Annotated in this window: 54 protein-coding genes, 1 tRNA gene and 3 pseudogenes (2 of these 58 running past the window's edge); 24 read left to right on the plus strand and 34 right to left on the minus strand. The window is 75.2% G+C overall.

Annotated elements, in window-relative coordinates; genetic code table 11:
- Positions 1–1,568: the 3' portion of a sensor histidine kinase gene (locus BLR33_RS04785; RefSeq protein ID WP_093782992.1), read on the plus strand. 52 nt of this gene lie to the left of the window's left edge; the window shows 1,568 of its 1,620 coding nt (coding positions 53–1,620); the start codon falls outside the window, past its left edge; its stop codon occupies positions 1,566–1,568.
- 549 nt (positions 1,569–2,117) lie between these two features.
- On the opposite strand, the gene BLR33_RS04790 is transcribed toward BLR33_RS04785, so the two are convergent.
- A complete protein-coding gene (locus BLR33_RS04790; RefSeq protein WP_093782993.1) occupies positions 2,118–2,579 on the minus strand; it encodes a PPOX class F420-dependent oxidoreductase in 462 nt (153 codons plus the stop codon).
- A gap of 556 nt (positions 2,580–3,135) precedes the next feature.
- The gene (locus tag BLR33_RS04795) at positions 3,136–4,074 is read right to left on the minus strand and encodes an aldo/keto reductase (protein WP_093782994.1); all 939 of its coding nucleotides are present in this window, start codon (positions 4,072–4,074) and stop codon (positions 3,136–3,138) included.
- Between the two features lie 60 nt (positions 4,075–4,134).
- Between BLR33_RS04795 and BLR33_RS04800 the strand changes: the two genes are divergently transcribed.
- Positions 4,135–4,332 (plus strand): hypothetical protein, encoded by a 198-nt coding sequence (locus BLR33_RS04800; RefSeq protein WP_093782995.1) that lies wholly within the window; start codon positions 4,135–4,137, stop codon positions 4,330–4,332.
- 80 nt (positions 4,333–4,412) lie between these two features.
- Here BLR33_RS04800 and BLR33_RS04805 read toward each other — a convergent pair whose 3' ends face one another.
- The 4 genes from BLR33_RS04805 to BLR33_RS35015 all read right to left on the minus strand — a co-directional run bounded on the left by BLR33_RS04805 (position 4,413) and on the right by BLR33_RS35015 (position 7,159).
- Positions 4,413–5,405, minus strand: coding sequence for an RNA polymerase sigma factor SigF (locus BLR33_RS04805; protein ID WP_093782996.1), 993 nt, complete (start codon positions 5,403–5,405; stop codon positions 4,413–4,415).
- Between the two features lie 169 nt (positions 5,406–5,574).
- A complete protein-coding gene (locus BLR33_RS04810; protein WP_245771206.1) occupies positions 5,575–6,405 on the minus strand; it encodes an RNA polymerase sigma factor SigF in 831 nt (276 codons plus the stop codon).
- Positions 6,406–6,672: 267 nt separating this feature from the next.
- The gene (locus tag BLR33_RS04815; RefSeq protein ID WP_093782997.1) at positions 6,673–6,966 is read right to left on the minus strand and encodes a Dabb family protein; all 294 of its coding nucleotides are present in this window, start codon (positions 6,964–6,966) and stop codon (positions 6,673–6,675) included.
- A 28-nt stretch (positions 6,967–6,994) separates the two neighbouring features.
- Positions 6,995–7,159, minus strand: coding sequence for a hypothetical protein (locus BLR33_RS35015; RefSeq protein ID WP_176930126.1), 165 nt, complete (start codon positions 7,157–7,159; stop codon positions 6,995–6,997).
- 383 nt (positions 7,160–7,542) lie between these two features.
- On the opposite strand from BLR33_RS35015, the gene BLR33_RS35020 reads away from it, so the two are divergent.
- Genes BLR33_RS35020 through BLR33_RS04825 form a run of 3 tightly spaced genes read left to right on the plus strand, consistent with a single transcriptional unit; the run spans position 7,543 to position 9,016 of the window.
- Positions 7,543–7,710 carry a hypothetical protein gene (locus tag BLR33_RS35020; RefSeq protein WP_176930127.1) on the plus strand — a complete coding sequence of 56 codons (168 nt, stop codon included), beginning with the start codon at positions 7,543–7,545 and terminating at the stop codon, positions 7,708–7,710.
- Complete coding sequence (locus BLR33_RS04820; protein WP_245771156.1) at positions 7,707–8,288, plus strand: sigma-70 family RNA polymerase sigma factor; 582 nt, start codon at positions 7,707–7,709, stop codon at positions 8,286–8,288. Before BLR33_RS35020 ends, BLR33_RS04820 begins: the two co-directional genes overlap by 4 nt.
- Positions 8,285–9,016: a hypothetical protein gene (locus BLR33_RS04825; RefSeq protein ID WP_093782998.1), complete on the plus strand. Its 732-nt coding sequence runs from the start codon at positions 8,285–8,287 to the stop codon at positions 9,014–9,016. The genes BLR33_RS04820 and BLR33_RS04825 overlap by 4 nt, the downstream gene beginning before the upstream one ends.
- A 72-nt stretch (positions 9,017–9,088) precedes the next feature.
- Here BLR33_RS04825 and BLR33_RS04830 read toward each other — a convergent pair.
- The 4 genes from BLR33_RS04830 to BLR33_RS04845 all read right to left on the minus strand — a co-directional run bounded on the left by BLR33_RS04830 (position 9,089) and on the right by BLR33_RS04845 (position 10,816).
- Positions 9,089–9,175 (minus strand) — tRNA-Ser (locus BLR33_RS04830).
- Positions 9,176–9,206: 31 nt separating this feature from the next.
- Complete coding sequence (locus tag BLR33_RS04835; RefSeq protein ID WP_093782999.1) at positions 9,207–9,641, minus strand: nucleoside deaminase; 435 nt, start codon at positions 9,639–9,641, stop codon at positions 9,207–9,209.
- A 95-nt stretch (positions 9,642–9,736) separates the two neighbouring features.
- Positions 9,737–10,291 (minus strand): tRNA adenosine deaminase-associated protein, encoded by a 555-nt coding sequence (locus BLR33_RS04840; protein ID WP_093783000.1) that lies wholly within the window; start codon positions 10,289–10,291, stop codon positions 9,737–9,739.
- Positions 10,292–10,582: 291 nt separating this feature from the next.
- The gene (locus BLR33_RS04845) at positions 10,583–10,816 is read right to left on the minus strand and encodes a hypothetical protein (protein ID WP_093783001.1); all 234 of its coding nucleotides are present in this window, start codon (positions 10,814–10,816) and stop codon (positions 10,583–10,585) included.
- A gap of 122 nt (positions 10,817–10,938) precedes the next feature.
- Here BLR33_RS04845 and upp point away from each other — a divergent pair, with 122 nt between their 5' ends.
- On the plus strand, positions 10,939–11,574 hold the full coding sequence (upp, locus tag BLR33_RS04850; protein WP_093783002.1) for a uracil phosphoribosyltransferase: 636 nt from the start codon (positions 10,939–10,941) through the stop codon (positions 11,572–11,574).
- A gap of 132 nt (positions 11,575–11,706) precedes the next feature.
- On the opposite strand, the gene BLR33_RS04855 is transcribed toward upp, so the two are convergent.
- On the minus strand, positions 11,707–12,723 hold the full coding sequence (locus BLR33_RS04855) for an aldo/keto reductase (protein WP_093783003.1): 1,017 nt from the start codon (positions 12,721–12,723) through the stop codon (positions 11,707–11,709).
- Between the two features lie 164 nt (positions 12,724–12,887).
- Between BLR33_RS04855 and BLR33_RS04860 the strand changes: the two genes are divergently transcribed.
- On the plus strand, positions 12,888–13,763 hold the full coding sequence (locus tag BLR33_RS04860) for a helix-turn-helix domain-containing protein (RefSeq protein ID WP_093783004.1): 876 nt from the start codon (positions 12,888–12,890) through the stop codon (positions 13,761–13,763).
- Positions 13,764–13,833: 70 nt separating this feature from the next.
- Here BLR33_RS04860 and BLR33_RS04865 read toward each other — a convergent pair whose 3' ends face one another.
- Both BLR33_RS04865 and BLR33_RS04870 read right to left on the minus strand, forming a co-directional pair.
- Positions 13,834–14,541, minus strand: coding sequence for a LytR C-terminal domain-containing protein (locus BLR33_RS04865; RefSeq protein ID WP_093783005.1), 708 nt, complete (start codon positions 14,539–14,541; stop codon positions 13,834–13,836).
- Positions 14,542–14,562: 21 nt separating this feature from the next.
- Positions 14,563–14,859, minus strand: coding sequence for a type II toxin-antitoxin system VapB family antitoxin (locus tag BLR33_RS04870; protein WP_093712089.1), 297 nt, complete (start codon positions 14,857–14,859; stop codon positions 14,563–14,565).
- Between the two features lie 172 nt (positions 14,860–15,031).
- Between BLR33_RS04870 and BLR33_RS04875 the strand changes: the two genes are divergently transcribed.
- Together BLR33_RS04875 and BLR33_RS04880 are read left to right on the plus strand one after the other, a co-directional pair.
- Complete coding sequence (locus tag BLR33_RS04875) at positions 15,032–15,439, plus strand: DnaJ family domain-containing protein (protein WP_093783006.1); 408 nt, start codon at positions 15,032–15,034, stop codon at positions 15,437–15,439.
- 55 nt (positions 15,440–15,494) lie between these two features.
- Positions 15,495–16,088, plus strand: a complete 594-nt coding sequence (locus BLR33_RS04880) for a hypothetical protein (RefSeq protein ID WP_093783007.1) — start codon at positions 15,495–15,497, stop codon at positions 16,086–16,088.
- Here BLR33_RS04880 and BLR33_RS04885 read toward each other — a convergent pair.
- Positions 16,073–17,077, minus strand: coding sequence for a TolB-like translocation protein (locus BLR33_RS04885; protein ID WP_093783008.1), 1,005 nt, complete (start codon positions 17,075–17,077; stop codon positions 16,073–16,075). The two genes, BLR33_RS04880 and BLR33_RS04885, sit on opposite strands and share 16 nt — an antisense overlap.
- Positions 17,078–17,303: 226 nt before the next feature.
- Here BLR33_RS04885 and BLR33_RS35025 point away from each other — a divergent pair, with 226 nt between their 5' ends.
- Positions 17,304–17,567: a hypothetical protein gene (locus BLR33_RS35025; protein ID WP_093783009.1), complete on the plus strand. Its 264-nt coding sequence runs from the start codon at positions 17,304–17,306 to the stop codon at positions 17,565–17,567.
- Positions 17,568–17,687: 120 nt separating this feature from the next.
- Here the strand turns inward: BLR33_RS35025 and BLR33_RS04895 are convergent, their stop codons facing one another.
- Positions 17,688–18,188: a DUF5949 family protein gene (locus BLR33_RS04895; protein WP_093783010.1), complete on the minus strand. Its 501-nt coding sequence runs from the start codon at positions 18,186–18,188 to the stop codon at positions 17,688–17,690.
- A 318-nt stretch (positions 18,189–18,506) separates the two neighbouring features.
- On the opposite strand from BLR33_RS04895, the gene BLR33_RS04900 reads away from it, so the two are divergent.
- A complete protein-coding gene (locus BLR33_RS04900) occupies positions 18,507–18,782 on the plus strand; it encodes a chaplin (protein WP_093783011.1) in 276 nt (91 codons plus the stop codon).
- 163 nt (positions 18,783–18,945) lie between these two features.
- Here the strand turns inward: BLR33_RS04900 and BLR33_RS04905 are convergent, their stop codons facing one another.
- Complete coding sequence (locus tag BLR33_RS04905; RefSeq protein ID WP_245771158.1) at positions 18,946–19,806, minus strand: tyrosinase family protein; 861 nt, start codon at positions 19,804–19,806, stop codon at positions 18,946–18,948.
- A gap of 39 nt (positions 19,807–19,845) precedes the next feature.
- Positions 19,846–20,295 (minus strand): tyrosinase family oxidase copper chaperone, encoded by a 450-nt coding sequence (locus BLR33_RS04910; RefSeq protein WP_093783013.1) that lies wholly within the window; start codon positions 20,293–20,295, stop codon positions 19,846–19,848.
- A 374-nt stretch (positions 20,296–20,669) separates the two neighbouring features.
- On the opposite strand from BLR33_RS04910, the gene BLR33_RS04915 reads away from it, so the two are divergent.
- A complete protein-coding gene (locus BLR33_RS04915) occupies positions 20,670–22,106 on the plus strand; it encodes a glycoside hydrolase family 26 protein (protein WP_107408838.1) in 1,437 nt (478 codons plus the stop codon).
- A gap of 351 nt (positions 22,107–22,457) precedes the next feature.
- Here the strand turns inward: BLR33_RS04915 and BLR33_RS04920 are convergent, their stop codons facing one another.
- The 9 genes and pseudogenes from BLR33_RS04920 to BLR33_RS04960 form a co-directional block, all read right to left on the minus strand.
- A complete protein-coding gene (locus tag BLR33_RS04920) occupies positions 22,458–23,651 on the minus strand; it encodes a GNAT family N-acetyltransferase (RefSeq protein ID WP_407639633.1) in 1,194 nt (397 codons plus the stop codon).
- A 511-nt stretch (positions 23,652–24,162) separates the two neighbouring features.
- Positions 24,163–24,807 carry a hypothetical protein gene (locus BLR33_RS04925; RefSeq protein WP_093783014.1) on the minus strand — a complete coding sequence of 215 codons (645 nt, stop codon included), beginning with the start codon at positions 24,805–24,807 and terminating at the stop codon, positions 24,163–24,165.
- A 25-nt stretch (positions 24,808–24,832) separates the two neighbouring features.
- Positions 24,833–26,080 (minus strand): glycosyltransferase, encoded by a 1,248-nt coding sequence (locus tag BLR33_RS04930; protein ID WP_093783015.1) that lies wholly within the window; start codon positions 26,078–26,080, stop codon positions 24,833–24,835.
- Positions 26,077–26,859 (minus strand): polysaccharide deacetylase family protein, encoded by a 783-nt coding sequence (locus BLR33_RS04935; RefSeq protein ID WP_093783016.1) that lies wholly within the window; start codon positions 26,857–26,859, stop codon positions 26,077–26,079. Before BLR33_RS04935 ends, BLR33_RS04930 begins: the two co-directional genes overlap by 4 nt.
- Complete coding sequence (locus BLR33_RS04940; protein ID WP_407639634.1) at positions 26,856–28,358, minus strand: lipid II flippase MurJ; 1,503 nt, start codon at positions 28,356–28,358, stop codon at positions 26,856–26,858. Before BLR33_RS04940 ends, BLR33_RS04935 begins: the two co-directional genes overlap by 4 nt.
- A 1,340-nt stretch (positions 28,359–29,698) precedes the next feature.
- A pseudogene (locus tag BLR33_RS37270) lies at positions 29,699–29,848 on the minus strand (O-antigen ligase family protein); the annotation flags it as partial.
- A gap of 810 nt (positions 29,849–30,658) precedes the next feature.
- Positions 30,659–31,834: pseudogene (locus BLR33_RS04950) on the minus strand (O-antigen ligase family protein); the annotation flags it as partial.
- Positions 31,834–33,315: a sugar transferase gene (locus BLR33_RS04955; protein WP_407639642.1), complete on the minus strand. Its 1,482-nt coding sequence runs from the start codon at positions 33,313–33,315 to the stop codon at positions 31,834–31,836. The pseudogene BLR33_RS04950 and the gene BLR33_RS04955, both read right to left, overlap by 1 nt.
- Positions 33,316–33,758: 443 nt before the next feature.
- Positions 33,759–34,961: a glycosyltransferase family 4 protein gene (locus BLR33_RS04960; RefSeq protein ID WP_093783019.1), complete on the minus strand. Its 1,203-nt coding sequence runs from the start codon at positions 34,959–34,961 to the stop codon at positions 33,759–33,761.
- 481 nt (positions 34,962–35,442) lie between these two features.
- Between BLR33_RS04960 and BLR33_RS04965 the strand changes: the two genes are divergently transcribed.
- From BLR33_RS04965 to cobM, 7 genes and pseudogenes are all read left to right on the plus strand, one after another.
- Positions 35,443–35,853, plus strand: a complete 411-nt coding sequence (locus BLR33_RS04965) for a rodlin (protein WP_093783020.1) — start codon at positions 35,443–35,445, stop codon at positions 35,851–35,853.
- 415 nt (positions 35,854–36,268) lie between these two features.
- On the plus strand, positions 36,269–36,508 hold the full coding sequence (locus BLR33_RS04970; protein WP_093783021.1) for a chaplin: 240 nt from the start codon (positions 36,269–36,271) through the stop codon (positions 36,506–36,508).
- A gap of 173 nt (positions 36,509–36,681) precedes the next feature.
- The gene (locus BLR33_RS36890; RefSeq protein WP_093783022.1) at positions 36,682–37,131 is read left to right on the plus strand and encodes a chaplin; all 450 of its coding nucleotides are present in this window, start codon (positions 36,682–36,684) and stop codon (positions 37,129–37,131) included.
- A gap of 173 nt (positions 37,132–37,304) precedes the next feature.
- On the plus strand, positions 37,305–37,652 hold the full coding sequence (locus BLR33_RS04980) for a hypothetical protein (protein ID WP_093783023.1): 348 nt from the start codon (positions 37,305–37,307) through the stop codon (positions 37,650–37,652).
- A gap of 131 nt (positions 37,653–37,783) precedes the next feature.
- On the plus strand, positions 37,784–38,194 hold the full coding sequence (locus BLR33_RS04985) for a rodlin (protein ID WP_093783024.1): 411 nt from the start codon (positions 37,784–37,786) through the stop codon (positions 38,192–38,194).
- A gap of 336 nt (positions 38,195–38,530) precedes the next feature.
- A pseudogene (cbiE, locus tag BLR33_RS04990) lies at positions 38,531–39,775 on the plus strand (precorrin-6y C5,15-methyltransferase (decarboxylating) subunit CbiE); the annotation flags it as partial.
- A 326-nt stretch (positions 39,776–40,101) separates the two neighbouring features.
- Entirely contained in the window at positions 40,102–40,845 is a 744-nt protein-coding gene (cobM, locus tag BLR33_RS04995) for a precorrin-4 C(11)-methyltransferase (RefSeq protein ID WP_093783026.1), read from the plus strand.
- 37 nt (positions 40,846–40,882) lie between these two features.
- On the opposite strand, the gene BLR33_RS05000 is transcribed toward cobM, so the two are convergent.
- Positions 40,883–41,308, minus strand: coding sequence for a hypothetical protein (locus tag BLR33_RS05000; protein ID WP_093783027.1), 426 nt, complete (start codon positions 41,306–41,308; stop codon positions 40,883–40,885).
- A 76-nt stretch (positions 41,309–41,384) separates the two neighbouring features.
- Positions 41,385–42,533, minus strand: coding sequence for a cobalt-precorrin-5B (C(1))-methyltransferase (locus BLR33_RS05005; protein WP_093783028.1), 1,149 nt, complete (start codon positions 42,531–42,533; stop codon positions 41,385–41,387).
- A gap of 24 nt (positions 42,534–42,557) precedes the next feature.
- Here BLR33_RS05005 and BLR33_RS05010 point away from each other — a divergent pair, with 24 nt between their 5' ends.
- Positions 42,558–43,304 carry a cobalt-precorrin-6A reductase gene (locus tag BLR33_RS05010; protein ID WP_093783265.1) on the plus strand — a complete coding sequence of 249 codons (747 nt, stop codon included), beginning with the start codon at positions 42,558–42,560 and terminating at the stop codon, positions 43,302–43,304.
- Between the two features lie 119 nt (positions 43,305–43,423).
- On the opposite strand, the gene BLR33_RS35845 is transcribed toward BLR33_RS05010, so the two are convergent.
- The 4 genes from BLR33_RS35845 to BLR33_RS05035 form a co-directional block, all read right to left on the minus strand.
- A complete protein-coding gene (locus BLR33_RS35845) occupies positions 43,424–45,376 on the minus strand; it encodes a precorrin-2 C(20)-methyltransferase (protein ID WP_245771207.1) in 1,953 nt (650 codons plus the stop codon).
- Positions 45,377–45,438: 62 nt separating this feature from the next.
- On the minus strand, positions 45,439–46,065 hold the full coding sequence (locus BLR33_RS05025) for a precorrin-8X methylmutase (RefSeq protein ID WP_093783029.1): 627 nt from the start codon (positions 46,063–46,065) through the stop codon (positions 45,439–45,441).
- Between the two features lie 19 nt (positions 46,066–46,084).
- Complete coding sequence (cobG, locus tag BLR33_RS05030) at positions 46,085–47,398, minus strand: precorrin-3B synthase (protein WP_245771160.1); 1,314 nt, start codon at positions 47,396–47,398, stop codon at positions 46,085–46,087.
- 377 nt (positions 47,399–47,775) lie between these two features.
- The gene (locus BLR33_RS05035; RefSeq protein WP_093783031.1) at positions 47,776–49,629 is read right to left on the minus strand and encodes a SpoIIE family protein phosphatase; all 1,854 of its coding nucleotides are present in this window, start codon (positions 49,627–49,629) and stop codon (positions 47,776–47,778) included.
- Between the two features lie 308 nt (positions 49,630–49,937).
- Between BLR33_RS05035 and BLR33_RS05040 the strand changes: the two genes are divergently transcribed.
- Positions 49,938–51,023, plus strand: a complete 1,086-nt coding sequence (locus BLR33_RS05040) for an S-(hydroxymethyl)mycothiol dehydrogenase (protein WP_093783032.1) — start codon at positions 49,938–49,940, stop codon at positions 51,021–51,023.
- Positions 51,023–51,652, plus strand: a complete 630-nt coding sequence (locus BLR33_RS05045; RefSeq protein ID WP_093783033.1) for an MBL fold metallo-hydrolase — start codon at positions 51,023–51,025, stop codon at positions 51,650–51,652. Before BLR33_RS05040 ends, BLR33_RS05045 begins: the two co-directional genes overlap by 1 nt.
- A 48-nt stretch (positions 51,653–51,700) precedes the next feature.
- Here BLR33_RS05045 and BLR33_RS05050 read toward each other — a convergent pair whose 3' ends face one another.
- Both BLR33_RS05050 and BLR33_RS05055 read right to left on the minus strand, forming a co-directional pair.
- Entirely contained in the window at positions 51,701–52,849 is a 1,149-nt protein-coding gene (locus tag BLR33_RS05050) for a glutathione-independent formaldehyde dehydrogenase (RefSeq protein WP_093783034.1), read from the minus strand.
- A gap of 167 nt (positions 52,850–53,016) precedes the next feature.
- A complete protein-coding gene (locus BLR33_RS05055; RefSeq protein ID WP_093783035.1) occupies positions 53,017–53,562 on the minus strand; it encodes a MarR family winged helix-turn-helix transcriptional regulator in 546 nt (181 codons plus the stop codon).
- Positions 53,563–53,650: 88 nt separating this feature from the next.
- On the opposite strand from BLR33_RS05055, the gene BLR33_RS05060 reads away from it, so the two are divergent.
- Both BLR33_RS05060 and BLR33_RS05065 read left to right on the plus strand, forming a co-directional pair.
- Positions 53,651–54,295, plus strand: coding sequence for an FMN-dependent NADH-azoreductase (locus tag BLR33_RS05060; protein WP_093783036.1), 645 nt, complete (start codon positions 53,651–53,653; stop codon positions 54,293–54,295).
- 406 nt (positions 54,296–54,701) lie between these two features.
- Positions 54,702–54,908: the 5' portion of a discoidin domain-containing protein gene (locus tag BLR33_RS05065; RefSeq protein ID WP_093783037.1), read on the plus strand. It continues 1,638 nt past the right edge of the window; the window shows 207 of its 1,845 coding nt (coding positions 1–207); it begins with the start codon at positions 54,702–54,704; its stop codon lies off the right edge, out of view.

Genomic DNA, 54,908 nt, shown 5'->3' on the forward strand with positions numbered 1-54,908 from the left:
GGCCGCTGCGCCGCCGACCCGCCTGGTCGCTGCGCCGCAGGCTCGTCGCCTCCTGCGTGGCCCTGGTCGCCGCGGTGTGCGCGGTGATCGGCGGCGTCACGATATTCGCGCTGCACGACTTCCTCTACGGCCAGCTCGACGGCAAGGTGCGCGACGCGGTGGCCAGGGCGGAGGGGCCGCGCGACCGCGGGCAGGCCCCCGGCGGGCTGCCGCCGGAGGCGCGGGGGGCGGTCGGTCGGGGCGACGGGCCCGGCGGGCTGCCGTTCGTCTTCCGCACCGGCGGCGGGCAGCCCGGCGAGACGGTCGCCGCGCTCGTCGGCGCGGACGGCGGCGTCAGCCAGGCCGCGGTCGGCGCCACCGACCCCGGCACCGGACAGCTCGGCCCGAGCTACCTCAAGCCGGACCAGGCCGCCGCCTTCGCCGCCGTGCCGCGCGACGGCGACCCGCACACCCTGAGCGTGCCCGGCCTCGGCCAGTACCGGGTGGCCTCCGCCGCCCCCGGCCCCGACGGCAGCATCATCCTGGTGGGGCTGAGCACGGCCGGGGTGCGGGACACCCTGTCCACCCTGGTGTGGGTGGAGGTGTCGGTCTCGGTGGCCGGGCTGCTGGCCGCGGGGCTGGCCGGCGCCGCCCTGGTGCGCATCGCGCTCAAGCCGCTGCGCCGGGTGGCCGCCACCGCCACCCGCGTCTCCGAACTGCCGCTGCACCGCGGCGAGGTGGCGCTGCACGAGCGGGTCCCCGACTCCCACACCGACCCCCGCACGGAGGTCGGCCAGGTGGGTGCCGCGCTCAACCGCATGCTCGGCCATGTGGGTTCGGCGCTGCACGCCCGCCAGGAGAGCGAGACCCGGGTACGGCAGTTCGTCGCCGACGCCAGCCACGAGCTGCGCACCCCGCTCGCCGCCATACGCGGCTACGCCGAACTCACCCGCCGCGGCCACGAGCCCGCCGGGCCCGACACCCGGCACGCGCTGGGCCGTATCGAATCCGAGGCCGCGCGGATGACGACGCTGGTCGAGGACCTGCTGCTGCTCGCCCGCCTCGACGCGGGCCGGCCGGTGGACCGGGTGGAGACGGACCTGTCGCCGCTGGTGGTGGACTCCGTCAGCGACGCCCGCGCGGCCGGCCCCGACCACAAGTGGCGCCTCGACCTGCCCGACGAGCCGGCCACGGTCCGCGGTGACGCCCAGCGGCTGCAGCAGGTGCTGGCCAACTTGCTGGCCAACGCGCGCACCCACACCCCGCCGGGCACCACCGTCACCGCCCGGGTGCGGCGGCTGTGGGGGGCGGTGAGGCTGTGGGTGGAGGACGACGGGCCCGGCATCCCGCCGGAGTTGCAGCGGCACGTCTTCGAGCGCTTCGCCCGCGGCGACGCCTCCCGCTCACGGGCGGCCGGCAGCACGGGGCTCGGCCTGGCGATCGTGCAGTCGGTGGTGGCCGCGCACGGCGGCGAGGTGGGCGTGACGTCGGCGCCCGGCCGGACGGTCTTCCACGTCACGCTGCCGGCATCGCGCCCGGGCGGCCCCCACGGCGTCCACCCGCCCGACGGACCTGCCACGAACGGCTGATGACAGCCGACGCGGCCTCCACGAACGAGTGATGCGCCCGCGATACGAGGTGACCCCGAGCGCGTACGGCGAAGGGCCCGCACGGCAATTGGTGCACGGGCCTTCGCCCGGACGGCAGCGCGAGCCCGTAGGCGTACCGGTGAGCGACCGCGCGGCAGGCGGGTCCGACGCTGCCCGTGGATGGCAGACCGAGCCCGGACGCGCACCTGCGAACGACCGGGCGCCGGGCTGGTCCGCGTCTGCACTCGGACGCAGCCCGTGCGCGTACTGGTGAACCGACCCGCGGGGCAGGGGGCCCGGTCTGCGCCTCGGCGGCAGCGCGTGCCTCTATCCGTACCCGCGAACTGGCCCGCGCGGCAGGCGTGTCCAAGCCTGCGCCCGCGGCGCGGGTCCGTACGCGGCATGGGCCCGCGCCCGGACCCTGCCCGGAGCCGCGCGGTGGGCCGCCCGTTTCCGTACCGGCTACGGCTACGGAACCGGGACCGCAGTCACGCCGCCCGCGCGGGGAAGCCGCACCCCGTGGACGGTCGGGGCGTTCCGCCGACTGCGTCAGGCCAGCCGGGCGGGGAAGCCGCCCGTGGCGACCGGGCTCCACCGCTCGGGGGTGACGCGGATCAGCGACTTGCCCTGACGGATCATCGCCTCGCGGTACTCGGCCCAGTCGGGGTGCTCGCCGGAGATGTTGCGGTAGTACTCCACGAAGGCGTCCAGCGCCTCGGGTACGTCGAGCACTTCGGCGGTGCCGTCGACCTGGACCCAGGGGCCGTTCCAGTCGTCGGAGAGCACGACGAGGCTGACCCGCGGGTCGCGGCGGGCGTTGCGGGTCTTGGCCCGCTCGGGGTAGGTGGACACGACGATCCGGCCGGAGTCGTCCACCCCGCAGGTGAGCGGCGAGCCCTGGGGCCGCCCGTCGGCGCGGGTGGTGATCAGGATGGCGCGGTGCCGGGGCCGTACGAAGTCCAGCAGTTCGTCGAGCCCGACGGTGGTGTTGGTGGCGATGTTGGGAGCCATGACGGCAGCCTACGTCGGGCCCGGGCGGGCGGTCCGTAAGGCTGTGGGCAGGTCACGGGGGGCAAGCCTCGCGAGGACTCCCGCACGAGCAGGAGGACTCCTCTATGAGCCGGGCGTGATCCCGTACGGGGCGGAGGACTCCGGTACGAGCCGGGCGCGGCCCCGTACGAGCCTCGCGCAGCCGTGTACGAACCGAGAACTCTCTTACGGGCCGAAGAACCCCGTACCGCCGGAGCGCCGCCCCGAAGGGAAAGTGCGGCGCCCGTGAATAGGTCCCGGCGGTCGGCCTCGGCCGTCCCCTGCTTCCGCCGCCGCCAGGACCCGTCCCGTGCCGTGCGCCCCTGGGCCTCTCCGCTGTGGCGAGGGGCGCGGCGGCCGGGAGCTGATTCGTCGTGCTGCTTCTCCTGCCTGCCGTTTACCCGGGGCAGGGCCCACTGACGCGTTCCATGGTTGCCTGAAGCAACCGTAAGAGCGTTCCGTGTACACCGCAAGAGCTCCCCGCGTCTCGGGGCGCCCCCGCGGCCTCACGGTCGGCGGTCCGGCTGTGCGGGACGGCTCAGGAGGACGCCTCCGTGAGTTCCGTCACCTCCGCCGGGGTGAGCTGCAGTCCGGCCACGGCCAGCAGCGCGGGCAGCTGCTCGGGGGTGCGGGCGCTGGCGATCGGGGCGACCACCGTGGGCTGCGCGGCGAGCCAGGCCAGGGCCACCGTGGCGACTTCGGCGTCGTGCGCGGCCGCGATCCGGTCCAGTGCCTCGAGCACCTTCGGGCCGGACGCGGTCTGCAGGTAGCCGGCCGCGCGCTCGGAGCGCACGCTCTCCACGGCCGGGCCGCCCGGGCGGTACTTGCCGGTGAGGAAGCCGGAGGCGAGGCCGAAGTACGGGGCGGCGGACAGGCCGCGGGCGGCGACGAGGTCGGCGAGCGGGCCCTCGTAGCTGTCGCGCTCGACGAGGTTGTACTTCGGCTGCAGGATCTCGTAGCGGGCCAGGCCCTCGCGCTCGGAGAAGTCCAGTGAGGCGGCGAGCCGTTCGGGCGAGATGTTCGAGGCGCCGATGGCCCGCACCTTGCCCGCCTTCACCAGATCGTCCAGCGCGGTGATGATCTCCTCCACGGGCGTGGAGGGGTCGTCGAAGTGCGTGTAGTAGAGGTCGATGTACTCGGTGCCCAGACGGCGCAGGGACGCCTCGGCGCCCTTCTTGATCGTCTCGGCCTTCAGGCCCTTGAAGTCCGGGTGGCTGCCGACCTTGGTGGCGACCACGATGTCGTCCCGGCGGCCGCGGCGGGCCAGCCAGTGGCCGATGATCGTCTCGGACTCGCCCCCGGAGTTGCCCGGGACCCAGGCGGAGTAGACGTCCGCGGTGTCGATGAAGTCGCCGCCCGCGGCGGCGAAGGCGTCCAGGACGGTGAAGGACTGCGCCTCGTCCGCGGACCAGCCGAAGACGTTGCCGCCCAGCGAGAGCGGGAAGACGTCGAGTTCAGAGTTGCCGATGCGTGCCATGTGTCAAGGCAACAAGAGGGGGGTGCGGGCTGTTCCGCCGACACGCTAGGGTCAGGCGGCATGTCGAACTCCACGCCCAACCCTGAGAACAACTACGACCCGGCGGGCAGCACGCAGATGTTCCGTGCGTTCGTCGACGAGCAGCCGGCGCCCGCGCAGGTGCAGCAGGCCCAGACCCGTAGCCGGGCCGGCCTGGTGATCGGTGTGATCATCGCCGTGGTGGTCATCGTGGGAGTGGTCGCGCTCGCGCTGAAGTAGCCTCGCGCGGGCACCTGGCGCGGACGGCCCGGCGGCTGCCGCGGCTGTCCTGGGGCGGCCGGCGACCACTCCTCCCCTTCCTACGCCTCCGCGGTCAGGCCCTCGCGCAGCTGGGCCAGGGTGCGGGTCAGCAGCCGGGAGACGTGCATCTGGGAGATGCCGACCTCCTCGCCGATCTGCGACTGGGTCATGTTGGCGAAGAACCGCAGCATGATGATCTGCCGCTCGCGCGGCGGCAGTTGGGCCAGCAGCGGCTTGAGGGACTCGCGGTACTCGACGCCTTCGAGGGCGCTGTCCTCGTAGCCGAGCCGGTCGGCGAGGGTGCCCTCGCCACCGTCGTCCTCCGGCGGCGGGGAGTCCAGGGAGCTGGCGGTGTAGGCGTTGCCGACGGCGAGTCCGTCGACCACGTCCTCCTCCGAGACGCCGAGGCAGCCGGCCAGTTCGGCGACGGTGGGCGAGCGGTCCAGGCGCTGGGAGAGTTCGTCGCTGGCCTTGGTGAGCGCCAGCCGCAGCTCCTGCAGCCGCCGGGGCACCCGCACCGACCAGGACGTGTCGCGGAAGAACCGCTTCACCTCGCCGACGATGGTGGGCATCGCGAAGGTGGGGAACTCCACGCCGCGCTCGCAGTCGAACCGGTCGATCGCCTTGATCAGGCCGATCGTGCCGACCTGGACGATGTCCTCCATCGGCTCGTTGCGGCTGCGGAAGCGGGCCGCCGCGTACCTGACCAGGGGCAGGTTGAGCTCGATCAGGGTGTCGCGCACGTAGGCCCGCTCGGGGCTGTCGGCCCGCAGCTCCGCCAGGCGGAGGAAGAGCGAACGGGACAGCGTGCGGGTGTCGATGGCCTCGCCGGCGCGGGTGCCGGGCAGGGCGTCGTGCGGCGCGACGGCGTCGGTGCCGGCGGCCTCCGCCTCGGCCTCGGCGGCCACGAGGGCGCCGGTGGCCTCGGCGACATCGGCCGCGTCGGCGGAGTCGAGGCTGCCGATGACGGCCGATTCGGCCGTCTCACCTGCGTCCATGGCGCCGGATGCGTCGGTAAGGAGCACCTTGGGACTGCCCACCTGTACGGACATGCCACCCCCTTGAGGTCGCGGACTGGCGCCTGGGACGCCGGGGTTGTTCCTCCTCTGGGATACCGGAGGACCGGCCGTCACAAACGCGCTCTCCGCAGAATGTCACATGTCGGCAACACGCTGTAGCGTCATGTCGACTTATCCGTGCAGGTGGCCTAATCCCTGCGGGTCATGTGTCGATCTGGTTTGCGGATCGCAGCCGGGCGAAGCTGCGTGAGAGCAGCCGGGAGACGTGCATCTGGGAGACGCCCAGCTCAGCGCTGATCTGCGACTGCGTCAGGTTGCCGAAGTAGCGCAGCAGCAGGATGCGCCGCTCGCGCTCGGGCAGCTGCACCAGGAGGTGCCGGACCAGGTCGCGGTGCTCGACGCCGCTGAGCGCGGGGTCCTCGTAGCCGAGCCGGTCCAGCAGGCCGGGGGCGCCGTCGCCCTCCTGGGCGGCCTCCAGCGAGGTGGCGTGGTAGGCGCGGCCGGCCTCCAGGCAGGAGAGCACCTCCTCCTCGGAGAGTTTCAGCCGCTCGGCGATCTCCGCGGTGGTCGGCGAGCGGCCGTGCAGCACCGTCAGGTCCTCGATGGCGCCGCTGACCTGGACCCACAGCTCGTGCAGCCGGCGCGGCACGTGCACGGTGCGCACGTTGTCGCGGAAGTAGCGCTTGATCTCGCCCACCACGGTGGGCATGGCGAAGGTGGGGAACTGCACGCCGCGCTCGGGGTCGAACCGGTCGATGGCGTTGATCAGGCCGATGGTGCCGACCTGGACGACGTCCTCCATGGGCTCGTTGCGGCTGCGGAAGCGGGCGGCGGCGTAGCGCACCAGGGGGAGGTTCACCTCGATGAGGGCGGCCCTGACCCGGGTGTGCTCGGGGGTGCCGGGCTCCAGCTTCGCCAGCTGCTCGAAGAGCACCTGGGTGAGGGCGCGCGCGTCGGCGGCGTTGCTGTTCGGCGGGCGCGTCCTGCCGCGCGGGTACGCGGTCGCGGCGGTTGACGCCGTATGGGCCGGCACCGGCACACCACACCCCTTATCGGTCCACTCCAGCGGTTCGGCATCTGGCACAACGCTCTGCCACGACGATCCGGCACAACGATCCGGCAAAAGCGGTCATAGCATCACAATTCATGTGTGCTTTGTGCAAGCACCGTATATTGCCGTGTTGTACGAATGCGGGCACGGCGGGGCGGCGACACGGCGAAGCCCCCCACCCGGGGGTGGAGGGCTTCGGGGGAACTTCGGGGGCCTCGCGGGCCTCGGGCGGCCGGGGCCGCCCGGGTGTCAGATCTCGTAGTCGGCGATCACCCAGGTGGCGAACTCCGCCCAGGGCGCCACCGCGGCTTGGTGGGCGGGGTGTTCGAGGTAGCGGCCGAGCGCGTCGGTGTCCTCCACCGAGGAGTTGATGGCGAAGTCGTAGGCGACCGGGCGGTCCGTCACGTTCCACCCGCACTCCCAGGAGCGCACCTCGGGCACCTTGGCGCCCAGCTCCTCGAACGCGCGGGCGCCCGCGGCCACCCGCTCCTCGTCCCTGCTCACACCCTCGTTCAGCTTGAACAGCACCAGATGACGGATCATCGCCACTCCTCGCCTCGCGCGCCGGCCCTCAGTTGGCCAAGTCGTGCATGAACTGTCCCAGGCTCTTGGCGGCGTTGGAAATCCCGACGAAGCCCACCTGTACGAGGTCGGCGGCCCGGGCCGGCTGGTCGATGATGGTGTAGAGCACGAAGATCAGCACCACCCACGTGGCGATCTTCCTCGCCTGAGCCATGCTCCTTGTCCTCCCCAGCCGCGCCGACGCACCCGGCGGTCACAAGTGTGCAATCGCCGAATCCTATTACGCCCCATGGCGTACCGGCTCGGCCACCGTCGCACCCCTATCATCCGCCGATCGCACCGCGGGCGGCCGGTCCGGACCCGAGGCGAACCGGTGTGGCATGCCTCACAGTGCGCACCGGCCGGGCGGCCATGGCGCCTGGTGAGGCGGCTTCATGTGATCATCCGGTGGCTGTCGGTAGTATTTTCCGCCCGATGCGGCTGCACGAACGGGCATCGGCGAACGGTAATGAGGCAAGACCGCTCCGCAACGGTCGCGGACGGGGCTCGTGTTCGAGCCCGCGTCCTCACTACTAGCTGAGAGGACCACCAGGTCCCGTGATCACTGCTCAATCGGCGGAAACCGTCCTCGCGGCCGCCGCCGCGGCACGCGCGTTCGCCCCGGACACACGCAAGGCGGTGCGCCGGGTGCTGGCGCTGGGTGTGAAGGCCGGCGCAAGGGAGTTGGCCCGCAGCGGCCGCGTCCGCAGGGAGGGCCGCAGGTGAGCGCCGACGGCCTGCCGGGGCCGCGGGTCCGGCGCCCACGCGCCGCCAAGCTCATCGACCCCGCGGAACCGGTGGAGTTCACCGACTTCCACCGCGCCAACCGCGGTGCCTACGTCCGCTGGGCCGCCCTCCACCTGGGCTCCCGCGCGGAGGCCGAGGACGCGGTGGACGAGGCGATGCTCGAACTGCTCGCCAAGTGGCCCGCGGTGGTCGCCCGGCCCGCGCCGGCCGCGTACGCCTGGACGGTGGTCAAGAGCCGCACCATCGACGCCGTGCGGGCCAGCAGGCGGCGCCCGGTCGCGGTGGACATCGCCGCCTTCGAGTCGGCCGCACTGACGCTGGCCACCGACCCGATCGCGGAACTGGAGACCAACCTCGCGCTGGAGCAGGCGATCGCGCTGCTGCCCGAGCGGCAGCACGACGTCATGGTGCTGCGCTACCGGCTGGGCTACACCACCCGGCAGACCGCGCGCCTGCTCGACGTCAGCGAGGCCACGGTGCGCTCCACCGTCCGCGACGCCCGCCGCCGGCTCGCCCGCAGCCTCGGGCTCGACACCACGGAAGGGACCTGCCGATGACCGCCCCCGCCGCCCTGGAGGAGATGCTCGCCAAGGCCCGCCTGGTCTCCCCGGAGTACACCGACGAGGAACTGGCCCTGGCCGAGGCGCGGCTGGACGCCAAGGCGGCCGGCCGGATGGTGAGCGGGGCGATCAGCTTCGACGACGCCACCTTCCACCGGCTGCGCCGCCAAGGCCTCAGGACCGCCCCCGGCACCCAGGAGGACGGGCCCGTCGGCGACGCCGGCGACGACCTGTCGCAGCTGTGCATGCTGCTGATCGGCGAGCACGACGCCCTGCACACCATGTCCACCTTCATCGGCGGCCGGGTCCTGGAGCCGGCCGGCGCGCGGGTGCTGGCGTGCGTGCTGCACCTGGCGGGGCGTGAGGACAGCGCCCGCTTCTGGTGGCAGTACGCCGCCGGTGCCGACGACGTGGCCGCCTCCTACTGCCTCTACCTGCACCACATGGCGCTCGGCGAGATCGAGGAGGCCGACTGGTGGCAGGACCAGGTCGACCCGCTGCGCGGCCGCCCCCTGGGCACCGGCAGCGCCGACCGGTACGCCCACACCCTCGGCTGGGCCTCCTGCCTGCACGTGGTCGCCCGCCGCAAGGGCTTCACCGACGCGGCCCGCGCCGCCCTGGCCTACGTCCGGCACGCAGTCCGCTTCGTCGACGACGACGTGGACCTGCCGCTGCCCGACGACGGCTTCGCCGAGCGCATCGAGCAGATCAGCGCACTGGTCTGAGCCCGCGCGACCCGCCCAACGCGCAACGCCCGCCGACTCCGTGGAGCCGGCGGGCGTTGCGCGATACGAGAGCGGTAGCGGTGGGATTTGAACCCACGGAGGAGTTGCCCCCTCACACGCTTTCGAGGCGTGCTCCTTAGGCCGCTCGGACACGCTACCGTCGCAGAGCTTATCCCACCCGGGGGCGTGCTCAGAAATCGTTCGGCCGGAAGAAGCGCTGGAGCAGTGCCGCGGCCGGCTCCGGCAGCACCTCGGCGACCACCTCGGGGCGGTGGTTGAGCCGGCGGTCGCGCACCAGGTCCCACAGCGAGCCGGCCGCGCCCGCCTTGGGGTCGGGCGCGCCGTAGACGACCCGGTCCAGCCGGGAGAGCACGATGGCGCCCGCGCACATGGTGCACGGTTCGAGCGTGACGGCCAGCGTGCAGCCGGTCAGCCGCCAGCCGCCGAGGGCGTCCGCGGCCCGGCGGATGGCCAGCACCTCGGCGTGCGCGGTGGGGTCGCCGGTGGCCTCGCGCTCGTTGCGGGCGCGCGCGAGGACCGCGCCGTCGGGGCCCAGCACGACCGCGCCCACCGGTACGTCGCCGGTGAGCGGGGCGTGCTCGGCCTCGGCCAGGGCGAGCCGCATCGCGGGTGCCCAAGGGGCCCGCACGACATCGGTACCGGTGGGCCCGGTGGGGCGGCCGTGGGCGCCACCGGGAGAACCACCGTTCCGGGAAGGTGTCAGCGCACGGCCTCCAGGACGTCGGCGGCACCGAGGGCGTCGGCGATCTCGCCGAGCGCCTCGCCGGTCAGGGCGCCGTCCCCGCTGAGCGCGAGCAGTTCCGTCGCGCTCATGCCCAGGTCGGCGAGCAGCCCGGTCTCGCCGAGCGGGCCGGCCGGCACATGGTCCTCCGGGAGCCCGACCGCGGCCTCCTCGTCGGTGTCGTCGTCGGTCTCGCCGTCCTCGGTGCCGTCGAGGTCGACCAGGTCGTCGAGCTTGTCGAGGTCCTCCGGGTCGCGGCCCAGCACCTCGTCGGTGAGCAGGATCTCCCCGTACGAGCTGCGGGCGGCCGCCGCCGCGTCGGACACGTAGATTCTGGGATCGTCCTCCCCGTCGACCCGGACGACGCCGAACCAGGCGTCCTCCTGCTCGATGAAGACCAGAACCGTTTCGTCCTCGTCGGCGGCCGCGCGAGCCAGGTCGCTCAGGTCGGCGAGGGTTTCCACATCGTCGAGATCGGGTTCGCTCGCTTGCCAACCGTCCTCGGTGCGCGCGAGCAGTGCGGCGAAGTACACCGTGACTCTCCCACAGGTCTCAGGCCGTCCGGACCGGATGGGGCCCTCTTGCGGAACGCTCCTGCCCGAAGCGAGAGGAGCGTGAGGCTCCATGATGGTCCCACCCACTCGGCATCGTGGCAGAAACCGGGGCGTTGCGAGAGGTCTTCGCCACCGCGACGTGCCAGGACTTGGTCACTTCTGCGGAAAACCGCGATCATGGCGGACACCCGACCGGCTGCCGTGTCACCCGAGCGCCCCACCGCGGTCACGCTGCGTCCGCCCGTGGGCCACTCCTCGCAGCCGGCGGAGCTACCAGCGGAAGGTGCGCATCCGCAGCTGCTGGCGCAACCTGGCGGCCCGCGCCCGGCGCGGGCGCACCCGGTCGCGCAGCTCGCGCGCCTCGTCCAGTTCGCGCAGGAAGGCCGCCCGCCGGTGCCTGCGCTCCTTGTCGGGGTCCGGCTCGGCCTGCCGTCCCGGGCGCTCGCTGTTCCCGCTGTTCCCGCTGTGGCCACCGTGGCCACTGCGGCCGACCTGCTCCGGCATCGGGTCACCGTCCCGCCTGTCGCGAGCCCGGCCGCCGGCGACCGGGCCGGGCCGGCAACGGCCCTGCCGTCTCGGATTCCCCCGATCGGCTCGTTTACGCCGCGGCCGATACAGTCGTCCCCATGCGTCTCCACGTTGTCGACCACCCGCTGGTCGCGCACAAGCTCACCACCCTGCGCGACGAGCGCACGGACTCGCCCACCTTCCGCCGGCTCGCCGACGAACTGGTCACCCTGCTGGCCTACGAGGCGACCCGGGACGTGCGCACCGAGCAGGTCGACGTCCGCACGCCGGTGGCGCCCACCACGGGCGTGCGGCTGTCCTACCCGCGCCCCCTGGTGGTGCCGATCCTGCGCGCGGGCCTCGGCATGCTCGACGGCATGGTCCGGCTGCTGCCCACCGCCGAGGTCGGCTTCCTCGGCATGGTCCGCGACGAGGACACCCTGCAGGCGCAGACGTACGCCACCCGCATGCCCGAGGACCTCTCCGGCCGCCAGGTCTACGTGGTGGACCCGATGCTGGCCACTGGCGGCACCCTGATCGCCGCGATCCGCCTGCTCATCGACCGCGGCGCCGACGACGTCACCGCCCTGTGCCTGCTCGCCGCCCCCGAGGGCGTGGAGCTGATGGAGCGCGAGCTGGCCGGCCAGCCCGTCACCGTGGTCACCGGCGCGATCGACGAGCGGCTCAACGAGCACGGCTTCATCGTCCCCGGCCTCGGCGACGCGGGCGACCGCCTCTACGGCACGGTCGGCTAGCTGTACTGATCCGTCCGGCGGCCCGCCGTTCCGTACGGCGGCCGGACGGGACGTGCCGGACGGGACCTTGCCGCCGGCCGGCCGGGCCCGTCCACGACTCCGCGGGCGGGAGGCGCACGCGGGGGTCGCCGCTCAGCGGCGGCGCAGCCGCTTGTCCGTGAGCGCCGGGGCGGGCTCGATGTAGAAGTCGCCCGGGTTGACGTCCGTGCCGGGCGGCACGATGGCGTCGATCCGGTCCATCAGGTCGTCGTCCAGTTCCAGGTCGGCCCCGGCGAGCAGGTCGGCCAGGTGCTCCGGGCGGCGCGGGCCGATCAGCACGGCGGTGACGGCCGGGTGGGCGCGCACGAACGCGGTGGCCATGTGCGCCAGCGGCAGCCCGGCCTCCTTGGCGAGCGCGGTCAGCTGCTCCACCGCCTCGGCCTTGGCCCGCACCCCCGGCAGCGACAGGTCGAACATCTTGGCCCCCAGGCCCGCGTTGCGGTGCCCGCTGGTGGGGTCGGCCCGGCCCGACAGCCAGCCCGAGTTGAGCGGCCCGAAGGTCAGCACGCCCATGCCGTAGCGCTGCGCGGCCGGCAGCACCCGCTGCTCCACCCCGCGGGTGAGGATCGAGTACGGCGGCTGCTCGGTGCGGAAGCGGTGGTGGCCGCGGCGCTCCGCGGTCCACTGCGCCTCCACGATCTGGTCGGGCGCGAAGAACGAGCCGCCGATCGCCCGCACCTTGCCCGCGCGCACCAGGTCCGACAGCGCGCCGAGCGTCTCGTCCACGTCCGTGCGCGGGTCCGGGCGGTGCATCTGGTACAGGTCGATGTGGTCGGTGCCCAGGCGGCGCAGGCTGTCCTCCACCGCCTGGTGGATCCACCGGGCCGACCCGCCCCGCCGGTTGGGGTCCTCGCCCATCGGCAGGCCGAACTTGGTGGCCAGCACGACGTCGTCGCGCCGGCCCTGCAGCGCCTTGCCGACGATCACCTCGGACTCGCCGCCGGAGTACACGTCGGCGGTGTCCACGAGGTTGATGCCGGCGTCCAGCGCGGTGCGGATCATGCGTACCGACTCGTCGTGGTCGGTGTTGCCCATCGCCCCGAACATCATCGCGCCGAGCGCGTACTCGCTCACCGAGAAACCGGTGCCGCCGAGGATTCTGCGCTTCATGGGTGCCTCCGTTGGTCGTCAGGTGGCCGGGCCGCTCTCCCGGCAGCCCCTTCCGTCAGCCAAGCACCGCCCGTGCCGGGGGCGGGAGACCCGCCCCGACCGGGGGTCCGGTAGACCCCCCTTGCAGCAACCGGACCGGGCCCGGCCCGGTCTACGGTGGAGGGATGGACCGGGAACCCAACACCGAGTTGCGGGACTTCCTGCGCTCGCGCCGCGCGCGGATCAGCCCCGAGCAGGCGGGCCTCCCGCCGCACCCCGGCGTCCGGCGGGTCCCGGGCCTGCGCCGCGAGGAGGTCGCCCTGCTCGCCGGCGTCAGCGTCGACTACTACGTGCGACTGGAGCGCGGCCGCCACCTGAACGTCTCGGCGTCCGTCCTCGACGCCCTCGCCCGCGCCCTGCGGCTGACCGATCTGGAGCGGGCCCACCTCTTCCGGGTCGCCAGACCCACCCGCACCCGGTCGCGCCCGCTGCCCCCGCAGCGGGTCCGCCCCGGCCTGCGCCTGCTGCTGGACAGTCTCGACGACGTGCCGGCCATGGTCTACGGCCGCCGGCTGGACGTCCTGGCCGCCAACGCGCTGGCCCGCGCGGTCTACACCGACTTCGACGCGCTGCCCGTCCGCGACCGCAACATGGCCCGCCTGGTCTTCCTCGACCCCGCCGTCGGCGCCCTCTACGCGGACTGGGAGGACGCCGCCCGCAACATCGTCGCCTCTCTGCGGCTCTACGCCGGCCAGCACCCGCACGATCCCGCGCTGGCCGAACTCGTCGGCGAACTGAGCGTGCAGAGTCAGGACTTCCGCCGCTGGTGGGCCGACCACGACGTCTTCCAGCGCACCCACGGCACCAAGCACTTGCACCATCCGCTGGTGGGCGACCTCGTCCTCGGCTACGAGGCGTTCACCCCGGCCGACGACCCGGAGCAGACCCTCGGCGTCTCCACGGCGGAACCGGGCTCGCCGACGGCCGAGCGCCTGAAGCTGCTCGCGGGCTGGACGGCGACGCCTCCCCGGGAGGAGCCGCAGCCGGGCGTACGCGGCTGAGGTGGACCGAGGCGAACCGGGGCGGACCGGGGCGGACCGGGCTGGACTGAGGAGGCGGGCGCCCCGCCCGTCAGCTCTTCTTCGCCGCCTTGGCCGTGCCCTTGTCGGACGTCCCCGTGCCCTTGTCCGTGCCCGGGGTGGTGCAGACCGGCTTGGCGGGCGGCGGGTTCTGGGCGGTGATGCGGTTCTGGGCCGCCTCGGCGGGGGTGGCGAGCTTGCCGAAGGCGTTGCCGATCATCACATCGACGGTGCTGCCCTTGCGGTGCGGGTCGATCTTCACCTGCGAGCCGGACACCATGGTGCCCGCCTCACGGGCCGCCGCCTCACCCGCGGGACCGGCCACGACCAGCGCGGCCGCGGTGACCTTGCCGTCGTACGGGTCGGGGGCGTTGCCGAACTTCGCCACCTTGAAGCCGCGGCTTGCCAGCTGGTCGGCGGTGCTCTTGGCCAGGCCGCCGCGGGTGGTCGCGTTGTAGACGCCGATCGTCACCTGGGCCGGCTGCGGCAGCGGCACGGGCTTGCCGGTGTGCGCGGGCGTGGGCGCGGGGGCGCACGAGGGGCGGTCCTGCGGCGCGGAACTCGCCTTCGTGCTGCCGTCGTCCCCGCGGAAGACGTGGTAGAGCTGCAGCGCCCCCCAGCCGAAGAGGCCGAGCACGACGACCGCGGCGATCAGCACCGCGATGAATTTGCCGCGCCTGCGGGGCGGCCGCATCCGCGGATAGGCGTTTCCCGTGACCCGGTACTTCCCACCCATCCCGGAGGGGGTCAGCATGCTCATGAGCGCAGCGTAAGCGGATTGTCAGTCCATCTCCAGGACCCGGGCGTGCAGCACCTGCCGCTGCTGCAGCGCGGCGCGCACGGCCCGGTGCAGGCCGTCCTCCAGATACAGGTCGCCCTGCCACTTCACGACGTGGGCGAACAGGTCCCCGTAGAACGTGGAGTCCTCGGCCAGAAGTGTCTCCAGGTCGAGCTGTCCCTTGGTGGTCACCAACTGGTCCAGCCGCACGGGACGGGGGGCGACGTCCGCCCACTCGCGCGTGCTCACCCGGCCGTGGTCCGGGTACGGCCGCCCGTTTCCGATGCGCTTGAAGATCACACGGAAAGCCTACCGGCCCACCTCCCCCACCCGCAGCCTCGACGCCCGTATCCAAAGGTTCGGCTGTGTCCCGCCGGAGTGTCCCGGACCGCGTACCGCTCGCCGCCCCGCCTTGTTAGCCTCGGCATCGAGCGCGCCCCGTAGGACGTCCTGCCACCCGGGAGGAGCGGGCATGACCGAACGCAAGCCGCCCGGGGTCTCCTTCGAGGCCTGGGCCGACCGGCAGATCCGCGAGGCCGAGGAGCGCGGCGCCTTCGCCGACCTGCCCGGCCGCGGGAAGCCGCTGCCCTCGGCGGGCGGGCCGTACGACGAGCTGTGGTGGGTCAAGCGCAAGATGCAGCGCGAGGGCCTGTCGTTCCTGCCCCCGACGCTGGTGCTGCGCAAGGAGGCCGAGGACGCGCTGGCGGCCGTGGCCGAGGCCCGCACCGAGGGCCAGGTGCGCCGCATCCTGGGCGCGGTCAACCGGAAGATCGAGGCCGCGATCCGCCGCCCGCCCGAGGGCCCGCCGCTGAACCTGGCCCCCTTCGACGTGGAGAGGGCCGTCGCCGAGTGGCGCGAGTCGAGGCCCCCGGCCCCCTGAGCCGCGCCCGTCCCGGCGGCACCCCTCCAGAACCGGCAGCAGCGGAAGAGGCTCCGTGCGATTCGACGACGTGCCCCAGCCGCCTTCCGTGGCCGCCCGGCCGCGGGACGGGCGGGGGTATCCGGTGCCCGCGATCACGCCCTGGGCGGACGGGGACCCGCAGTTCGCGCTCACCGATGTGGAGCGCAGTGCGCGCTGCGCGCGGGAGCGGCTGTGCTCGGTGTGCGGGACGTTCATGCCGCGCGGGCCCGTGTGGCGGGTGGTGGGCGCCGCCGAGGCCGCCGCGATCGGCGAGGCGCTGGCGGCCGGGCACCCCTACCGGAACATGGCGCCGACCCCCGAGGGCCCCGGCCACCGCGCCTGCATGCTCTACGCCTCGATGGTCTGCCCCTACCTGGCCCGGCCCAACGCCCGCCGGTCGCTGGACGCCGAGCGCCCCGACGACCTGACCGCCCATGTCGTACGGGGCGCGGCGCGCGGGGCGCTGGGCGCGGTGACCGGCTTCGCGGACTACGAGTTCGCGGTGACGCCCACCCGCACCCTCTTCCGCTTCCTGGACGTCGTGGAGTTCCTGCCGCACGACACCGCCGACGCCCACCTGGCCGCGCTGCGGGCCGAACTCGCCGCGCCCGGTCAGGAGTTGCGGTAGGCGGGCAGGCCCTTGTAGGCGGAGACGCGGACGGGCGCGGCCGAGCCGTCGGCGGGCAGGGTGACGATGCCCCCGGGGGTGCGGGCGGCGATCTGCGACCCGTCGGGCGAGATCGCGGGCTCGGTGTAGTCGGTGGTGGCGTGCGGGGTGAGGTCGGTGATCCGCGGGGTGCCGCCGTCGCCGGTGCGCTCCTGGGCGAAGAGGTGGTCGTGGCCGTCCACGGCGCGGACGAAGACGATCTCCTCCTCGCTGCCCTGCGCCATCGCGGGCTCTGCGCCCGGGGCGATCGCGGAGCCCTGCTGGCGCAGGTTGTCGTCGCGGATGTAGACCTTGCCGGTGCCGGGGTTGGCGTAGACCGACGCGCCCGCCGGGCCGCCGTTGGGCCAGGTGTTGCCGGTCTGCGGCAGCGGCTTCGCGTCCTCGGCGGGGATCGCGTTGAGCCCGATGGGCTTCGGCGTGGCGCCCAGGGCGGTGGCCGGAACCGCGTAGAGACGGGTGGTGCCGCCGGCGGCGATGACGAAGATCAGGTTGTCCAGGGCGGGCATGCCGTTCGCCGGGTCGGCCGCGCGGATCTGGAAGGTGGGGTGGGACCAGGTCTGGCCGCCGGGGTTGCGGGCGACGATCCTGCGGCCGATGCCGTCCGGGTTGCTCACCGCGAGGTCGCCGTCACCGTCCACGAAGGCGGCGGTGCGGCCGTCGGGGGACCAGGCGAGATCGCGTACGAGGGTGCCGAAGTCGACCCGGGTGCCATTCATCACCACGTACCGGCTGCCGTCGCTGATCGTCAGGCCGCCGTGCGCGGTGCCCTTGAGGGCCGCGGGGCTTCCGGCCGGCGGGGCCGTGGTGGTGCCGGTGGCCGGGGGCGCGGTGGTGTCCTGGGCCGCGGAGTCGTCGGGGCCGCAGGCGGACAGCAGGGCCGCGCCGGCGGTGACGCCGGCGGTCAAGGCGATGGCGGCGGTGGTTCTGCGGCGGCGGCCGGATGCGGTCATGTCGGTTTCCCCCTCGGACGGTTCGGTCGGGCGCCCATACGGCGCTGACAGCACAGTGACCCGTCAACTTCGCGGCGATGTGCGCCAGTTGTCACGACCCGGCAACAGAGGCGGGGCACCCGCGCGGGGCCGGGGACAGACCTGTGCGGGTGAAGTCGGCGGACGCGGGCTGACGCCTGGCGCCCGCAGCCGTGCCCTGCGGGCGGCAGGCGGCGTTGTACGGCGCATGAACGTATTCCGCATCCTCACCACCGCCGCGGCCGGCTCCTTCGTGCTGGCCGCCGCCGCACCCGCCGTCCAGGCGGCCGACCTCAGCTCCACCCTGACGAGCACCGCCCTGACCGCCTCCACCGCGGGCGAGCAGGCCGGCAGCGCCGCCTCCGGCGTGGTCCAGCAGTCGGGCGTGGGCCCGAAGGTCGCCGCCGTGCAGAAGGCCGTGCAGGCCGGCGCGGACGCGGTGAGCGCCGGCAACGAGCTGATCAACAGCTGATCCCCGGCCGGCCGGCGGCGCGCCTGCGGCCGGCCGGCACGGCAGGTATGCGCAAGGGGTGCCCCTCCGCCCGGAGGGGCACCCCTTGCGCGTCCGGCCCGCCCGTCCGGCGTGCGCGGGTCAGCGGCGGATCGTGCTCACCGGGACCAGGGCGTGGGCGGCGGTGTGCAGCACATCCTCGTCGGCGGCGAAGGCGCGCAGCTGGTCCTCGTCGATCCGGGCCCCGGGCCGTGCCTGCGGCCAGGGCCGGCTGGCGAGGATCAGGTAGACGGTGCCGCGGTCGCGGGCGGCGGCCTCCCACTCGGGGGGCACCGGGCAGGTCGCCTTCAGGTACGGCATGGTGACCACCGCCTTGCCGCCCTCCACGAGCACCCGTACCTCGGTGCGGGGCGAGTTCGCCACCTCCAGCACCTCGCCGCCCACCGGCAGCCCGATCTCCTCGGCGGCGGCCAGCACCGCCTCCTGGCCGGACTGCGGGCCCTGCACCCCGTCGCCGAGCGAGTAGGCCATCAGGAAGGGCATGTCGGCGCCGTCCTCGGCGGCGCCCGCCCACGGGATCACCACGAGGGTGCCCATGCGGGCCTGGAGCGAGGGTGCGGCTGCGGTGTCGGTCTGGCTCATGCGCGGACCCTAACCGGCGGGCGGGGTGCGGCCGGGGCAAAGTCACCTTCCTGGGCGACGCGCGGCCGCGATGTTCCCCCGAACGTGGCAGCCGCGGCCGAGGCGGGAGACGGGAATGCCCGTCCGGTGCGCGCCTGACGGGGTATTCCGGCGGCACGCGGACGGGCAAGGCGCCGTTTTTCCCGGTGAACTCCCGCCGCCGCTCACCGATTCGGCGCAACGCGCGTGACCATTCGTGCCCCCGGCCGTTGCGCAGAGCGCCAAAAGCCGCATCACGCGGCGTTTTCCTTCTCTCGCATTCGTCTCAAGGAGATCTTGATGTCGCGTATCGCAAAGGCTGCGGCCCTCACCGCCGCCGCCGGTGCCGCCCTGGCCGCCGGCGCTGGTGTGGCTTCCGCCGACGCCAACGCCGGAGCTGCTGCGGTCGGTTCCCCGGGCGTCCTGTCCGGCAACCTCGTCCAGGTGCCGGTGCACATCCCGGTGAACGTCTGCGGCAACACCGTGGACGTCATCGGCCTGCTGAACCCCGCGTTCGGCAACCAGTGCGAGAACAGCTCCACCACGCAGACCGACAACGGCGGTTCGTGGTACTAGGCAGCAGCCAGGCATCAGCAGGTACAGCCCGGCGCAGCAGCGCCCGCGCCTGCGGGACGGCCCCCCGCTTCCGGACGGAGGCGGGGGGCCGTTCCGCGCGCTGCGGGCGGTAAGGGGGCGTGAGGGGCCGACGGGGGCCGTGGGCGGCCGGTGCCGGCCGGGGTCACTCCTCCTCGTACGTGTAGTACGTGCGGTGGTCGAGCACCGCGGAGGGCTTGACGTTGAACGGCGGCATCGGCTCGGACGCGCTGAGCACCCGGCCGTGCTGCGGGTCGGAGGCGGCGAGCGGCCTGCTCGGCAGGTAGAAGGCCGCGTGCGGGTGCTGCCGCTGCCAGCGCACCCAGATCAGGTCGATGAAGGCGTGGTGCAGCCAGAACACGGGGTCGTTGGGCGAGGAGCCGCCGGTCATGTGGCCGCCGACCCACTGGTGCACCCGGTTGTGCAGGTAGCCGCCTTTGGCGTCGCCGACCGTCCAGCCCTCCATCTTGTTGCGGAAGCCCTGGGTGGAGGGGGCGGAGTTCCAGGGCGCGGTGTCGTAGGTGCCGATCTTCAGCGCGCCGGCCAGCTCGGCCGCGGTGGGCAGCACGATCGGGCGGTCCGGGCGGCCCATGTCGCGGGTGAGGTACTTCTCGTCGGTGACGCCGAAGGTGATCGGCCAGTTGCCGCTGACGTGGGCGAACGGGCCGGTCATCACCTGGCCGTCGCTGCTGCGGCCGTTGCCGCCCATGAAGTCGTCGTCCCACAGCGCGGAGTTCTGCGAGCGGTCGGCGGTCCAGTCCCAGTAGGGGATCGTGACGCTCGGGTCGAACATCTGCAGCTCGTGCTCGAAGACCAGCAGGAACTGGCGGTGCCAGGGGAAGAAGGTGGGCGCCATGTGGGCCATCCGCAGCCCGGTCTCCCCGTCGGCCGCGAAGTACTTGGTGTGCAGCCGGACGTACTTGTCGTACCGCCCGGTCCGCTTGAGCTGCAGGACCGCCTGGACGAAGCGCGAGCGCTGGTCGCTGGTGAGATTCCGCTGGTTCATCCGGGTGTACACAGGTGCGGGCCCTTCGCGCTCGGTCGGTCAGTGGTGGTGCGCGGCGGCCTCGGACAGCTGGGCGTGCCCAATGACGTCGACCGCGCCGCGGGCGGTGTCCAGCGGGGTGGCGTACGCCTGGTAGTGGTTGGCCATGCTGATCCAGCTGCCGTCCACCCGGCGCATCAGCTCCAGCTCGCGGCCGTCGACGAGGATGCGGGCGCCGGCCGGCTCGGGGGCGGTGAAGCCCTGGATGCGGCGGCCGCAGTAGACCTCGTCGAACAGGGGCGTGCCGCCGTCGGCGGGGTCGGCCGGCTCCGTGCCACTCATGCCGCTCATACCGTTCATGCCGGCGCCGGGCGCGGGGTCCGCCGCTCTGCCGGGTGCGCCCGAACGGGTGATTCCGGCCGCGGCGACCGGCCGGAGCGCTGCTGCGGTGCCGGCGACGGCGGCCGCGGTGGTGAGTCCGGTCCTGAGCACTCTCCTGCGTGAGACCATGCCCGACTCCTCCCTATTTGTTCGGCGAACATCATGCCGCCGCGGGGCCGGGTGTCCGGGCGCCACGAGGGGCGAGGGGCAAATCGTTTCCGCGATTTCCTCCGGACGAGTGAGTTCGGCCACCCCTGGTGGGTCAAGCGTGCGGGCCCGAATTCCCGATACGGCACGGCGGATTGACGGGGACGGCTTTCCCACGGCTCTCCGGTAGGACAAGCGGACCGTATGACACGGCACGCCGCGTACGGCCTAAAGGTGGTCACGCGTCATTTCTTCGTACGTTATGACTGACCGTCACGCGGCTTTCCGCAGTGGGTGAGTGCCGCGTCCGCGCGGCGCCTTTTGCCCGCGCGTCCCCGACCGAGCGAGGAGTAGCCATGGCCGACCGGCACCAGTGGTGGACCAGAGCGGCGGCGGCAGGCGCGGTGGCGGCACTGCTGCTGTCCTGGGCGACCGCCACCGCGCTCGGCGACGACTCGTCCTCGGGCGGAGCCCGTCCGCAGGCCGCCCCGACGGCCTCGGCGGCGCCGGCGGCCGACGCGACCGGGCTGCCGCCCTTCGGCGCCTTCACCGACTCCGGCGCCCAGGGCGTGGCGAACCTCGCCGGGCTGCAGCGCTGGCTCGGCGGCACCCCGGTCCGGGTCGGCCACACCTACCTGCCCGGCGACACCTGGCAGGACATCGAGGGCGACGACGACCTGCTCACCCCGTGGGCGGACTGGACGAAGGCCGAGCCCGGCCGGATGTTCGTGCTCAACGTGCCGATGCAGCAGGACAACGAGGCCCACCTGTCCGACGGCGAGGTCGCGCAGCTCATCAGGCAGGGCGCGGACGGCGAGGACGACGCGCACTTCACCCGGCTCGCCCAGCGGCTGGTGCGGCTCGGCCTGCAGAACGCGGTGGTCGTCCTCGGCTGGGAGATGAACGGCACCACCTACAGCCACCGCTGCGGCCCCGACCCGGACGGCTGGAAGATCTACTGGAACCGGATCGTGGCCGCCATGCGGGCCGTCCCCGGCCAGCACTTCCGCTTCGACTTCGCCCCCAACCGCGGCCAGGACGCGATCGCGTGGACGCAGTGCTACCCGGGCGACTCCAGCGTGGACGTCATCGGCATGGACTCCTACGACCAGCCCGCGGGCGAGTCCTTCTACCAGCAGGTCACCGAGCCCTACGGGTTGCAGGAGCAGGTGGACTTCGCCGCCGAGCACAAGAAGGCGATCTCGTACCCGGAGTGGGGCCTGTTCCGCAACGGCGACGACCCCGACTACATGAGCCTGATGCTCACCTGGATCATCACGCACCACCCGCTCTACCAGACGCTCACCGACTACTGCCCGCACGGCGTGTGGACCTGCGACCAGAACCCGGAGTCCTCGAAGGTCTACCGGGCGCTGCTCTACGCCCAGCAGACCGCTGCGGCATTCGCTGCTCCCCCGGCGCGCACGCCCTCGCCCGCACCGACTGACGGGACGTGCACGCCGATGCGGCTCACCGCGCAGATGCGCAAGGAGTACGCCTCCGGCGAGGTGTGCGTGCACCTGACGCCCAAGCAGCGGCCGGGGCAGTCCGATGCGCAGCCGGCGACCCCCACCCCGCAGACCGAGCAGCCGTCCCCGGACGAGCCGTCGCCGCAATCCGCGCCGCAGACCCCGGAGGAGCCCACCGTCCCGGCACCCGAGGGCACGGCGGCCCCGCAGGACGGGAGCAGCGCGGAGGGTGACGCGAGTGCCGGCGAGTCCTCCGGCGCGGCCACGGGCGAGGGACCCGAGGAGACGGACACCGCGCAGGCGCCGGCCTCGCCGACGTCGTAGGCCCTGCCCGGCAGGCGGCGCCCGGTGGGTTGCGAGGGAGGGCCACGCGGAGCCCTCGGTGCTGGGCTCGTTGGGGCGGCGGGTCTGCCGGGCGAGATCTGTCGGCGCTGGGTCCCGGTAGGGCAGTTCGGCCGGCTGTGGTCTGCCGGGGCTGCGTCCCAATGCGGCGGATCGGGCGGCCGGGATCTGCCTGGCTGGCCCTGTTGGGGCGGATCGGCTGGCGGGGATCTGCCGAGGTGGGTCCCGTTACGGCGGATCGGGCGGCCGGGATCCGCCGGGACCGGACCTGCTGCGGCGGGATCTGCCGGGGCTGGGTCCGTTGGGGCGGGAGTTGCCGGCAGGGGTCGGCCGTCAGCGGGAGCGGGCCGCGTCCCGCAGAGACTTCAGGCGGGCGCGGCCGCGGTGGGCGCCGTACAGCGCCAGCAGGAAAGGGGCGGTCGGCCAAGTGCTCAGCAAAAGGCGGGAGTTGGGCGCAGGTGTCGGACGCCAGTGGGACTTGTGTGGCTCGTCGCCGCGCAGCAGGCTCAGCACGGGCCGGCCGCCCGCCGAGGCGTGTGCGGCGCCGTGGCGGATCAGCAGCGTGGTGGCGTCCACCTTGGCGGCCCGCAGCGCGGGCAGGTCGGCGCCGAAGAGGTAGCCGCCGGCCAGCGCGGGGGAGAGCAGCGTGAGGTTGGCGGCCACGGGGGTGCCGTCGAGCAGGAACTCGGTGAGCAGCGCCTCACCCGAGGCGGCCATCGCGGTGCAGGCGCGGGCGAGGTGGGCGGCGAAGCGCGGCCGCAGGTGCTCGGGCGTGACCCCGCGGCCGCGCCACTGGGCCGCGTGCAGGCGCAGCATGCGGTCGACGGCGCCGGGCACCTCCTGCGGCGGCACGTCCCGCTCCACGATCCCCGCGGCCTCGATCTTGCGCAGCGCGGAGCGCACCCGCTGGCCGCGCGAACTGCTCTGCGCACTGATCCGGGCGGCGAGTTCGGCCATCGGCACGCCCGGCAACTCCAGGCAGAGCGAGTCGGCCGCCCGCCGCCGAGGTCCGGGCCACTGCCGCCACAGCGTCTCGGCCGCCGCGCCCGCCCGCACCTCGCGCAGGTCCACCACGGCCCCGCGGGCGGCCCGGCGCAGCCCGCGCAGCAGGGCGTCCGCGGCCTCGTCGGCGCAGGCGGGGTCGATCAGCACGTCGGTGTAGTCGGTGATGGCGCCGCCGAGCGCCACCAGCGCGGGCAGCGGCCGCCGCAACCGCATCAGCGCGGCGGCGGCCACGAGTTCGCCGCCCCGCCGCACCACGACCACCCGCAGCCGCCCCGGCCGCCCGTAGGACAGCCACCAGGAGTACAGCCAGGCGTGGCTCTGGAAGGGCGTGGCCTGCGGGCAGCGCCGATGCAGCCGCTGCCAGGCGGGGCCGAGAGCCGCGAACCCCTCGCTGTCGCGGACGACCTGCACCGCGCAGCCGCCCGCGGTCGCGGCGGCCAGGGGCACGGCGGTGTCGGGGCCCGTCCGGGCGGGGAGTTGGGCGTGGGCGAGTTCGCCTGTGCGGTCGGAATGGGCGGGCACCGCCGAGTTGGCCCGGCTGGTGCCGGTCGTCGGCGATTGGGTGCCGGGGGGCGGGGGCGCGGTCCTTGGGCCGGCGGTGTTCGGTGCGCTCGTATCCGGGTCGGATGCGGTGTCGGTGGATGGGGGTGGGGTCTGCGGTGCGGCGGTGTCGGGGGTGTTCGTACCGGGGGCTGGCGCGGTGCCGGGGGGCGGGGGCGCGGTCCTTGGGATGGCGGTGTTCGGTGCGCTCGTATCCGGGTCGGATGCGGTGTCGGTGGGTGGGGGTGGGGTCCTCGGGTCGGCGGTGTCGGGGGCGCTCACAGCGGGGTCCGTTCGGGTGCGGCGGGGATGGGGCGTCGGGCGGCTTCGGGTCCGTACTTGCCGCCCGGGCGGGCAGGCGGGGCGGCGCCGCCCGACGACGGCCCGCTGGCCATGGCGGCGCGTGTGCGCACGGCGGGGGCCGGTCCGGGGCCGGTGGCGGCCGGGAGGGAGCGGGCCCGTTCCGCCCGAGCGCGTGCGGACGTGCGGGCGCTCACACCGGGGTCCGTTCCGGGGCGGGGGCCGTGGGGGCGGGCAGGCGGGCGGGTTCGGGGTCGTTCTCGCGAGCGGGGCGGACCAGCAGGACCAGGGCGCCGAGCAGGCCGCCCGCGGCGGCGCCGACCGCCGAGGACAGGGCGGCCGAGGGCGAGGAGGGCGCGGTGGGCGCGGTCGCGGGGGAGAAGACGAGCAGGTGCACCCCGGTGCTGGCCGCGTCCTTGTTGGCCAGGGTGGCCAGCGAGCGGGACACCGCGTTGGCGATGTCGGCGGCGGCACCGGCCCGCGGCGCCGACCCGGTGACCGAGATCATCGGCGCGTCGGGCGAGGTGGCCGCCGCCACACGGCTCTTGAGGGAGGCCGCGGGCAGGTGGGCGCCGGCCTGGGCGGCGGCCAGGACGGCCGAACCGGTGGCGATCCGGCCGTACGCCTGCGCGAAGCCCAGCGCGGTGGCGGACTCCGCGCCCGGCTGCGCCACGGCCATCACATAACTGGTGGCCGCGTACTGCGGGGTGGCCGCCAGCCCGTAGCCGAGCCCGGCGAGCAGGCCGGCGGCGGCGCCGAGCGGCACGGGTGCCCAGCGGGGCAGCGCCCGCCGGCCGGCGCGCCGGCTGCGGTCCTTCGGGTCGCGGATGTCGTCCATGGGGGTGTCTCTCACTTCCGGGCGGTCACTTCTGGGCCGGCGTGGCGGGGGTGTCCTCGGCGGCGGGGGCGGGGGCCTGCTGTGCCGCGGCCGGCGGCGCCGCGGCGGCTTCCTGGGCCGCGGGCGCCGCCGGGCCGGCCGGGCGCGGCACCGCGGCGGGCACGGGCGTACGGCGCCGGCGGAACAACCCGCCGCGGTGGTGCGCCTCCAGGTAGCGCGCCGTCACCAACTCGGCGGTGCGGGCGATGTGGTAGTGCTCGACGGCCTGCGGCGGGGGCAGCCGGCGCGGCCCGGCCAGGTGCTCCTCCCGTACGGCGGCGGCCAACTGGTCCGGCGCGACCTGCCGGGCGCCGGGCGCGGCCTCCGGCGGCAGGTCCTCCACCGCGGGGCAGGTCACGTAGCGCACCGGCAGCCCGGCGGCCAGCGCCTCCAGCGCGGCGAGCCCGAACGCCTCGTCCTCGGAGGCCGTGACGAACAGGTCCATGGCCGACAGCAGGTCCGGCACCCCGTGCACGGTGGGGTCGACCACCAGGGCGCGGTTCTGCAGGCCGAGGCTGTGCACCAGGCGCAGCAGCGGCACCCGCTCGATGCCGTCGCCGGCCAGCAGCAGGTGCGTGCCGGGATTGTCGGCGACCGCCCGCACCACCGCGTCGAACCGCTTGCCCGGCACCTGGCGCCCCACCCCGCCGACGACGTACGCGTCCTGCGGGATGCCGAGCCGGTCGCGGGTACGGGCCCGGGCCCCGGCGTCGAAGCGGAAGCGGCCGGGCTCGATCCCGTTGGGCACCAGGTGGATGCGGCGGGCCGGCACACCCCACTCGGCGAGCCGCCGGGCCACCGTGGCGGACACCGCGAAGGTGCCGTGCCCCAGCCGCTCGGTGGCCCGGTACAGCGCCCGGGTGCCCAGGGACAGCGGGCGCCCCTCGATGCTGCTTGCGCCCAGCGAGTGCTCGGTGGCCACGATGGTGCGCACGCCCGCCAGCCGCGCGGCGATCCGGCCGTAGACGCACGCCCGGTACAGGTGGGTGTGCACCACGTCGTACTCCCCGGCGCGGATCAGCGCGGTCAGCCGGGGCAGGGCGCCGATGTCGCGGTTGCCGGACATCCGCAGCGCGGTGACGGGCACCCCGTCGGCGCGGATCGCCTCGGCGAGCGGGCCGGGCTCGGTGAGGGTGACCACCGCGCTGCGGACGTCGCAGTGCCGTAGCAGCAGCCGCAGTTGCTGCTCGGCACCGCCGACATCGAGCCCGGTGATGATGTGCAGGACCTTCATGCGTCGCCTCCTTGGGGTACGGCGATCGGGTCGGCGAGGTCGCCGCCGCGCATGCGGTGGCGCAGGCGTTTGGCGTGCAGCCGCGGGGAGTTGTCGGCGTGGCCGACGTAGGTGCGGGGCAGGGCGTGGGTGCAGGCGAGCGGGCCGGGGTCCACCGCGCAGGCGTACCGGTAGCCGGCCCGGCGGGTGGCCCGCAGGGTGCGCCGGTCGAGGGCGCCGAAGGGGTGGCAGAAGCCGTCCGGCTCCACACCCGTGATCTCGGCCAGCAGGGCGCGGCTGCGGGTGAGTTCGAGGTCGAGTTCGACGTCGTCGAGCGTGGTCAGGTCGCGGTGGAGCATGCCGTGCGAGCCGACCTCCATGCCCGCCGAGCGGGCGGCGCGGATGTCGTCGGCGGTCAGCAGCGCCTTGCGCGGGCCGTCCGGGTCCCAGGAGTTGGTGCCGCCGAGCAGCCCGGGCAGCACGAACACCGTTGCCGTACAGCCGTGGTGGCGCAGCCGGGGCACCGCCTCGGTGAGGAAGTCGGCGTAGCCGTCGTCGAAGGTCAGCCCGACCAGCCCGGCGGCGCGGCCGCGGGCGCGGGCGGCGAGCAGCTCGCGCATGCTCACCCCGGTCAGGCCGTGCCGGGCGAGCCAGCGCAGCTGCCGGCCCAGCCGCTCGGGGTCGACCGTGACGAGATAGGGGTCACCGGCCCTGCGGTCGGCCACCGAGTGGTACATCAGCGCCCAGGGCGCGCGCCGGCCGGTGCGGGTGCCGCGGGGGGCGAGGAGGTCTGCGGTCATGGGCGGCCCTTCCGTGTGACGGTGGCGAGCAGGTGGGGGACTTCCGGCGCGCGCACGGCGAGGGCGGCGGCGATGAAGGCTGCTGGCACCGCCACCGCGCAGGCGGCCACCGCGAGCGCCGGGTCCGCCAGCCGCGCGGCCAGCGCCCAGCCGGCCGCCGTGGCCGCCAGCGCGGCGAGCACGCAACGGGCCAGCCCCGGCGCGACCGCGCGGGCCCGCACCGCGACCGAGCGGGTGCCCAGGCCGCGCAGCAGCAGGGCGGCGGTGAGCGTGATGCCGACCGCGTTGCCGGCCGCGATGCCGCAGGCGCCCAGCGGCCTGGCGGCGGCCGCGTCCAGCACCGCGGTGACCGCGAGCCCCGCGCCCATCGCCGCCGCCGGGTACCAGGTGGGGCGGGCCGCCGAGAAGTACGGCCGCACGAGGGCGCCCACCAGGCTCTGGCCCAGCAGCCCGAGGGCGTACACGCGCATCACCGCGGCCGTCGCCGCCGTGTCCCGCGCGGTGAACTCCCCCCGCTGGAAGAGGAACTGGACGATCTGCGGCGCGCACGCCACCACGTACGAGGCGCCGACCAGCACCACCAGGCAGGCCAGCGCCAGATCGCGCTCCACCCGGCGCCTGGCCTGCTCGCGGTCGCCCTCGGCGAGGGCACGGGAAAGGACCGGGAAGGTGACGGTCACGATCATCACCGACAGGGCCATCGGCAACTGGGCGACCTTCTCGGCGTAGTTGAGGTGCGAGATGGCGCCCGCGGGAAGGGGCGCGGCGAAGTACCGCTCGACCAGGACCTGCGCCTGGCGGCTGAGGGTGTAGACGACCACGGGCGCGAGCAGCGTCAGGGCAAGGGGGTTGGGGGCGACGCTCCCGGACGCTGCGCTGGCGGCCGCTGGCCTGGCAGTCAACAGCCGTGCGAACCCCGGGAGTTGGACCAGGATCATCAGCAGGCCGCCGAACGCCACCCCGGCCGCCGCCGCTTGCACCCCGAGCCGCCCGTGCAACGCGAACAGCACCGCCACGGTGCCGGTGTTGTACGCCACGTAGATCGCCGCGGGCGCGACGAAGCGGCGGTTCGCACGCAGGGCCGCGCTGAGGTAGCCGGCCGCGCCGAAGGACAGGACGGTGAGCGCGGTCAGCCGGGTGCAGGCCACGGCGTCGCCCGGGTCGGCGAGCCCGGGTGCCAGCACCCGTACGACGCAGGGCGCCCCGGCCGCCAGCGCCGCCGTCAGCACGCCGAGCAGCGCGAGCAGCCGCGGCAGGGTCCTGCGGACGAGCCCGCGCGGGCCCTGGGCGAGCACCGCGCTGAAGGCGGGCACCATCAGCAGCGCCATGGCGTCCTCGATCAGCACGGTGGCCGCCACCTCGGGCACGGTCCACGCCACGAGGAAGGCGTCGCTCTGCGCCCCGGCCCCGAACAGGTGGGCGATCCCCTGGTCCCTCACCAGCCCCAGCACCGAGCCCGCGGCGCTCAGCCCGGCGGTGACACCGGCGGCCCGCGCCATCCGCGAGGGCCCCGTCCCGCGGCGGCGCCCGGCCCGGACCGCGCGCGCGGGCGGCTCACAGGGCGCCGCGGCCGTATCGCCGGCCGCGGCCCACACATCGACCGCGGCGCGGTCCGCGACGGCAGCGGCGGCGTACCCGGGCTGCCCCGAGAGCGGTTCCTCGGCTGCGCCCCATGAGCGCTTTGTGGGTTGCGCCCCGGGCTCCCCAACGGCGGCGCTCCGGGACCGCGTTCCGGCGGGCGGAGGCCCTGCGGACGCCGCATTGACCGTGGGGACCGCGTACCCGGGCTGCCCCGACCGCGGTTTCCAGGCCGTTCCCCATGAGCGCTTTGCGGGCGGTTGCGCGACGACGCCCGCGCAGGGCTCCGTTGCGACCGCGTCCCCGTACCGCGCTCCGGCGGGCGAAGGCCCGGCGGCCCCCGCACCGGCCATCGGACCGACGGCGTTCCCGGCCGGCCCGTCCTGGGCGGCCCACACATCCTCGGCCACCGCGTCCCCGCTCATACGGTCCGGCGGCTCGGCTCGGTTCGCGACGCTGATGGCGTTCCCACATCTCGTGCGGGCGCGGCCCGGCCGCGCATCCGACAGAACGACCCGCACCCCGCCCGGCTGGGCCTGGGAGGGGGCTTGCAGGGACAGCAGTTGGCTGCGGTCGGCCGGCGGCGCCCATTCCGGGGTGGCGTGGAGCGCCAGTTGGTGGAGGGCGCGTGGGTCGGCATGGAGGAGGTCCCGCACCTCGCCCGGCGGTGTCTGTGCGGGCATTTGCCGTGGCGGTTCTTCGCTGCGGCCGGCCGATGGCGTGCGTTCCGGCGCTGGGTGGGGCGCCGGTTGGTGAGGGGTGGGCGGGTCGGCGGGGACGGCCCGGGCCCCGGCCGGCAGCGTCTGAACGAGGGCGTTCCAGGGCAGCGCTTGGTGGCGGCTGGCCGGTGGCGTCCGCTCTGGCACGGGGTGGGGTGCCGGTTCGCGGGGGGTGCGCGGGCCGGCAAGCAGGAGACCCCGTACTCCGTGCGGCTCTGCCTGCGACGGGGCTTGCAGGGACAGCAGTTGGCGGCGGCCGGCCGGCAGCGCCCATTCCGGGGTGGCGTGGAGGGTGCGCGGGGCGGCGGGGGCGGTTCCGGGCTGGTCGCTGAGGTTTTGTGACGGGGCGGGCCGGGGCGCCTCGCACGTTGTGGCGAGCGGCGCGACCTGCGACCGGGGGCGGGTCCGTGGTCCGAGGGGCGTGAGGCGGGGGCGGCGGAAAGGCCGCGTGAGGTACGTACGGCCCGGGCTGGTTCCGCCGCGCGTGCGGCCGCGCCCGGCCGGTGCCCCGGGCCGGGCTGACGCGAGTCGGCCCGCGGCCGTCACCGCGGGCCCTCCTCGGGCGAGTGCAGCGCCCACCAAGCGGCGAGCCCCAGCACGACAGCGGTCAACGGCGTGACAGGGCCCCCGATGTCGGCGTACAGGAAGTCCACGCACTGCCACAGCAGCAGCCCGACCGCGGCGAGCCCGGACCCGACCGATGCCGCACGGCCCCCGGCATGCCGCCACCCCGTGGGCGTACCAGTCGCCTGTCGTGCCACCTCGCCGTCGAGCGGCCGGGCGGCCGAAGCACCGGACCCGCCGACCGACGCCCATGCCGGGCCACCCTTTTCGGAGTGCGGACCGCCGAACGGCCCCGTGCCCCCTGCGAACTGCCCCGTGGCCGACACCCCGTCGAACGCCGCGGCCGCCTTCAGGTCCACGGACGGCACCCCATGAGGGCCCACCCCGGCGAACCACCCAAACGCGGAGCCCGGTTCGCGTCCTCGTCCCGCGAGCGGCCGTACCGGCAGCTCGCCTTCGGGCCGCGTACCGGGGAAACGGGCCACGGTGGCGTCCTGTTCGGGTGTGCTGCCGGCTGTCCGCCCGCCCCTGGGCTCCTGGGCGCCCAATCGCCGCGCCGCCGAGGCGGCCTCCTGCCCCCGGCCGGCGAACGGCCCTGCCGGTAGCTCGCCTTGGCGCCCCGGGCCCGCGAACGGCCCCGCTGGCAGTTCACCTTCGCGGCCCGGCTCCGCATACGGTTCCGCCGACAGTTCGCCGTGGTGCCCAAGATCCACGTACGGCCGTGTCGGAAGCTCGCCTTCGTGTCCCACGTCCCCGAACGACCGCCCCGACAGCTCACCTTCGTGCCCCGGGGCCACCAACCGGCCGCCGGAGGGCCCGACTTCAAGCCAACGGCCCGCGAGCCCTTCGCCCGCGCGCTCCGGCGTGCCCAACGGCCCCCGGGCGAAGCCCGCTTCGTGCTTCCGGGCCCAGGGCACGCCCACGCTCCCCTTGACCGCTGCTCGCTTCGCCGTTCGCAGGCGGCCCGCTCCTGCCGCGAGCAGGCACGCCCAGGAACCCGTGAGCAGGGCGCAGCCCACCAGGCCCTGTTCGGACAGGGCCAGCAGGTACATGTTGTGCGGGGAGAGGAGGGGTTCGCGGGTGAAGTGGCCCGCCGCGCTGTCGGTGTCGCTGGCCGAGTCCAGGGCGAGGGAGGCGTGGGAGTCGCGTTCGTCGGGGAAGCGCTTGAGGCCGACGCCCGTGGCCGGATGCTCGCGCCACATCGAGACGGCGGCCGACCAGAGGGTGTAGCGGTCGGTGACCGAGGGGTCGGGGGCGCTGGTGACCTGGGTGATGCTGGCGAGGCGCTCGCTCAGCATGCCCGAACCCGCGCCGAGGCCGCCCACCAGCACCACACCGCAGGCCGCGGCGACGGCCAGCACCCGTACGGCCTGGCGGCGGCCGGCGAGCAGGGTGAGCACCAGCAGCACGGCCGCCGTCGCGATCCAGGTGCCGCGGCTGAAGGAGACCGTGAGCGGTACGAGCAGCGCCAGCGCGCACCCCGCCGCCGTCAGCCGCGGCGCCCGGCGCCCGGGCGCGAGCGCGTACCCGGCGGCGATCACCAGGCCGTACGCGACGACCGTGGCCATGCCCATGATGTCCGAGGGCCCGAACGTGCCGACCGCCCGCACGTCGCGGCCCTGGTACGAGGCGCCGGTCGCGGTCGCGTACTGCCAGGTGCCGACCGCGCCCTGGACGAGGGCGAGGACCACCACCGCGCCCGCCACCACCGTGAAGTCCCGCCGGTCCCGGAGCAGCAGGACGAGCGCGGCGGGTACCAGGACGAACACCTGGGCGTAGCGGACGAAGCCGGTGACCGAGGCGCCGGGGTCGGGCGAGGCGATCGCGGCCACCGCGAAGCCGGCCAGCGGCGCCCCGAGCACGGCGGCGGCCGTGCGGCTCAGCGGCCTGCGCCGCTCCCGCAGCAGCAGCACCGCGCAGGTCAGCACCATGACGGCCGAGGCCGCGTCGGCGGGGGTGACCTTGCCGGAGGTGCTGACGTCGCCGGGCGCCACCGGCAGCGCCAGCAGCGCCACCGTGGCGAGCGCGGGCAGCAGGCGGGCGTACGGCAGGAGCGGCGCGAGGAGGCGGGCGCCCGGGCCGGTGCGCCACGCGGGGCTCGATGTCAGGGCCATCAGCTGCCGCCGAACCGGAAGAAGGAGCCGGCGGTGCGCAGGATGATCGCCACGTCCTGCCACAGCGACCAGGAGTCGATGTAGTGGTTGTCGAAGCGGGCCCGGTCCGCGATGGAGGTGTCGCCGCGCAGGCCGTGCACCTGGGCCAGCCCGGTGATCCCGGCGGGCATCCGGTGCCGGTCCGCGTAGCCCTCGTGCTCGGCGCTGAACTGCCGGACGAAGTGCGGGCGTTCGGGCCGCGGCCCGACCAGGCTCATGTCGCCGCGGAGCACGTTCCACAGCTGCGGCAGCTCATCCAGCGAGGTGCGGCGCAGCAGCCGGCCGGCCGGGCTCATCCGGTGGTCGTCGGCGATGTTCCAGCGGGTGGCGGACTCCTTCTCGTCGCGCGGCCGCAGGGTGCGGAACTTCAGCAGGGTGAACGGCCGTCCGCCGAGCCCGATCCGCTCCTGCCGGAACAGCACCCCGGGTCCGTCGGCCAGCCGGACGGCCAGCGCGCAGGCCGCCAGCACGGGGGCGAGCGCGAGCAGGGCGGCGCCGGCGAGCGCGATGTCCAGGGCGCGCTTGCCGCGTGCGGGCGCGGCGGTGACAGGCCGGTACGCGTACGCCCACAGGTGCTGCGGCCCGCTCTCGCGGGCGGCGGGCTCGACCCGCCACAGCCGCCCGCCCTGCCCGGCGAGCAGCCCGGCCAGGGTCCGGGCGCCGGGCAGCGGCGGCCCGACGAACAGCACGTGCCGGGCGCCGTGGCGGGCGGCGGCCCGCACCACCGCCTCGGGCTCCTCGCAGCCGGCCACGCCGAGCGGCACCAGCCCGTACTCGGGGCGGGCCCGCAGCGCCTCGGCGACCTGCCGGACGGTGGGGGCGCGGCCGACGAGCAGCGCCGGTTCGGGATCCCGGCGGGCGGCCCCCCGGTGCAGGCGGTGGACGAGCCCGCGCAGCGCGACGGCGGCGAGCACGGTGAGCGTGGTGCCGCCGAGCAGGTCGAACCAGCCGAGCGCGCGGCCGGGCGCCCCCGCGGCGAGCGCGGCCGCCGCGCAGCCCCAGGCGAGCACCGTGCCGAGCACGATCGAGGGCACCTCGTCCAGCACGGCGGGCGCGAGCACCGGGCGGTAGAGCCCGGCCCGGCGGAAGGCCCCCGCGAGCACAGCGCCCAGGACGCCCGGCAGCACCGCGCTCTCGTGCGGTCCGACGAGGCCGAGCCCGACGAGCAGCGCGGCCCCGTCGGCGAGCGCGGGCCCCAAAGCCCCCTTGAGCAGCCGGGACACGACCCGCCGCGAGCCCGCTTTCCGCCGCGCCCCGGACGCCGTGCGCAGCCCGCCCCGCCCGGCGGCAGGCGCGGGAAGAACGGCCCGCAGCGGCCCCGCGGGGACGGCCCCGGCGGAGGCCCCGTGCGCGGCGGCAGGCGCGGTGGCCGTGCGCTGAAGCGCGTCGGGGAGGGCGGAGGGGGGCTCCGTGAGGTGGTTCGCGGTCGGATCGGCCCGCAGGTGCGCGGCGCCGGTGGTGCCCGCAGGGTCGGCTCCGCGTTGGCGGTCCGGCCAGGTGCCCGGCGGCTCCGCGCGGTGGTCGGGGGGCAGCCCGGCCCGCAGATGTGGCGCAGCCGCGGAAGCGGCGGCCGCGTGCTGACGCGTCTCAGGGAGGGCGCCGGGCGGTTCCGTGAGGTAGCCGTCTGCAGTGGTGGCCGCCGCGCCCGTCGCGCGGTGGCGCGGGTCCGGGAGAGCGGTCGGGGGGTCCGTGCGGTGGTCGGGGGGTGGGGCTGGGCGGTCGAGTCGGGTCGCGCTCGCCTGGCCGACCTGCAGCGCGCCGTGGTGGGTGTCCTCGCGCCGTACGGCCGGGGGCGTGCGGCCGTCCCCAGGGCCGCGGTCGGCGGGGGCGCGGCCGTACGCCGTACGGGGGCCGGCGGGGCCGTCGGGGGGCGTCGGGGTGCGGGTCATCGGGCGGATGCCTCGCGGGCGGGGCGGGGGATCAGCGCGGTGTAGAGGGCGCCGACCGCTCTGGTGGTGGCGTCCAGGTCGTGGTGGGCGCGGACGTACCGCAGCGCGCGCAGCCCGGTGCCGGCCCGGCGGGCGGGGTCGGCGAGGTGGTGCACGAGGGCGGCCGCGAGGGCGCCCGCGTCGTCCGGGGGGACCACGCAGTTCTCGGCGTCGTCGGGCGGGATGCTCTCGCGGGCGCCGGCCACGTCGGTGACCACGACCGGCCGCGCGCACGCCATCGCCTCCAGCGGGGCCAGCGCCATGCCCTCCCAGCGCGAGGGCAGTACCACCAGGTCGGCGGCCTGGTACCAGGGCACCGTGTCGGCGCAGGGACCGGCGAAGACCACGCCCCGCGGCGCTTCCCGGCGCAGCCGTGCCAGGTCGGGCCCGTCGCCGACGAGGGCGAGCCGGGCCGCGGGCACCCGCGCGGTCACCTGCGGCCAGGCGCGCAGCAGCACGTCCTGGCCCTTCTGCCGGCACAGCCGCCCGACACACACCACGAGGGGAGCGCCCGCGCCGAGCGGGTCGAGGCCGGTCAGCGCGCCGTCCCCGGCGATGGCGGGCAGGGCCGCCCGGATGGCCGTACGGTGCCGGGAGGTGGGGCGGAAGCGCACGGTGTCCACGCCGTTGGGCACCACCGCCCACCCGGCCCGCACCCCGTGCCGTTCCCCCGAGTCGCGCTCGGCGGCGCTCACGCACAGCACCTTGTGCGCCCAGCGGGCCGCGCCGCGCTCCCAGCGGACGGCGGCGCGGAACAGCGGGCCGGTCGCCGCCTCGTAGGACCAGGCATGCGGCTGGAAGACGGTGGGCACCCGGCCGCGCACCGCCAGCCGCCCGGCCAGGCCCGCCTTGGCGCTGTGCAGGTGGAGCAGGTCGGGGCGGACGGCGCGGACGGCGCGGGCGGCCGCGCGCACCTCGTACGGCAGGGTGGGGCCGGGGGCACGGCGGGCGGGCCAGGGCAGCACCTCGGCGCCGCAGCCGGCCGCCGCCGGGCCGAGGGGGCCGCGGGGCGGGCAGGCCACGACGACGCGAGCGCCCTGCCGCACCTGGGCGCGCACCAGGTCGGTGACGACGCGGGCGACACCTCCGTCCACGGGCTGGGCGACATGCAGCACCGTCACCCCGCCGAGCCCTTCCTCGCCGTACTGGTCTTGCGGCATCGCGCGCCGTTCCCTCTCTCCAGGCTCTCCAGGGCTCTCGGTCACGACCCGGTGGCCCACCGCGGAGCAGCCGCCGATCGATGCCGATCGACGCGGATCGACATGCGTCGACAACCGTCGACTTGCGTCAGCAGCGGAACAACGGTGATCAACAGGTCGCGTGCACTCAACGAATACGAAGCCGGTCAGGTAATCCCCTTGAATCCTCAATGCACGGTCGCAGACGGGGTCGGCGAAATCACGGACGACGCGCGGCACTTCGCCCCGCGGGGCTGAGCTGCACTTTCTTATGACCATCGGACGTGTGAGGTTGACGGCACGTCAACGCAGCGCAGAGCAGGTTCACTCCTGTGCGCAAGTTCGGTCGCCGCGGGCCCGGTGGAGGTATCCATTCGGGTGAAGGGTCATTACCAAGCGGGCGTCACGCTGTTGATCAGACCGGCCCTGGTACCGGGGCTACGTCTCTCCAGAAGGACCCACCGTGTTCAAGAAGATCCTCGCCACGGCCGCCGTCGCCGCCTCCTTCGCGGGCGTCACCGCGGCGGTCGCCCCCGGCGCGATGGCCATCGGCGACTCCCAGGGGACCACGACCGCCAACGGCAACGGCTCCGAGCAGAACTACGGCAACACCTACACCAGCGGTGTGATGAGCCCGTCGTTCGCGCTGATCCAGGGCTCGCTCAACAAGCCCTGCATCGCCCTGCCGGCGAAGGCGAACCTCGGCTCGCTGGTCGGCGTCGTGCCGATCACCGTCCAGGACCTCAACGTGCTCACCTCGCCGCAGAACCAGCAGTGCACCGAGAACAGCACGCAGACCCAGGGCGACGAGCCGCTGTCGCACATCCTGGACAACATCCCGCTGCTGTCCGGCAACGGTGCGGGCAACCACTGAGCCCCAGGGGCACCCGAATCCCCACCGCGGCACGGCACGTCCACCGCGCTCCGGCCCCGGCCGCCCGACGACCCGTCGGCGGACCGGGGCCGCCGCGTTCCCCGGACCCGGCCGCTGCCGTTTTCCGCCGCTTTTCCCGAGCGCCCGCGGCCGCGGGAAAGCGAGGGCAGGACACCGCCCGAATTCGGCCCCGCCCAGCGCCATTCGGGTGGCGGCCACCCGGTTTTCCGCGGCTTTTCCCGTCCATTCGGGTGGATCGGGCGAACGGTGGCGACCGGAGGGTTTCCTCGGGTCGGGGCATCTCGTTGTGCCGGTCGGCAGCGGTGTGCACGGGCGCGGATTCAGCCCCGCGTCCCGGACCGCCACGAAAGCCGTGGCGGAAGCACGACGCCGTTTCCGGAAAAGGAGTTCCACCGTGAAGTACACGAAGGTCGCGGCTGTCGCCGCCGGCACCCTGATGGCCGCCGGTGCCGCCGTTCCCGCGTTCGCCAGCTCCGGCGCCGGCGCCGTGGCCGCCGGGTCCCCCGGTGTGCTGTCGGGCAACGTCATCCAGGTCCCGGTGCACGTTCCGGTCAACCTGTGCGGCAACACCGTCGACATCATCGCGCTGCTGAACCCCACGTTCGGCAACACGTGCGTCAACGCCGACAACTGACGTCGGTCTGAGGGCGCCTTCGGGCGCCCGTCCCCCCCGCCCGCCCCGGAGCGCTCATCGACGCGCACCGGGGCGGTGCGTCCACCAGGTCCCGCGGCGCCGCCGCGCGGCCCGGCGCAGCGATGCACGACCCGATGCGCAAAAGCACGCGGAAAGAACGCGGAAAGAAACTGATGCGACAGATCCTGAGCCGGAGCCTGCTCACCGTCGCTGCCACCGGCAGCGTCCTGGCAGCGACGGGAGGGTGGGCACACGCGGATTCCGGCGCGGACGGCACCGCGCAGGGCTCGCCCGGCCTGCTGTCGGGCAACAGCGTCCAGGTGCCGGTCGAGGCGCCGGTCAACGCGTGCGGCAACACCGCCGACGTGGTGGGCGCCCTGAACCCGGCGTTCGGCAACTCCTGCGCGAACACCGCGCCGGCGCCCGCCGCACCGTCGACACCCCCGCCCACGCACCACGCCCCGCCGCCGCACATCCTGCCGGCCCCGCTCCCGTCCCAGGCGCCGCCCCCGCCCCGCATGGCGGAGACCGGGCTCGACGGGCACGCGGCCGGGGGCGCCGCCGCGGCCGGGTCGGCACTGCTGCTCGGCGGCGCCGTGCTCTACCGGCGGGCCCGCGGCTGACGCGGCGGCGGGCGGAAAGCGGCTGATACGAGGAATACGCCGGTCGTCGTCCCGTACGGGTGATTGTCCTGCCTGTGCCCCTACCAGTGGCGTTCCGCACGTTTCCGTCGTTCCGCCCGGTCGTTGTGCCCGGTGTCGGAACCCCGGCGCCCGGCTGAAGGAAAGGGTGGCAAGTGAAGTACTCGAAGGTGGCGGCAGTGCTGGCCGGCTCGGTGATGGCGGCCGGAATGGCCGCACCGGCCTTTGCCGAGGACGCCGGCACACCGCCCGTCTCGGTCGACAACATGTCGACGATGCCCACCAGCATCAATGGCGGGGTGGACCAGGCGCTCAACGAGCAGCCGCTGCAGAAGGTCGCCGACAGCACCCACGTGCAGTCGGCCCTGGACACCGTGCAGAGCACGCTGCAGGGCCCGGTCGGCTCCGCCCTCAGCGGCGCCGTGCCCGGCGCCTCCCTGCTCGGCGGGCTCCCGTTGGGCGCGCTGCCGCTCAACGGGCTGCCGCTGAACGGGCTCGGCTGAGCCCCGGCGTCATCGCCGCCGGCCGTACTCCCCCGTCGGGGTGAAAGGCCGGAACCAAACCCCGTCGGAGCGGTTGATCAGATCGCTCAGACCACCAGAACCGTGCACCAAGCACCAAATAAGGGACAACAATGATCAAGAAGATGCTCGCCGGTGCTGCTCTCGCCGCGTCGGTTGCCGCTGTCGGTGCCGTCGCTGCCCCGCAGGCCATGGCCATCGGCAACGACGAGGGCACCACCACGGTGAACGGCAACGGCGCCGAGCAGGCGTTCGGCAACACCGTCACGGGCGGCACGCAGAGCCCGCAGATCGGCCTGGTCCAGGGCACCCTGAACAAGCCGTGCCTCGGCATCCCGGTCAAGGCCAACGTCGGCTCGCTGGTCGGCCTCGTGCCGATCACGGTCCAGGACATCAACGTCCTGACCTCGCCGCAGAACCAGCAGTGCACCGAGAACAGCACCCAGGCCCAGGGCGACGAGCCGCTGTCGCACATCCTGAGCAACATCCCGGTCCTGTCGGGGAACGGCGTGGCGAACCACTGATCGGCTGATCACCGCACGTTCACCGCGTTTCCTCAGCGGGCCGCCGGCCTTCCCCCCCTCGCCGGCGGCCCGCTGCCGCGTCCGCGCACCCGCGAACCGGCCCCGCGGCGCCGCCCCAGCCGACGCCGGCATCGCGCCGCGCCGCTCGGGCCCGGCCACGAACCGCCGCCGCTCGGCAGCCTCGCGCCCGCCTCCACCTCCTCCGGGCCCGCTCCCCCCGCCCCCCACCTGCGCGGAGCGCCCCCCTCGCGGGCAGCCGCCCCCCGCCGTCCCAGTAGAGTGCGGTGCCGGGCCCGAGCCGCGGCCCCTCCCGCCAGGACCACGAGGTACGCGCACGTGACGGACGACCGCGCCCCCGGCCCGGCTGCCGTCACCCTCGTCGGGATCGGCGCCGACGGCTGGGCCGGACTCGCCGAAGGCGCCCGCGCGGCCCTGCTCGCCGCCGACGCCGTCCTCGGCGCCCGCCGCCAACTGGACCTGCTCCCCGCGCACTGCGCGGCCGACCGCGTCCCCTGGCCCTCCCCGCTGCGCCCCGCCGTCGCCGGCGTGCTCGCCGCCCACGCCGGGCGCCGCCTCGCCGTCCTCGCCAGCGGCGACCCCTTCTTCCACGGCATCGGCCGCGCCCTGGCCGAGGAGCTGGGCGCCGCCGCCCTCGACGTCCTGCCGCACCCCTCCTCCGTCTCCTACGCCTGCGCCCGGCTCGGCTGGCCGCTGGAGGACACCGAGGTCGTCTCCCTCGTCGGCCGCCCGGCCGCCCGCCTGGCCGCCGCCCTGCACCACGGCCGCCGGCTGCTCGTGCTCAGCGCCGGCGCCGCCACCCCCGCCGAGGTCGCCGGCGTCCTGCGCGAGCGCGGCTTCGGGCCCAGCCGCATGCGCCTGCTCGAACAGCTCGGCGGTCCGCGGGAGTCGGCCGCCACCGAGGGCACCGCGGACAGCTGGGACCGCCCGGCGGGCGACCCGCTGAACATCGTCGCCGTGGAGTGCCGCCGCTCCCCCGGCGCGCTGCGGCTCGGCGCCGTCCCCGGGCTGCCCGACGACGCCTACGCGCACGACGGCCAACTCACCAAGCGCCACGTGCGGGCCGCGACCCTGGCCGCCCTCGCCCCCGCCCCCGGCGAACTGCTGTGGGACGTCGGCGGCGGCGCGGGCTCGATCGCGATCGAGTGGATGCGTACCCACCCCTCCTGCCGCGCCGTCGCCGTCGAACGCGACCCGGTGCGGGCGGAGCGGATCGCCGCCAACGCGCGGCGGCTCGGCGTGCCCGGCCTGCGGGTCGTCACCGGCTCCGCGCCGGACGCGCTGGCCGGACTGCCCGCGCCCGACGCGGTGTTCGTCGGCGGCGGCCTGACCGCCCCCGGCCTGCTGGACACCTGCTGGCACGCGCTGCCGCCGGGCGGCCGGATCGTCGCCAACACGGTCACCCTGGAGTCCGAGGCACTGCTGGCGTCCTGGCGTGCCCGCCACGGCGGCGACCTCGTCCGCCTCTCCGTCGCCCACGCGGCCCCGGTCGGCGGCTTCACCGGCTGGCGCCAGGCGATGCCCGTCACCCAGTGGTCGGCGACAAGGCCGTACGACGAGCCGCCGGGCGCGACGGGCACGCAAGCCGCCCCGGGCGCGGAGGCCGCGGGGAGCACAGAGGGCCCGGCGGATAAGGAAGGCACGTCGGGCCGCCAGGATTCCGGCAGTTCGGCGGATGTGGAGCCTACGGGTGGCGCCGAGGGCCCGGCGGGTACGTCCGGCGCGCCGGGTTCCCCCAACGTCGAGGGCGCGGCGGGCAGCGCCAACGGTACGGACGGCGTAGCGGGTACGGAAGGCACGTCGGGTTCCCGGCACACCGGCGGCTCGGCCGGTACGGAAAGCGCGGTGGGTGCCGATCGCGCGCAGGGCGCGGGGAGTTCGGAGGGCGCATGACCGTCTACTTCATCGGCGCCGGGCCCGGCGCCGCCGACCTGGTCACCGTGCGCGGGGCGCGGCTGCTCGCCCGCTGCCGGGTCTGCCTGTACGCGGGCAGCCTGGTGCCGCGCGACCTGCTCGCCGAGTGCCCGCCGGACGCCGAACTCCTCGACACCGCCCGCCTCGACCTCGACCAGATCACCGCGGCCCTGGTGCGGGCGCACCACGCGGGCCACGACGTGGCGCGGCTGCACTCCGGCGACCCGTCGGTCTTCTCGGCTGTCGCCGAGCAGATGCGGCGCCTGGACGCCGAGGGCGTGCCCTACGAGGTGGTGCCCGGCGTGCCCGCCTTCGCCGCCGCGGCCGCCGCGCTCGGCCGCGAACTGACCGTCCCCGCAGTAGGCCAGACCGTCGTGCTCACCCGGATCGCCCAGCGGGCCACCCCGATGCCGCCCGGCGAGGACCTGCCCACCCTCGCCCGCAGCGGCGCCCTGCTGGTGCTGCACCTGGCCGCCGGCTACGTGGACCGCGTCGTCGAGGAACTGCTGCCGCACTACGGTCCGCAGTGCCCGGCCGCCGTCGTCGCCTACGCCAGCCGCCCCGAGGAAGTAGTGCTGCGCGGCACCCTCGCCGACATCGCCCCGCAGGTGCACGCGGCCGGGATCCGCCGCACCGCGGTCATCCTCGTGGGCCGCACCCTGGCCGCCGAGGTCTTCCCCGACAGCCACCTGTACTCCACGGCCCGCTCCCGCGACTGAGCGCGGGCAGCGGGCCGTGACGCCGCTGCGGGCGCTGTCAGTTGAGCGGGGCCGGGGCCGGGGTGCCGTAGAAGGTGAGGGCGGGCCAGCCGCGGGACTGGGCGTACTCCGACAGCGCGGTGGCGATGTCGAGCGGAGTGAGGGTGTACGCCGGGGGCTCCTCGACGGTCGTCACGGAGAAGGTGAGCGTCAGGTCGCCGGGGTCTTCGCCGCCGGGGAAGTCCTGTGTGGCGTGGGCGGTGAACTGCGTGCCGGGCGGGAAGTCCGTCGTCGTGGTGCCGGCCTGCTCGGCGTGCGCCTCTCGGCTGCGCCTGCCGGTCGCCTGCCGGTCGCCTGCCTGGGCCCTACGGTCGGTGCTCTGCGGTATGTCGGCCGCCTGCGCCGGGCCCGCGCCCGCCACGAGCGCGCCCGCCGCCGCGGTGCCGGTAAAGCCGAGTACCGCCCGCCTGGACATGCTGGACATGAAGGCTCCCCCCTCCGGGACGTACCGGCGCGCGATCTGCCCACCGAGATCGAACTCCCGCGAGTCCAGGAGGGTTTCACCCCGCCCGGACGGGAATGCCCGACTCCGGATCACTGCGGCCGACCACCGCGCCCGCCCGGTCCACGCACAGCACGTCCACCGCGACCGGGGAGCCGCGCAGCACACTCCTGGCCTGGTCCCGGGCGGCCACGGCGACCTGGTCGCCGAGCGGGACCCCTGCCGCGAGGGCCAGCTGGAGGGCGCCCAGCGCGGTGGTGCCCGCCGTGATGCCCGCGGCCAGCTCCTCGTCGCCGCCGGCCGCGCGGGCGAGACCGGCGAGATGCGCGAGGTCCACCTGGGAGCGGGCCGAGTGCAGGTCGAGGTGGCCCGCGGCGAGCTTGGACAGCTTGGCGAAGCCGCCGCACAGCGTCAGCCGCGGCACCGGGTGGCGCCGTACGTACTTCAGCACCGCGCCCGCGAAGTCCCCCATGTCCAGCAGCGCGTCCTGCGGCAGGCCGTACACCGCGGCCGCCGTGCGCTCGGAGGTGGCGCCGGTGCAGCCGGCCAGGTGGGTGCGCCCGGCGGCCCGGGCCACGTCCACCCCGCGGCGGATGGAGTCGATCCACGCCGAGCAGGAGTACGGGACCACGATGCCGGTGGTGCCCAGGATCGACAGCCCGCCGAGGATGCCCAGCCGGGGGTTCCACGTGGAACGTGCCAGCTCCTCCCCGCGGTCCACGCCGACCGTGATCTCCACGTCGCCCGCCGCCCCGAACCGCGCCGCCACCGCGGCGATGTGCTCGCGCATCATCCGCCGCGGCACGGGGTTGATCGCCGGCTCGCCGACCGCCAGCGGCAGCCCCGCCCGCGTCACCGTGCCGACCCCGGGCCCGGCCCGGAACACCACCCCTGCGCCCGCGGGCAGCAGCCGTACGGTGGCCCGCACCAGGGCGCCGTGGGTGACATCGGGGTCGTCGCCCGCGTCCTTGACCACGCCCGCGGTCGCGCTGCCGCCCGCCAGTTCCTCGACGGCCAGCGCGAAGGCCGGCGTCCGGCCGCCGGGCAGCGTGATCGTCACCGGGTCGGGGAAGTCGCCGCCGAGCAGGGCGGTGTAGGCGGCGGTGGCGGCCGCGGTGGCGCAGGCGCCGGTGGTCCAGCCCGGCCGCAGGCCGGTGTGCTTGAGTTGGGCGCTGCGGCCGCCTTCGACGCGGCCCGGCTCGCTCATGGGAGGACCACCACCGTCATGCCGCTGCACCTGCTGATCCTGGGCGGCACCACCGAGGCCCGCGAACTCGCCGGGCGGCTGGCCGCCGAACTGCCCGCGGTCCGCGTGACCAGCTCGCTGGCCGGCCGGGTCGCCGCCCCGCGGCTGCCGCACGGCGAGGTGCGGATCGGCGGGTTCGGTGGGCCGGACGGCATGGCCGACTGGCTGCGGGACCACGCGGTGGACGCGCTCATCGACGCCACACACCCTTTCGCCGGGACGATCAGCCGGAACGCGGCCCTGGCGGCCGCCCACGCCCATGTTCCCCTGCTCGCCCTGCGCCGTCCCGGCTGGGTGCCGGTCGAGGGCGACCGCTGGCACCCGGTGGACTCCCTGGCCGCGGCCGCCGCCCTCCTCCCGGACCTCGGCCGCCGTGTCTTCCTGACCACCGGACGGACCGGCATCGCCGCCTTCGCCGGTCTCGACGACCTGTGGTTCCTGCTCCGCTCGGTCGACCCGCCGCAGCCGCCGGCCCCCCGCCGCCTGCGGGTGCTGCTCGACCGCGGCCCCTTCACCCTCGACGGCGAGCGGGCCCTGCTGCGCGCCCACGCGATCGACGTCCTGGTCACCAAGGACAGCGGCGGCCCGGCCACCGCCCCGAAGCTGGCCGCCGCCCGCGAGGCGGCCGTCCCCGTCGTCGTGGTCCGCCGCCCCCCGCCCCCGGACGGCGTGCCGACGGTTCCGGACGTGGCCGCGGCCCTGGCGTGGGTCCGGGAGCGGGCGGCCGGCTGAACACCCGCTGTCCAGCCCGGCGTCGTACGAGGTCCCGGCAGCCGTCCTTCCCGAGCCCCCGCGTACGGGGCTCGGGCGCGGTGGGCCGCCGGATGAGGGGCCCCGCGCGGCCCCTCTTCCTACGCCGGGGTGGACGGTTCGGGGTAGCGGCGGGGGGTCCACACGACCTCGTCGCCGCCGGGGCGCAGGACCGCGCGGGTCTGCGAGGAGCCGACGATGAGCAGGGTGCGCATGTCCACCTCGGCGGGCTCCAGGTCGGCGAGCCGCACCGTGCGCACCCGCTCGTCCGGGCCGCCGACGTCACGGGCCACCACCACGGGGGTGTCCGGGGCGCGGTGCTCCAGCAGCAGCTCGCGGGCCTTGGCGACCTGCCAGGTGCGGCTGCGGGAGCCGGGGTTGTAGAGAGCGAGCACCAGGTCGGCGGCCGCGGCCGCGCGCAGCCGTCCGGCGATGACCTCCCACGGCTTGAGCCGGTCCGACAGCGAGAGGGTCGCGTAGTCGTGCCCGAGGGGGGCGCCCGCGCGGGCCGCGGCGGCGTTGGCCGCGGTCACCCCGGGCAGCACACGCACGGGCACGTCCGCGTATCGCGGCTCGCAGGCCGCCTCCAGTACGGCGGTCGCCATCGCGAAGACGCCAGGGTCGCCGCCGGACACCACGGCCACCCGCCGCCCGCGCCGGGCGAGTTCGAGCGCGAACTCCGCACGCTCGGCCTCCACCCGGTTGTCACTGCGGTGCCGCCGCTGCCCCGGCCGCACCGGCACCCGGTCCAGGTACGTCGCGTACCCCACCAGATCCTCGGCCCCGGCCAGCGCCCCCCGCGACTCGGGCGTCAGCCACAACGGCCCGGCAGGCCCGGTCCCCACGACGACGACCTCGCCGAGTTCCGCGCCGCCCCCGGGGGTTTCCGCACCACTCGCCACCGGGCGAGCCGCCTCGGGCCGTCCGGACACGGCACCGCCGGTCACCGGCGCTACGGGCGTGCCCTGCCCGCCAGCGCCGGGCGGCGTGCCGTCCGCGCGTTCGCCCGGCACCGGGCCGGGTGTCGCCGCGGGTACCGGCGCGGTCCGGCCGCCCGCGTCGGGCAGCGTGGCCGCGGCGGCCCGGCCGCCGGGCACGGTGTCGGCCGGCGCCTGCTCCTCGGCCCCAAGGGCCCGTCCCGCCGCTGCGGTTCGCCCGGCGGGCAGGGTGCCGTCCGCGGGCTGCTGGCCACGCGGGGCGGACTCGGCCGCCGCGGACCCTACGGACAGGACGTCCGCCGCCTGGGCGGCGGCGACGGCGCCCGCCGACGCGGGCCGCCCGCTCGGTCCGGCTTCCTGCGCCGCATCCGGCGCCTCGCCGTCCGGCGCGGGCGGCTGCTCCGTGTCCCCGTGGGCCGGCTGTCCGGCCGTCGGCTGCGGCACGATCCGGCCCGCCCGGCCCGGGACGACCGCCACCGCGAAGTACGGCACCGAGTCGGCGGCCACCTCGGACAGGTCGGCCGTGCGCTCGCCCGGCATCGTGGCGCGTTCGACGTAGTGCGCTTCGGCGAGGCGGCCGGTGCGCTCCAGGGCGCGGCGGACCGCGGGGAACGTGCGGCCGAGCTTCATCACGACCGCCGCGTCGGTGGCGGCGAGCCGCGCGGCCAGCTCCTCCTCGGGGAGGGTGCCGGGCAGCACCGTGAGCACCTCGCCGCCCTCGGCGAGCGGGGTGCCCAGGCGGGCGGCGGCTGCGGCCATCGACGTCACCCCGGGCACGACCTCGGTCGGGTACCGGTGGGCGAGCCGCTTGTGCATGTGCATGTAGGAGCCGTAGAAGAGCGGGTCGCCCTCGGCGAGGACGGCGACGCTGCGCCCGGCGTCCAAGTGCGCGGCCAGCCGCTCGGCGGCCTCCTCGTAGAAGGCGTCCATCGCGCCCCGGTAGCCGCCCGGGTGGTCGGTGGACTCCGTCGTCACCGGGTAGACCAGCGGCTCCTCGATGTGGTCGGCGCGGATGTGGCGGGCCGCGATCGCCCGCGCGATGGACCGCCCGTGCCGCGCGCTGTGGTAGGCCACCACGTCGGCCGCGGCGATCGCCTCCACCGCCCGCAGCGTCATCAGCGAGGGGTCGCCGGGGCCGAGCCCGACCCCGTACAGCCGTGCCGTGCCCGTCACGCCGCTCACTCCTCCTCGCTGGCGATGGCGTTGAGCGCGGCCGCGGCCATGGCGCTGCCGCCGCGCCGGCCGCGGACCACCAGGTGCTCCAGGCCCGAAGGGTGCGCGGCCAGCGCGTCCTTGGACTCCGCGGCGCCGACGAAGCCGACCGGCACGCCGATCACCGCCGCCGGCCGGGGCGCGCCCGCCTCGATCAGCTCCAGCAGCCGGAACAGGGCGGTGGGCGCGTTGCCGATCGCGACCACCGCGCCCTCCAGCCGGTCCGCCCACAGGTCGAGGGCGGCGGCGCTGCGGGTGGTGCCGAGCGCCTTCGCGCGGTCCGGCACCGAGGGGTCGGCGAGCGTGCACACCACCTCGTTGCCCGCCGGCAGCCGGCGGCGGGTGACGCCGCTGGCGACCATGGCGGCGTCGCACAGGATCGGCGCGCCCGCGAGGAGCGCGGCCCGGGCCGCGGCCACCACGCCGGGGGTGTACCGCAGGTCCGCGACGAGGTCGACCATCCCGCAGGCGTGGATCATCCGGACCGCCACGCGGCTCACGTCGGCGGGCAGGTCCGCGAGGTCCGCCTCGGCGCGGATGGTGGCAAAGGACCGCCGGTAGATGGCCGCGCCGTCCTTCTCGTACTCGAACACTGTGCTCCCGCTCTTCTGCTCACCCGTTCAGCGCGCCGCGGCGCGCCGCCGCCACGGTGGCGGCGAGTTCCGGTCCCCCCGACCGTACGCTGCCGTGCACCCGGCCCTGCCGGACGAGGTCCACGCGGTAGCCGCCGGGCTCCGCGACGACGTCCACCCGCTCGCCGCCGCGGGGGCGGCCGCAGCCGCGGGCGCAGCCGGACCAGTGGACGGGGAGCAGGGCCGTCGCAGGACCGGCGGGGGCCGCGCGGGTCACGGGGGCCGCGGGGGCCACGGGCAGGGTCGCGCGCGCGTCGGCGCGCACATCGGCGTGGGACTTCGCGCAGCCGGGGCGGCCCGTGCAGGCGGTGACGCCCAACCAGGGCGAGTCCGCGGCGGTGGCGAGCCCGGTCGCCGCGAGGGCGGCCAGCTCGGCTCGGGCCCGGTCGGCCGGTACCGAGGGGACGATGACGCCGCGCCAGGGGGTCAGCCGCAGCTCGCGGGCGGGGGTGCGCTCGGCCAAGGAGGTCAGCGCGTGCCACTGGGCCGGGGTGAGGCGGCCGAGGGGGGCGAGGACGCAGAGGGCGGTGGTGGGGCCGGTGGGGATCGGGCCGGGCGGGGGTGGGGGTGCGGTTTGTGAAGGGGGCTCGGTGGTGGGCGCGTTGAGCCGGTGGGCGAGGTCGGTGGAGAGGGCCGCGCCCGCGTCCGGGAGGTCCTTGACGCGCCAGGCGGCGGTGGGCGCGGCCGCCCGCAGGAAGGTCTCGGCGGCGAGGAGGGCCGCGGGTGCCGCTTGGGCGGCGGATATCCGCAAGGGGGCGCGGCGGCCGAGTACGAGCAGGGCGCCGCCGTCGGGGATAGCGCGCAGCGTGATGTCGGGGGCGAGCGCGGCCACGTCGCCGCGGCCGTCGTCCAGCGCGAACAGGAACCGTCCGGAAAGAGCGGCGGCCTCCTTGCTCGCGCACAGCAGGGTGTCCAACTCCCGCAGCCAAGGCCGCACATCGGCGTACCCGTTGCCGTCCAGGCCGGTGAGCGGTGAGGCCACGACGTTCCGTACGCGCTCGTGCGTGCGCGAGGGCAGCAGGTCCGCTGCCGCGAGCCGCCGCTCCAACTCGGCCGCGCACGTGGGTGCGAGGCCGCGCAGCTGGACGTTTCCCCGTGACGTCAGGTGGAGTTCGCCGTCCCCCAGCGCTTGTGCGGCGGCTCCCAGCGCGGCCGCCTGCGCGGCTCCCACGAACCCGCCGGGCACCCGCACCCTCGCGAGCGCCCCGTCATCGGCCGCGTGCAGCCGCAGGGCGCCCGGACAAGCGTCGCCCTCCGGGGGGTGCGGGGGGCCCACCACCTGCTCCTTGACCATGCAGCCGAGCATACGGCCGCCGCACGTACGGTCCCCTCGCCGCAAGGGTTCCCTTACGGTGCCGGGTTCCGCGTGCGCGCTACGGGGGCGGCTTCTCGCCGTTGGGGTTCGCCGCCGTTGCCGCGTGCAGGGCTCCTCTGGCCGGTCGCGCAGTTCCTCCCCAGAGCTTCGCCTGGGGGTACCCCCAGCACCCCTGGGTGGTACGGGGCTCGCTGTGCGCGCGAAGGGCAAGGTTTTTCAGGGGCGCGGGGAACTGCGCGGGAGGAGGCCACCGGCCTTTGGACGGCAGACAATCCCGTGGGGCAGACGGGAACCCGAAAGGGGCGCGGGGAACTGCGCGACCAGCCATCGGACGGCGGATGGTCCCGGGACCCGGGTCAGGGGGCACCCCGGGGGGAACCCCTCAAGCTCAGCGCAAGGGAAGCCCAGACGATCTTGCCCGAAGGGGTGTACCGCGTGCCCCAGTGGTCGGCGAGCTGGGCGACCAGGAAGAGGCCGCGGCCCCCCTCGTCGGTGGTCGCGGCGTACCGCAGGTGCGGCGCGGTGCTGCTCGCGTCGGAGACCTCGCAGACCAGGGAGCGGTCGCACAGGAGCCGCACGTCGATCGGCCCGGAGGCGTACCGGATCGCGTTGGTGACCAGCTCGCTGAGGATCAGCTCCGTGGTGAAGGCCAGCTCCTCCAGGTGCCAGTCGGCGAGCTGCCGGTTGGCCGCCTCCCGCACGGTCGCGACCGCCGCCGGGTCGGCCGGCGCCTGCCAGTGGGCGACGCGGTCCGCGGGCAGCCCCCGGGTACGGGCCACCAGCAGCGCGATGTCGTCCTTCGGCACCTGCGGCAGCATCGCGGCGACCGCCGCCTCGCAGATCTCGTCCGGGCCGCGCCCGGGCCCGCCGATCGCGGTCAGCAGCAGGTCGAGCCCGACGTCGATGTCCCGGGTGCGGTCCTCCACCAGCCCGTCGGTGTAGAGCACGAGGCTGCTGCCCTCGGGCAGTTCGCGCTCCACCGACTCGTACGGCAGGCTGCCGAGCCCGAGCGGCGGCCCGGCGGGCACGTCGAGCAGTTCGGTGCCGCCGTCGGGGTGCACCAGGCCCGGCGGCAGGTGCCCGGCCCTGGCCACCTGGCAGCTGCGCGCGACCGGGTCGTAGATCGCGTACAGGCAGGTCGCCCCGGCGATCGGCGCGGCCCCGCCGGTCGCGGCCTCGTCGGCGTCGATCCGGCCGACCAGCTCCGACAGGTGCGCCAGCAGCTCCTCGGGCGGCAGGTCCAGCATCGAGAAGTTGTGCACGGCGGTGCGCAGCCGCCCCATGGTGGCCGCCGCGTGCATGCCGTGCCCGACGACGTCGCCGACGACGAGGGCGACCCGCGCCCCGGGCAGCGGCACCACGTCGAACCAGTCGCCGCCGACCCCCGCCGACGCGGGCAGGTAGCGGTAGGCGACGTCGAGCGCGTCCTGCTCGGGCAGGCCGTGCGGCAGCAGGCTGCGCTGGAGGTTGACGGCCATCTCCTGGGAGCCGGTGATCGCCGCGTCCAGCTGCTCCTGCGTGGTGTAGCGGGGGTCGAAGACGCCGGTGGTGCGGCCGACCCGCAGCACCGCGATCTCGTCGCAGACCGCCCGCACTTCGTCCATCTCGTGGCTGATCAGCAGCACCCCGAGCTGCCGCTCGCGCAGCCGCTGCACCAGCTCCAGCACCTGGGCGACCTGGCGCGGGCCGAGCGCGGCGGTGGGCTCGTCCAGGATCACCAGCTCGGGTTCGCCGATCAGCGCGCGGGCGATGGCCACGGCCTGCCGCTGGGCGCCCGACAGCGAGGCGACCGGCGCGCGCAGGCTCGGGATGCCCACCGCCAGCTCCTCCAGGAGCACGCGGGAGCGCTTCTCCATCTCCACCGAGTCGATCATCCCGAAGCGGCGCAGCGGCCGGCCCAGGTAGAGGTTGTCGACGGTGTCGAGGTTGTCGCACAGCGAGAGGTTCTGGTGGACGGTGGCGATGCCGAGCCGCTGGGCGTCGCGCGGCCGGCGGATGTCGACCCGGCGGCCCTTCCACTCGATGGTGCCGCTGTCCGGCCGGTGCACCCCGGCGATGGTGTTCGCCAGCGTGGACTTGCCCGCGCCATTGCTGCCGATCAGCCCGACCGCCTCGCCGGCGCCGATCGACAGGGCCACGTCGCTGAGCGCCTGGACCGCCCCGAACCGCTTGGAGATGCCGTGCACGGCCAGCAGCGGGCTGTCCGCCATGGGGGCCACCTCCTGCCATCGGTGCACTGTCGGTTACCGAGTCTGCCTGGCGGACCGCCCGATCGCAGCGTGGACGGCGAAGAAAGCCGTCCGCCCCGGATACTGGACCGGTTCGGGGCCGTCCTCCAAGGTGGGAGCGGCACGAAACACGGCGGCAACGCGGGAGCGGGGGTCCCGCAGCAGGCAGACGGAACGCAGCCGGAACGCGGACGGCATGCAGCCGGGATGCGAAGGCATGCGGATGGCACACGGTCGGCACGCGGCCGGACACGGACAGCACGCAGACGGCAGGGAAGAGGTCAGGGTCTATGGCGCAGCAGGTCTCCGGGGTGGTCGCCCGCGGCAAGGGCCGGCCGGTGGGCATCGAGACGATCGTCGTCCCCGACCCCGGGCCGGGCGAGGCGGTGGTGCGGGTCCAGGCGTGCGGGGTGTGCCACACCGACCTGCACTACCGCGAGGGCGGGATCACCGACGACTTCCCGTTCCTGCTCGGTCACGAGGCCGCGGGCGTGGTGGAGTCCGTCGGCGAGGGCGTCACCGAGGTGGCGCCGGGCGACTTCGTCGTCCTCAACTGGCGTGCGGTGTGCGGCCAGTGCCGGGCCTGCCGGCGCGGCCGCCCCTGGTACTGCTTCGCCACCCACAACGCGGCCCGGAAGATGACGCTCGCCGACGGCACCGAGCTGACCGCGGCGCTGGGCATCGGCGCCTTCGCGGAGAAGACGCTGGTGGCCGCCGGGCAGTGCACCAAGGTGGACCCGGCGGCCTCGCCCGCCGCGGCCGGCCTGCTGGGCTGCGGGGTGATGGCGGGCCTGGGCGCCGCGCTGAACACCGGCTCGGTGGGCCGCGGCGACTCGGTGGCCGTGATCGGCTGCGGCGGGGTCGGCAACGCGGCCGTGCTCGGCGCCCGCCTGGCCGGCGCGGCCCGGATCATCGCCGTGGACGTCGACGAGCGCAAGCTCGCCACCGCCCGGCAGCTCGGCGCCACCCACACCGTGGACGCGCGGGCCGGCGACCCGGTGGCGGCGGTCCGCGAGCTGACCGGCGGCTTCGGCGCCGACGTGGTGATCGAGGCGGTCGGCCGCCCGGAGACCTACGAGCAGGCGTTCTACGCCCGCGACCTGGCCGGCACGGTGGTGCTGGTCGGGGTGCCCACCCCCGAGATGCGCCTGGAGCTGCCGCTGCTGGACGTCTTCAGCCGCGGCGGCGCCCTGAAGTCCTCCTGGTACGGCGACTGCCTGCCCTCGCGCGACTTCCCGATGCTCATCGACCTCTACCTGCAGGGCCGCCTGGACCTGGACGCCTTCGTCAGCGAGACCATCCCGCTCACCGACGTCGAGGAGGCGTTCGGCCGGATGACCCGCGGCGAGGTGCTGCGCTCGGTGGTGGAGTTCTGATGGGCGCCCGGGTCGAACTCCTGGTCACCTCGGGCACCTTCTCGCTCGACGGCGGCACCTGGGACGTGGACAACAACGTGTGGATCGTCGGCGACGACCAGGAGGCCGTGGTCGTGGACGCCGCCCACGACGCCGACGCGATCGAGCAGGCACTGGCCGGCCGCCGGCTGCGGGCGATCGTCGCCACCCACGCGCACGACGACCACGTGGGCGCCGCGCCCGCGCTGGCCGACGCCACCGGGGCGCCGGTGCTGCTGCACCCGGCCGACACCGAGCTGTGGCGGCTCACCCACCCCGACCGGGCGCCCGACGGCGAACTGGCCGACGGGCTGGCGATCGAGGTGGCCGGCGAGACGCTGACCGTGCTGCACACCCCCGGCCACACCCCGGGCGCGGTCAGCCTGCACGCGCCCGGCCTGGGCTCGGTCTTCACCGGCGACACCCTGTTCGCCGGCGGCCCGGGCGCCACCGGCCGCTCCTTCAGCGACTTCCCGACGATCGTCGCCTCGATCCGTGACCGGCTGCTCACCCTGCCGCCGCGGACCGTGGTGCGCACCGGGCACGGCGAGACCACCACGATCGGCGCGGAGGCGCCGCACCTGGAGGAATGGATCGCCCGCGGCCACTGACTCCTCGCGCGGCCGCGGGCGATCGGCAGGGATCGGAGAGGGGAGCCGTCAGGCGGCCACCAGCTCCGGGTGCAGCACCACCTTGGTGAAGCCCTCGACCCGCTTGTCGAACTTCTCGTACGCCATCGGCGCCTGGTCCAGCGGCAGTTCGTGGGAGACCACGAAGCTGGGCCGGGCCCGGCCGGCGATGATCAGGTCGCGCAGCTTGCGGTTGTAGCGCTTGACGTTCGTCTGGCCGGTGCCCATGCGCTGGCCCTTCTCGAACATCCTGCCGATCGAGACGAGCAGCTGGCCGTGCTTGGCGTGGTCGTCCGGGCCGCCCGGGTCGGAGGGCACGTAGAGCCCGGGGATGCCGAGCTTGCCGGTCGGGCGGACCGTCTCCACCAGGGAGTTGAGGACCACCGCGGGCTCCTCCTCGCCGGTCTTGCCGGACTGCGCCTGGTAGCCGACCGCGTCCACGCCCTTGTCGGTGCCCTCGCCGTCGGTCATGTCGCGGATCTGCTCGGCCGGGTCGCCCTTGGTGAAGTCGATCGGGATCGCCCCGATCTGCTCGGCCTTGGCGAGCCGCTCGGGTACCCGGTCCACGACGAACACCTTGGCGGCGCCGCGCAGCAGCGCCGAGTACGCGGCCATCAGCCCCACCGGTCCTGCCCCGTAGACCGCGACGCTCTCGCCGGGGGAGACCTCGGCGAGCTCGCAGCCGTGGTAGCCGGTCGGGAAGATGTCCGCCAGCAGCACGAAGTCGGTCTCGAACTGCTCGCCGTGCGGCAGCTTGAGGCAGTTGAAGTCCGCGAAGGGCACCCGCAGCCGCTCGGCCTGGCCGCCCATGTAGGGGCCCATGGCCACGTAGCCGTAGGCGCCGCCGGCGAAGCCCGGGTTCACCGTCAGGCAGAAGCCGGTCTTGCCGTCCAGACAGTTCTTGCAGAAGCCGCAGGCCACGTTGAACGGCATGACGACCCGGTCGCCGACCTTCAGCGAGGTGACGCCGGAGCCGACCTCCTCGATCACGCCGAGGTTCTCGTGGCCGAAGACGATGCCCGCCTCGGCTGCCGTGCGGCCCTCGTACATGTGCAGGTCGGAGCCGCAGATCGCGGTGGACGTGACCCGTACGATCACGTCGTTGGGGTGCTGGATGCCCGGGTCGTCCACTTCCGTGACCTTGACCTCGAAAGGCTTCTCGTACACGACTGCCTTCATCGTCACCACTTCCGTTGTGCAGGGTGCGGATGAGCGGCGGCAGCGCCGGAGCGGACGGGTCTGGCCGTACCGTCCGGGCCGTCGTCCCCCTTCCAGTGCACACCCCGGCGGCAGCGGTCTCAAGCCGAGTCCGGCCGCCGCGTCCGGCCGGGCCGGGCCCGCGACGCTCAGCAGTCGGAGTCGGACTCGCAGTCGTCGTCGGCGCTGAAGCCCTCGGCGGCGGCAGCCGCGCAGGTGCCGGGCTCGTGCTCGGGGGCACGGCCGTCCAGCGGGGCGCAGCCGCCCACGGCCTGGTGCAGCAGGTCGTAGAGCGCGGCGCGCTGCTCGCCGTCGAGCGCGGCCAGGACCTCGTCCTCGGCGGCGGCCAGGGCGAACTCGGCGGCGGCGAGCCGGCGGGTGCCGGCGTAGGTGAGCTCCACGATGTGGCGGCGCCGGTCCAGCTCCGAGCGCTTGCGCTCGACCAGGCCCTCGGTCTCCAGCTCGTTGAGCAGGCCGACCACGTTGGCGCGGTCGATCAGCAAGGTGGCGGCCAGGGCCTGCTGGGTGGCGCCGCCGCCGTTCTCCCGCAGCACGGTGAGCGCGACCAGGTGGCGCGTGCGCAGTCCGAGCGGGGCCAGCACGGACTCGGCCCGCCGCCGCATCCGGCGCGTCAGCTGGTCCAGGAGCGCGCCGGAGCGCCTGGGCGGCTGGTTCAGCACCGGGAGGGTGGACATTCCCACATCGTATACCCGGCCCACCGGGAATGGTGGCGTGCTATAAATCGTTGGTGCTGCACAAACCATCTATGAAAGGTTACGCACCATGCCTCACCTGCTGCACATCGACTCGAGCATCCAGGGCGAGCGCTCTGTCAGCCGGCGCCTGACCGCCAGGGCGCGCCAGGCCTGGCAGGCCGCGCACCCCGGCGGCACCGTCACCTACCGCGACCTGGGTGCCGAGCCGCTGCCGCACCTGACGCCCGCCAGCGCCGGTGCCGGGCTCACCCCGGCCGAGGCCCGCACGCCCGAGCAGGCGGCCGCCTACGCGCTGAGCGAGGAGATCATCAACGAGGTCAAGGCCGCGGACGCGGTCGTGCTCGGCCTGCCGGTCTACAACTTCGGCGCGCCCAGCAGCGTGAAGACCTGGGTGGACCACCTGATCGTCCCGGGCCTGTCCGTGGACGGCGCCACCCAGCAGGGGCTGCTCGGCGGCCGCGAGCTGCTGGTCGTCATCTCCCGCGGCGGCGGTTACGGCCCGGGCACCCCGCGTGAGGGCTGGGACCACGCCGAACAGTGGCTGCCGCACGGCCTCGCCCTGACCGGTCTGGAGCCGGATTACGTCATCGCCGAGCTCACCCTCGCGCACGTGAACCCGGCGATGTCCGAGCTGATCCCGCTCGCGGACGCCAGCATGAAGGCGGCCGAGGAGGCCATCGACAACCGCTGGAAGGCCGGCGTCCCGGCGTAACGCCCGCCGCCACGGCGCCACTGCACCAAGGCCCCCCGGCCACCGGGGGGCCTTGGGCGTGTCCGGGGAGGGTGCGGGGTCCGGTGGCCGGCAGTGGGGCCGCGGTGGGGCGGCAGTGGCCGGCGAGGGGCCGGCAGGGGCGGGGACGCCAGCGGGTCGGCGGTGTCGTCGGGTCGCGCAACCCGGCGGCGGGTACTGGATGTTGGCGGAGCGGGTGGGGGTTCCGTAAACGTTGCCGGTTCTCTTGACAGGGCTCCGAGCGAGGGCCGATTCTCCTGAGAGCGCTCTCAGTGGAACGCTGTTTCATCGCCCTGACCCTCTGTCACGATCCCTGACCCCCCACCCCCACAACGCCCCCCATATCACCCCCCCCACATCAACCCCCCACGCTCCAGAAGGAGTACGCATGTCCCGCACAGACACGCGCGTACCGCCCTCGGAACGGCGCCGAACGCGCGACCGGCTGCCGGTCCGGCGGGCCGCGGTCGCGCTGGTGGCCGCCGTCGCCACGTTCACCGGGCTCGCGCTCGCCGGGTCGCAGGCCGCCTCGGCCAGCCCGGCGGCCGACGCCGCGCCCGCCGCCCCGGCCGCGGCCCACGCGGCCGCCGCTCCC

The organism is Actinacidiphila guanduensis (assembly GCF_900103985.1).
Lineage (GTDB): Bacteria > Actinomycetota > Actinomycetes > Streptomycetales > Streptomycetaceae > Actinacidiphila > Actinacidiphila guanduensis.

Bases quoted from the DNA above. Each gene is read 5' to 3' on its own strand.
- BLR33_RS04930 (WP_093783015.1), bottom strand. From the start codon at position 26,080: ATGAAGGTCCTGCACATCATCACCGGGCTCGATGTCGGCGGTGCCGAG.
- BLR33_RS35025 (WP_093783009.1), top strand. From the start codon at position 17,304: ATGAACGTATTCCGCATCCTCACCACCGCCGCGGCCGGCTCCTTCGTG.
- BLR33_RS04865 (WP_093783005.1), bottom strand. From the start codon at position 14,541: ATGAGCATGCTGACCCCCTCCGGGATGGGTGGGAAGTACCGGGTCACG.
- BLR33_RS05055 (WP_093783035.1), bottom strand. From the start codon at position 53,562: ATGTCCACCCTCCCGGTGCTGAACCAGCCGCCCAGGCGCTCCGGCGCG.
- BLR33_RS04940 (WP_407639634.1), bottom strand. From the start codon at position 28,358: ATGGCGCGGGCCGCCGGTGTCACCGCCGGGCTGAGCGCCGCGGGCTCG.
- BLR33_RS04795 (WP_093782994.1), bottom strand. From the start codon at position 4,074: ATGGCACGCATCGGCAACTCTGAACTCGACGTCTTCCCGCTCTCGCTG.
- BLR33_RS04895 (WP_093783010.1), bottom strand. From the start codon at position 18,188: ATGAGCCAGACCGACACCGCAGCCGCACCCTCGCTCCAGGCCCGCATG.
- BLR33_RS04900 (WP_093783011.1), top strand. From the start codon at position 18,507: ATGTCGCGTATCGCAAAGGCTGCGGCCCTCACCGCCGCCGCCGGTGCC.
- BLR33_RS04960 (WP_093783019.1), bottom strand. From the start codon at position 34,961: ATGCCGCAAGACCAGTACGGCGAGGAAGGGCTCGGCGGGGTGACGGTG.
- BLR33_RS04915 (WP_107408838.1), top strand. From the start codon at position 20,670: ATGGCCGACCGGCACCAGTGGTGGACCAGAGCGGCGGCGGCAGGCGCG.
- BLR33_RS04885 (WP_093783008.1), bottom strand. From the start codon at position 17,077: ATGACCGCATCCGGCCGCCGCCGCAGAACCACCGCCGCCATCGCCTTG.
- cobM (WP_093783026.1), top strand. From the start codon at position 40,102: ATGACCGTCTACTTCATCGGCGCCGGGCCCGGCGCCGCCGACCTGGTC.
- BLR33_RS05035 (WP_093783031.1), bottom strand. From the start codon at position 49,629: ATGGCGGACAGCCCGCTGCTGGCCGTGCACGGCATCTCCAAGCGGTTC.
- BLR33_RS05045 (WP_093783033.1), top strand. From the start codon at position 51,023: ATGGGCGCCCGGGTCGAACTCCTGGTCACCTCGGGCACCTTCTCGCTC.
- BLR33_RS04800 (WP_093782995.1), top strand. From the start codon at position 4,135: ATGTCGAACTCCACGCCCAACCCTGAGAACAACTACGACCCGGCGGGC.
- BLR33_RS04825 (WP_093782998.1), top strand. From the start codon at position 8,285: ATGACCGCCCCCGCCGCCCTGGAGGAGATGCTCGCCAAGGCCCGCCTG.
- BLR33_RS05000 (WP_093783027.1), bottom strand. From the start codon at position 41,308: ATGTCCAGCATGTCCAGGCGGGCGGTACTCGGCTTTACCGGCACCGCG.
- BLR33_RS05040 (WP_093783032.1), top strand. From the start codon at position 49,938: ATGGCGCAGCAGGTCTCCGGGGTGGTCGCCCGCGGCAAGGGCCGGCCG.
- BLR33_RS04855 (WP_093783003.1), bottom strand. From the start codon at position 12,723: ATGAAGCGCAGAATCCTCGGCGGCACCGGTTTCTCGGTGAGCGAGTAC.
- BLR33_RS04905 (WP_245771158.1), bottom strand. From the start codon at position 19,806: ATGAACCAGCGGAATCTCACCAGCGACCAGCGCTCGCGCTTCGTCCAG.
- BLR33_RS04860 (WP_093783004.1), top strand. From the start codon at position 12,888: ATGGACCGGGAACCCAACACCGAGTTGCGGGACTTCCTGCGCTCGCGC.
- BLR33_RS04925 (WP_093783014.1), bottom strand. From the start codon at position 24,807: ATGGACGACATCCGCGACCCGAAGGACCGCAGCCGGCGCGCCGGCCGG.
- BLR33_RS05050 (WP_093783034.1), bottom strand. From the start codon at position 52,849: ATGAAGGCAGTCGTGTACGAGAAGCCTTTCGAGGTCAAGGTCACGGAA.
- upp (WP_093783002.1), top strand. From the start codon at position 10,939: ATGCGTCTCCACGTTGTCGACCACCCGCTGGTCGCGCACAAGCTCACC.
- BLR33_RS35015 (WP_176930126.1), bottom strand. From the start codon at position 7,159: ATGGCTCAGGCGAGGAAGATCGCCACGTGGGTGGTGCTGATCTTCGTG.
- BLR33_RS04985 (WP_093783024.1), top strand. From the start codon at position 37,784: ATGATCAAGAAGATGCTCGCCGGTGCTGCTCTCGCCGCGTCGGTTGCC.
- BLR33_RS04790 (WP_093782993.1), bottom strand. From the start codon at position 2,579: ATGGCTCCCAACATCGCCACCAACACCACCGTCGGGCTCGACGAACTG.
- BLR33_RS04935 (WP_093783016.1), bottom strand. From the start codon at position 26,859: ATGACCGCAGACCTCCTCGCCCCCCGCGGCACCCGCACCGGCCGGCGC.
- BLR33_RS04910 (WP_093783013.1), bottom strand. From the start codon at position 20,295: ATGGTCTCACGCAGGAGAGTGCTCAGGACCGGACTCACCACCGCGGCC.
- BLR33_RS35845 (WP_245771207.1), bottom strand. From the start codon at position 45,376: ATGACGCTGCGGGCGGTGGAGGCGATCGCCGCGGCCGACGTGGTGGCC.
- BLR33_RS05060 (WP_093783036.1), top strand. From the start codon at position 53,651: ATGCCTCACCTGCTGCACATCGACTCGAGCATCCAGGGCGAGCGCTCT.
- BLR33_RS05005 (WP_093783028.1), bottom strand. From the start codon at position 42,533: ATGAGCGAGCCGGGCCGCGTCGAAGGCGGCCGCAGCGCCCAACTCAAG.
- BLR33_RS04815 (WP_093782997.1), bottom strand. From the start codon at position 6,966: ATGATCCGTCATCTGGTGCTGTTCAAGCTGAACGAGGGTGTGAGCAGG.
- BLR33_RS36890 (WP_093783022.1), top strand. From the start codon at position 36,682: ATGCGACAGATCCTGAGCCGGAGCCTGCTCACCGTCGCTGCCACCGGC.
- BLR33_RS04875 (WP_093783006.1), top strand. From the start codon at position 15,032: ATGACCGAACGCAAGCCGCCCGGGGTCTCCTTCGAGGCCTGGGCCGAC.
- cobG (WP_245771160.1), bottom strand. From the start codon at position 47,398: ATGGTCAAGGAGCAGGTGGTGGGCCCCCCGCACCCCCCGGAGGGCGAC.
- BLR33_RS04805 (WP_093782996.1), bottom strand. From the start codon at position 5,405: ATGTCCGTACAGGTGGGCAGTCCCAAGGTGCTCCTTACCGACGCATCC.
- BLR33_RS04845 (WP_093783001.1), bottom strand. From the start codon at position 10,816: ATGCCGGAGCAGGTCGGCCGCAGTGGCCACGGTGGCCACAGCGGGAAC.
- BLR33_RS04835 (WP_093782999.1), bottom strand. From the start codon at position 9,641: ATGCGGCTCGCCCTGGCCGAGGCCGAGCACGCCCCGCTCACCGGCGAC.